This window comes from Photobacterium pectinilyticum (genome assembly GCF_024357955.1).
GTDB classification, from domain to species: domain Bacteria; phylum Pseudomonadota; class Gammaproteobacteria; order Enterobacterales; family Vibrionaceae; genus Photobacterium; species Photobacterium pectinilyticum.
In genome coordinates this window covers 1-57,671 of record NZ_JANEYT010000002.1, presented here as the reverse complement: position 1 = coordinate 57,671, position 57,671 = coordinate 1, and the positions used below count along the sequence as shown (strand labels likewise).

The window sequence follows — 57,671 nt, the reverse complement described above, 5'->3', positions numbered from 1 at the left end:
GAACATGTGCCCGGTCCATTTCGGCAACCAATAGTAAGCGGCCGCCATGATGGAGAAGATAGCCCCCGATACCAGCACATAGTGGAAGTGGGCCACCACAAAGTACGTATCATGGTACTGGAAGTCAGCCGGGGTAATGGCCAGCATCAACCCGGAGAAGCCACCGATGGTAAACAATACGATGAAAGCAATCGCAAACAGCATCGGGACTTCAAAGGTCAACGAGCCACGCCACATGGTCGCCACCCAGTTGAACACCTTGACCCCGGTTGGCACCGAGATCAGCATGGTGCAATACATAAAGAACAGCTCGGCAGCCACCGGCATCCCGGTGGTGAACATATGGTGGGCCCAAACCAAGAAACTCAGTCCGGCAATCGACGCCGTGGCATACACCATCGAACTGTAACCGAAGAGTTTCTTGCGAGAAAAGGCCGGAACTATCGCCGAAATAATACCGAAGCTCGGCAAAATCATAATGTACACTTCCGGATGACCAAAGAACCAGAAGATATGCTGGAACATCACCGGATCGCCCCCGCCTGCCGCATCAAAAAAGCTGGTGCCGAAGTATTTGTCGGTCAGTACCATAGTCACCGCCCCAGCCAACACCGGCATCACCGCAATCAACAGGAATGCGGTGATCAACCATGTCCAGACAAACAGCGGCATCTTCATGTAGGTCATGCCCGGCGCACGCATATTGACGATGGTGACGATGACGTTAATCGCCCCCATAATCGAGCTGATCCCCATGATATGGATGGCAAAGACAAACAGGCCGGTACTCTCCGGGCTATAGGTTGTCGACAGCGGCGCATAAAAGGTCCAACCGAAATTAGGGCCGCCCCCTTCCATGAACAGCGAAGCCAGCAGCATGGAGAACGCAAAAGGCAAGATCCAGAAACTCCAGTTATTCATCCGCGGCAAGGCCATATCTGGCGCACCGATCATCAGTGGTACCATCCAGTTCGCCAACCCGGTAAACGCCGGCATCACCGCACCAAATACCATGATAAGGCCGTGGACTGTGGTCATCTGGTTGAAGAAATTAGGCTCTACCAGTTGCAGCCCAGGCTGAAACAACTCGGCCCGGATCACCATCGCCATTGCCCCACCAATCAGGAACATGGCAAAACTGAACATCAAATACAGCGAGCCAATATCCTTGTGGTTGGTGGTAAACAGCCAGCGCTTGAGACCGGTCTGGTGGTGTTCATGATGCTCATGCTGCTCATGCTCGGTCTGGGTACCCTCGACCTCGTTTTGCTCACGCAACATATCCGTCATCGTCACTCTCTCCCTTTATAGGTCCTGACCGTCCATCACAGCCTGCACTTCGGCAGCCTGAATGGTGTCTCCGGTATTGTTATCCCAGGCATTGCGCTCATAAGTGATCACCGCTGCCAATTCTTTAAGGCTCAACTGTGGGCCAAATGCCTGCATCGCTGTTCCCTGCTTGCCGTGGACCACAATACTGATGTGCTCAAGCTTGGCGTTGGGGTCAACCGATAGCCCCTGTCCTGCCAAGCCAGGAAATGCCCCCGGTAAACCCTGGCCATTGGCCTGATGACACATCGCACAACGGGTGTTGTAGACCTGCTCGCCCAGCGTCATCAGTTCATCCATATCCATCTGCATCGCCAACAGGCGCTGCTCTTCTTCCCGCGCCTGCTGCTGGGCGACCTTAGTTGTTTGCAGCCATTCTTCATAATCTGCCTGAGACTTGGCAATCACCACCACCGGCATAAAGCCGTGATCCTTGCCGCACAGCTCGGCACACTGACCACGGTAGATCCCAGGCTCATCGATACGGGTCCAGGCTTCGTTGATAAAACCGGGATTAGCATCTTTCTTCACCGCGAAATCGGGAACCCACCAAGAATGAATGACGTCTTGCGAGGTGATCAAAAAGCGCACTTTTTTGCCAACCGGCAGTACCAGTGGCCGATCAACTTCCAGTAAGTAATTGCTGCGTTTTTCACGTTCATTGGTGATCTGGGCTTGGCTGGTTGCCAACAAGGAGTAAAATTCGACATCCTCATCGAAATAGCGGTAATGCCACTTCCACTGCGAGCCGGTGACCTGAACCGTCATGTCCGCCTGGGTAGTATCTTCCATTGCCAACAGTGTCTGGGTGGCTGGGACTGCCATGATGATGAGAATAACGAACGGGATCACCGTCCAGAGGATTTCAACCTTGGTACTTTCGTGGAAGGAAGCGGCGACCGCCCCTTTTGACTTACGGTGATGGATGATAGACCAGAACATCACCCCGAAAACCACCAAGCCGATCACTACACAGATGTAGAAAATCGTCATATGGAGATCAAACACCCGCTGACTGACCTCGGTCACTCCCTGGGTCATATTCAGCGGCATGGGTTGAACGTCTGCCTGTGCTGGCATAACCAACAAAGCAAACAGACAGCACATCAGATGGCGAATCATCACCCGGCTCCCTCCTATCCTTTTCCTATCAAATACCCCCAATGAACACGAAATAGCTCATGGGGACAGCGCAAAATGAGTCAGAGTCTTCCCTGCATACATTGCAGATGAGGTGTCATCCGCAGTCACATGGTTAACAGTTTGTTTACATTTAACTTAGGACAGGATCGTGAAATTACGCAAAAAAATAGGCAGGAAAAGTGGGGAAAAAAACCAAACTGGCATATTGCATGCTAGACACAAAGAGGAAACCGACTAGCAGCAACAGCGTGCCTTTGTAAAGAATTACAGATGAATATGCAGCAATACCGGCAAGATGCGGAATTTCAATCCAGGGATCCGCGCTAACCAACGCTGCCAGCCTCGCCAACGGGAACAAGTACTATCCATCGGGCTATAGCGACCAACCGCCGACGCCCAAGGTAACCATTGCAGCAGCTTACGACGCGGATCACGCATGGCATGACCGAAAGGTTTATCGACGCCCATTTCACCAGACAAAGGCGAATGACACAGATCCCCGGCAACAACCAAACACAGCTCAAAACGGCCAAAGTGACAGGCTAATGACTGGACAACATGGGCCAGCTCGACCTCGCTTGATGCCAGCAAAGCGTGATCGCACAGCACTATGATCGGCGCCCCGGACATTGGCGGTAAAGCCTGCAGCCAGGACAAGTCTGTGGTTGAGCCAGGTAGCATCTGATATCGCTCGCTACGATGAAACAGGCGTTGTCGCCACAGCAAATTTTCACCGACATCAATATCGAACCAACGACAGCGACCGTTATCGACCCGATAAAAACGGGTATCCAGGCCACTACCTAGATTGATGATCCGCCCATCGGGGTGACGACGAAGAAATTGTTGAATTTGGCGATCACAAATCAGCGTAAGGCTAGCATGCAGCCGTTGCTGCTGGGAAATATTGCCCTGGAGGCATTCAGGCTTGAGGCTACATTGGGTGCAGGCTGCGGCAGCGACGGGATCATAAATCAAGCGATCATCGGCCAGGCTTTCACGGCTACGGAGCCAAAGCGGTTGGAGCAGATCAGCAAGAATATCATGGCGGACAGTCTCAGTCATTATCATCTCCTTTTGAATATAAAGATGATAATGACTATCATTAACACTTGTAAAGCGTTAATGGATCTTTTTAAGCGGGGCGCGTTACATCCAGTCGGTGTTGCGGATCACACCGACGGCAATGCCTTCAATCGACAAGTGCTGAGTATTGAGGTCAACCACAATTGGGGCAAACTCTTCGTTCTCGGCATGCAGCAGGACCTGTGCACCGTTACGCTCAAGGCGTTTGACGGTCACATCATCTTCAACCCGGGCCACAACCACCTGACCATTGCGGACATCCTGGGTCTTATGCACAGCCAGCAAATCGCCGTCCATGATCCCGATATCCTTCATACTCATACCGTTCACCCGCAGCAGAAAGTCTGCACGCGGCTTGAACAGAGATGGGTCTACCTCGTAATGGGTTTCAACATGTTCCTGAGCCAAAATAGGCTCACCAGCAGCAACCTGGCCGATCAACGGCAGGCCGCTCTCTTCTTCCTCGCGGTTACCCAGCAAGCGGATCCCACGCGAAGCGCCAGGAATAATTTCAATCACTTCTTTACGGGCCAATGCCTTGAGATGTTCTTCAGCAGCATTAGCAGAACGGAAGCCGAGTTCACGGGCTATTTCAGCACGTGTTGGCGGCATTCCAGAATCTTCAATTTTTGCTTTGATCAAATCAAAGACTTCTTGTTGGCGCGGCGTTAACGGCTTCATAGCTCACCCTGTCTTTTTATACAGTTCACTGTGAGTATATCCAGTGTTATCACGCTTGAAAAGGTTATTGTTTAGGAAAACAACAATTTTGCCGCAAATTCACCAGCAAGTAACCGATCGTGGTCTTAGCATTTTCATACTCTGTTGTTCAGTCAAAGTACGTTGGGAAATCAATAAAAATGTCATATAAAGACTCGTCTGTGCTATTTCGCTGCTTATAACTGGTTTTTTTCTGCTATCCTTCCACGCATTAAGAATTCGAGGCTAGTAAAAGATATGTCAAGTTGGCAGAAAATCTATCAAAAAATACTGGATTTGCCGCTTTCTCTGCTGGTTAAAACCCACTCAATCCCTTCCGATCCTGCAGCGGATCTGGAACTGGACCTAGAACGCCCGATTGTTTACATCCTGCCGTTCCGCTCCAACACCGATTTGATGACACTGCGCAGCAGCACTAAGGCGCTAGGTTTGCCTGATCCCTTGTCCCCACTGGAGGTTAACGGGCAGCAATTTGTCCGCTATGTTTATATTTCCGATGGACCGAGTGTCTTTGGTGATAAGAACGCGTTACCACAGGAATCTATCAACCTGTTTACCGCCCTGCTCGAGCACCACACACAAGATAGTGAACTGGATATCCAGGTGGTTCCGGCTTCTATTCTCTGGGGCCGCAAACCCGGCAAGGAAGAAAACCACAAACCGGTACTGCGCCCGCTCAATGGCCCGGAGAAGTTTTTCACTATCCTCGGTCATGGCCGCGACTGTATGGTACGCCTGAGCCCGGCGGTTTCTCTACGCTACATGGCCGATCACCACGGTACCGACGATTCAATTGCCAATAAACTGGCGAGGGTGGCCCGTATCCACTTCTCACGCCAGCAGTTGGCTGCGTCAGGGCCGAAATTACCTGACCGCCAAGTGCTATTTAACCGCCTGCTCAACTCCAAAGCGATTGAAAAAGTCGTCGCAGAAGAAGCCGCAAGCCGTGATGTACCTGTTGAAAAGGTACGCAAAGAAGCCGTCGACATGATGGAAGAAATTGCCGCCAACTTCTCCTACTCACTGATCAAACGCGGGGAACGCTTCCTTGGCTGGCTGTGGAACAAGCTCTACCAAGGGCTGAACATCCACAATGCCAAGCAGGTTCGTAAGTTGGCCCAAGACGGCCATGAGATTGTTTATGTACCCTGCCACCGCAGCCACATGGACTACCTGCTGCTGTCTTACGTACTATACCGAGAAGGCTTAGTGCCGCCGCATGTTGCCGCAGGCATCAACCTCAATTTCTTCCCGGCCGGACAGATTTTCCGCCGCGGCGGTGGCTTCTTTATCCGTCGTAGCTTCAAGGGCAACCGCCTTTACTCGACAGTATTCCGCGAATACTTGGCTGAATTGTTTGCCAAGGGCTATTCGGTCGAGTACTTCAGCGAAGGTGGCCGTTCACGAACGGGCCGTTTGCTACCAGCCAAAACCGGTATGCTGTCAATGACTATTCAGGCGATGCTGCGCGGCCTGAACCGCCCGGTTACCCTAGTACCAGTCTACATCGGCTACGAACACGTGATGGAAGTAGCGACCTATGCCAACGAGCTGCGCGGCAAGGGCAAAGAAAAAGAAAACATCGGTCAGGTGATTCGTACCCTGCGTAAACTGCGTAACCTCGGCCAAGGCTATGTCAATTTCGGTGAGCCGATCCCACTCAATCACTACCTCAACGAGCATGTACCTGAATGGCACAAGGATATCGACCCTATCGAACCTCAACGCCCACAATGGTTGACCCCGGTAGTGAACGACTTAGCCGTGAAAATGATGACCCACATCAACGATGCAGCCGCTACTAATGCCCTAACGTTATGTGGTGTCGCACTGCTTGCAGCACGCCAGCGCGCCCTTAGCCGTAAAGATCTCGAGCAGCAAATAGACTGCTACCTACAGTTGTTACGTAACGTGCCATACTCGGAAAAATTCACCGTTCCGGATGAAAATGCCCAGGCGATGGTTAAGCACGCTATCGACATGGACAAGTTCGTTGTCGAGCGTGATAGCCTGGGTGAAATGGTCTCATTGAACCGCCAGCAGGCGATACTGATGACCTACTACCGCAACAACATCATCCACCTGTTTGCGATGCCATCACTGATCGCCAATATCATGATCCACCACCAAAAGCTAAGCGTGGATAAAATTGTCGAGCAGGTCACTCGCTTATATCCGTTCCTTCAAGCCGAGCTGTTCCTGCGCTTTAGCAAAGAAGAGCTGGAAACAGTGATTGAGGCACAAGTCGACGAGCTGGTTCGCCAGCGACTGGTATTACGCAATGGTGATCAAATAAGCCTTAACAGCGCCCGTATCGGCCCGCTGCATTTGCTGGCACGCACGATATCTGAAACCTTGCAGCGTTATGCGATTTCCCTGACCCTGCTTAACTCCGAGCCGCAGCTGATGAGAAGCGACCTTGAGCAGCAAAGCCAGATGATGGCCCAGCGCCTGAGCCGCTTACATGGCATTAATGCACCAGAATTTTTCGACAAGGGCGTATTTGCGATCTTGGTGAAAACCCTGCGCAGCGAAGGCTACCTCAATGAGGAGTGCCACGCAGTATCACAACCGGTCGAGCAACTTGCCGAACAGTTAGCTGCCTTGGTGTCACCGGAAGTGAAGCTGACTATCCAAGCCGTCATGAACCGCGAAGACCGGGGCGAAGAGACCAACAGCGGCGAGTAATCACACTCACCACCACACCAAAAGGGCTGCAATTTGCGGCCCTTTTCTATATCGATCTACTGCCCAGCGACCAAACCGTACCACTTTTCATACCAATCTGGATAAGTCGTTGATCAAGTATTTTTCCAGTGCAAGGCTGATCAAATATTGATGTAGGTTGGTATCATATGCACACAAAAACAAAAAAGCGCCGTTAACGGCGCTTTCTCAGGTTGGTTTGTACTGTCTGCTTTTATGTCAAATAGGTACTGACCGAGATACCGACACAAATCAACATGCCGACATAGTTGTTATTCAAGAAAGCCTTGAAACATGGCTCACGTTCACGGCCTCGCAGCAGCTTTTGCTGATAGACGAACAATGACGAGGCCAGCAAAAGACACCAGTAATACACCTGTGACAGATTTTCAATCGCCCCGACAGCAATCAGCAATACCAAGGTTCCCAGCTGCAGCAGGCCAATGATCATCTTATCGAACCGACCAAATAGGATGGCAGTAGACTTGATCCCGACCTTGAGATCATCATCACGGTCCACCATAGCGTACTGGGTGTCATAGGCGATAGTCCATAGGATATTAGCAACAAACAGCAACCATGCCACCGCTGGCAGCTCCCCGGCCTGCGCCGCGTAGGCCATCGGAATCGACCAGCCGAATGCCATCCCCAACACCAGCTGAGGCAGGTGGGTATAACGCTTCATGAACGGATAAGCTGCGGCCAATACCACGCCCACGACCGACAACATGATAGTCAGGGTATTCATTGTCAGAACCAACAAGAATGACACCAACACCAACAGGCCAAACAAGGCCAGCGCCTCACGCTCTGATACCTTGCCCGACGGCATCGGCCGCTTGGCTGTGCGTTTGACGTGGCCATCGAAATTACGGTCTGCAAAGTCGTTGATCACACATCCTGCCGCCCGCATGAAAATCACCCCAAGTACAAAAACCAACATCACATGAGGATTGGGCATGCCTTCGGCGGCCAAAAACAACGCCCACAGTGTCGGCCACAATAGCAACAGGCTACCAATAGGACGATCGAAGCGCGCCAGCTGCCAGAACGCTTTCATCTTGGTCATTTCCAACTTAGGGTCTCCTTATATATAGGTGCTTCCTGCAAAAATAATTCCGCCACCAGCAGTGGCTTATTATTCAGCCACAATCGCGAACGGCGGGCCCAAACCGGTTTATTTTCAGTCCCGACATTGGCAACCTCCAGCGCATCACGACGCGCACTGCGATCAGTAAACACGCGGAACCCGAGTGGCATTTCCCCCAGCTGGGCCAGATCCTGCTCTTGCCCTGTTAGGGTAGTCAGCGGGATCAAGGTTCTGGCAAATACCCACGGCACACCATCCCCCTTGAGTACAACCTTGCGTAGCAGGCAGTCAACATCACCGATCAGGGCACGTTCGTCGTCGGTCAAACGCTCACGGTGGATCTGTCCCTGCTCTTCCAGAGAGACAGTAAATGCCCGGCAGTGACGCTCAAACCGGCGGGACAAGGAGTCCAACTCCAACAACCAATGCCCAAATTCAGTTCCTTCAATGACGGTATCTTCCGGTGCCAGCCATTGGGCGCTATCTAACAAGGGCTTGTACAACTGTTTGAATTTCGACATCTTTCCAACAAAATCTCTACCCAATTACCGACAAGGGCTTGGTAGATCAAGGTTAATTTATTACCATGAATAAACACCATTGTAGCAAGCTGTAACCAGTACGAATATCGTTACGATCGAAAGAAACTCATTTGCAGCCATAAAAACCAATAACTCTATGAGCATGATAATGAAATTAACTTTACCTAGACTACTTTTCCTCTTGGCGAGTTTACTGGTGCCAATGTCAGCCAACGCCAACGATGCGGCCACGGCCAATCCACAATATACCTATTACACCTTGGCCCCAGACATTACGACCAATTATGTAAGCCAAGGCAAGCGGATCGGTTACCTCCGCTTGCAGGTTGACCTCATGGTCGCTGACCCTTCGCTGATCCCCGAAGTTGAGCACCATGCTCCGCTGATCCGTGATGCTATCATCAGCATCATTGGTCAGCAGCCAGAAGCTAGGATCAAATCACTGGCTGGACGAGAAGAAATCCGCCAGGCCTGCTTGAACAAAGTTAACGAGCTACTACTTATCGAGACCAACAAACGGTTACTGACCGAATTGCTGTTTACCAAGTATCTCTACCAGTAAGCCCGGTATCTTTAAATGCAAACACTCTTCTAAAACCCAAAAGGCGCCTAAGGCGCCTTTTGGGTTGGGTAACGGTTTACTGATCAAGCCGCATTTTGAACCGATAGCCAATTTGCAATGTAGTCGGCGATCTGCTGCTGCTGCTCCTGATCCAAATACAGCCCGAGCTTACTGCGGCGCCACAAAACATCATCAGCCTGTTGGACAAACTCATCTCGCAGTAGGTAATCCAGCTCCTTGGCATAGAAACCAGCCCCAAAATGCAGCCCCATATCTGCCTCGTTGGCGACGCCCTCAAACAGCTGCGTGCTGAGATTACCGTAATTGGTCGCCATTCGCTCGGCGGCTACGGCCAGTAACCACGGGAAGCGCTGCTGCAAATCAGCGGCCTGCGCTTTGGCATCAAAGCCCGCAGCCCCACCCGGTAAATAGGCATCCGCCGTCCACGGCGGCTGCATCTGCGGGAAGAAAGGTGCCAATTTGACCATCGCCGTCTCGGCCAATTTACGGTAGGTCGTCAACTTACCACCGAAAATCGACAATAGCGGAGCCTGCTGGCCTTCCTGCTCTAGCTCCAATGTGTAATCCCGGGTAATAGCCTGCGGCGAGTCAGATTCATCATCACACAGCGGACGTACCCCGCTGTAGGTCCACACCACATCATCACGGCCAAGCTTGTTGACAAAGTGATTGTTGTAGACCTCAAGTAGGTAGCCGATTTCATTCTCATCAATCGCCACTTCGCGCGGATCACCGTTGTATTCCACATCCGTGGTACCGATGATCGAGAACCGGTCAAGATACGGGATCACGAACACAATACGGTTATCTTCATTCTGCAGAATATACGCTTGCTCCTCGCCGTGAACCCGCGGCACCACAATATGCGAGCCTTTGATCAAACGAATATTACGTGGTGATGGCAGCGACAAGCTCTGATCATAAAACGCTTTCACCCATGGGCCAGCTGCATTGACCAGTGCATAGCAACGACGCTCGAATACTTCGCCCGTCAAGGTATTGCGCACCGTGACGCGCCATATCTCGCCGTCCCGCTCAGCCGCTTCGACCATACAGCGATTACGGACTTCACCTCCGCGCTGGGCGACTTCCATCGCATTCAAGATCACCAAACGCGCATCATCCACCCAGCAATCTGAATACTCAAACCCTTTGGTAATTTCCAGTACCAGTACCGAATCGGCACCGAATTTCAGACCGCAGCTCGCTGGCAACGTAGTGCGCTTGCCAAGGTGGTCATACAGAAACAGGCCCGCACGGATCATCCAAGCCGGACGCAGATGTGGGCGGTGCGGCAAACGAAAGCGCATCGGACGGGCAATGTGAGGGATTTTTTTCAGCAGTACCTCTCGCTCGGCCAGCGCTTCACCAACCAAACGAAACTCGTAGTGCTCAAGGTAGCGCAGGCCACCATGGATCAGCTTCGAACTGGCCGACGATGTCGCCGAAGCAAAATCTTGCGCCTCATAAAGGCCGACACGCAAGCCACGTCCAGCGGCATCAGCGGCAATCCCCGCTCCATTGATACCGCCACCGACGACAATCAGATCCAACACTTCGTTATTTGCTGCCATTTCCCCACCTCGACTACGACTTTCGCCAAATGTTCTTTTTCGCGCACAAGCGCTCGATATCGAGCACTATAGACAAATGATTGATTGAGATCATCATTATTATGCTCGAATGTTTAACTAATTATGATCGACATGGAATTTTAGTGAAAAAAAACGGGCTGCTTATTCAGCAGCCCGTTCGTACAGAAGGGGTGAGTTGGCCTCTAAGCCAATGACATTGATGGATTAACAAATAATTTCAATGTGCGTTTCATGCTCGGCCAGGCGCTTGGCCAATTCTTCTGGCGGAGTATGGTCGGTAAACAACATATCGATCTGGCTGATATCACCCAGGTTAACCATCGCATTTCGACCGAACTTGGTATGGTCGACCCCAAGCATCACACAGCGGCTATTTTCGATGATCGCTTGTTTCACCCGTACCTCGTGGTAATCAAAGTCAAGCAACGAGCCGTCAAGATCAATGCCACTTATACCCAAAATGCCAAAGTCGAGGCGGAACTGGGAAATAAAGTCCAACGTTGCTTCACCCACCATGCCGCCATCACGGTTACGCACTTCGCCACCAGCAAGGATCACCCGGAAGTCATCCTTGCCCGTCAAAATGCTCGCGACATTGAGGTTATTGGTCACAATGCGTAGATCATTATGGTCGAGCAATGCACGGGCGACGGCTTCCGGCGTTGTGCCGATATCAATGAACAAGGTCGCACCATCTGGAATATGGGCAACCATGGCCTGGGCAATGTTGTCTTTTTCAGCCAGCTGCATCACTTTACGGGTGCTGTATGAGGTATTAACTGAGCTCGATGGGATAGTCGCTCCACCATGGTGACGGCGGATCTTATTGTCTTCCGCCAACTCGTTGAGATCCCGTCGGATAGTCTGCGGACTCACATTAAACCGCTCAACCAAGTCATCGGTGCTGACGTAGCCTTGGGTTTTGACAAGATCAATTATTTCCTGGTGACGTTTACTCTGCTTCACGACTGACGCGGCTCCCTTTCGCTATGGCCTGGTACCTAACAAACTGTCTTATGCAATCGATATCAATAAGCCAAGTTCAGCTTGTAAAACAACAAGGCTCCGCACAATGCGAAGCCTTGTCATCTTACCTAGGGTCTAATCAAGATGCCAATGATGGCGCTCCCAATCATGCATTTTGTTCCAGCTGACCCGCTTCTTTCTCACGGTGCAAGCGGCTTTCACCAATCAATGCCAAAGTCAGGAAGAAGATAGACATGCCACAAGATGCCGTCAGTACCATAAAGCCGCCATCCCAACCGAAGTGGTCAACGGTATAACCCAAAATAGCGTTAGCGGCTACCGCACCACCGAGATAACCGAACAAGCCAGTCAGACCTGCCGCAGTACCCGCTGCTTTTTTCGGTGCCAGTTCAAGTGCATACAAACCAATCAGCATCACAGGGCCATAAATCAGGAAGCCGATAGCAACCAATGCTGCCATATCCACGGTTGGGTTGCCTGCTGGGTTGAACCAGTAAACCAGTACCGCAACGGTCACCAATGCCATGAACAGAATACCAGCAGGTGCACGACGGCCCTTAAAGAATTTATCCGACATCCAACCACACAATAATGTACCCGGGATCCCTGCCCACTCGTACAGGAAGTAAGCCCAAGATGATTTGTCGACAGTGAAGTGTTTCACTTCGCTCAGGTACACCGGCGCCCAGTCCAATACTCCGTAGCGGATCAGATAAACGAAGGCATTGGCAATCGCAATAAACCACAATAGTTTGTTGTTAAATAAATACTTGAAGAAGATTTCCTTGGCGGTCATCTCTTTTTCGTGGGAAGCGTCATAGCTATCCGGGTAGTCGTCTTTATGCTCTTCGATTGAAGGCAGGCCACAAGACTGCGGCGTATCGCGCATTACCAACAGGGTAAATACGGCCACCAGCAAGGCAAAGAAAGCCGGTACATAGAACGCCGATCTCCAATCATCATTGAATGCCCAAAGACCAAGCAGGAACATCGGACCAATCAAACCACCGCCCACGTTATGAGCAACGTTCCAGACCGAAACGACTTCCCCCCTTTCCTTACGCGACCACCAATGCACCATGGTACGGCCACAAGCAGGCCAGCCCATCCCCTGGAACCAACCGTTCAAAAACAGCAGAATAAACATGGCCGCAATACTGCTCGTTGCCCAAGGCATAAAGCCGAAGCACAACATCACAATCGCCGACATACTCAAGCCAGCTGCAAGGAAGTAGCGTGGGTTAGAGCGGTCAGACACACTACCCATCAAGAATTTCGACAAGCCATAAGCAATTGAAACGGCAGCCAGTGCTACACCCAGGTCACCGCGGCTGTAACCGTATTCTTCGATAAGGTAAGGCATGGCCAGGCTGAAATTTTTACGAACAAGGTAGTAGCCGGCATAGCCAAAGAAGATACCCGCGAAAAGCTGCCAACGCAGACGCTGGTAGGTGGAGTCGACCTGGCCATCAGGAAGACGCGCCCGATGCATTGCCGGTTTGAAAAGACCAAACATAGAATATTCCTTTTTATAATTTGTTGCGATGGTATGGGTACAAACGAATACCAGGCGAGCGAAAGTAATCAATTTCACTCAACGTATGCAAATTATTGCTCTAATGAAGGTAAGAAAATGTGAATGTTGTCAAATATGCAGATTAAATCGCTGCCTTGGGAGTAATATGCGGGGGGATTTCACTGAAAGTATGGACTAGCTTGATATATCAACAAAAAAGGTGAACACCCTATTACAGATATTCACCTTCTTTTAGCGCCAACATAGACCTATCGGCGTAACTTCGCATCCACCCACCCCAGGGCACAGCCACTGAGCAAGCCAAAGAGGTGGGCCATATTGGCTATGGACATGCCCAGTACATCGGCAAACCCCAACACCAACCAGGCGATCATAAAGACGACATAAGGCTTGGGAATGGATAAGCCGCGTTGCGGCGCCAGCCACCCCATCCACCAAATATAACCCAATAAGGCATAGACCACGCCAGACAAGCCGCCGAAGTTCGGGCCATGGAACCAAAATTGGGCAAACCCTGAGATCAACGCCGAGATCAGAAAAACCTGAAGAAGCTTAGCACTGCCACTGTGCCGTTCGAGCTGGCCACCTAGGATCCACCACCACAGACAATTGAAGATCACGTGCAGGGTCGAGAAGTGGATCAGCGCATGGGAGAAAAAGCGCCACAGCTGCCACTCATCTCCCTCCATCAACGGAAAGTGCATCAGGGCAAAAACGGGCTGTTGCAATCCCAGTAGCCAAAGCAGGTAAATCACGACCGAAACAGCCATCACCAAGAGCGTGAACGGCCCGGCTTGGGCGCGTACCAAACCGAGTAAACTAGGGCTGCGATAATGGAATTTGGCGGTCCGACTTTCAGCCACCTCCCATGATGCTGCCTGGTACTTACGATCAGAGGGATTGGAAAGAAACTGGTTGAGCTCAGCCTCTACTTCCACCCAATGCTGTCCGTCTTCCAGCCACAAGGCAAACAGCCCCTCGGGTTCGGGTGCCATTACCAGCGAAATACCACGCGAGGCCATATAATCAATAAACGCCTGCGCCTGGCGGGGGTTGTTCAATCCGGCTAAGCGGTGCATATCAATCTCCACAGTGAAAGACTTTCGGCTACATCAAGTGATGAAGCCAAGCGATACCTGTCCCGCCGCCGTCTTTGGGATCAGGCCATCTGGATACACGGAAATGCGCTGCGTTTCCAGGCCTCAAACCCACCATCGAGGCTGTAGACACAATCGAAGCCCTGATGAAGCAAGTACTGGGCTGCCCCTTGGCTGCTGACACCGTGGTAACACATCACAATCACAGGTTGCTCGAAATCAACCTCATCCATAAACGCGACCATTGTATCATTAGTTAGATGGAACGCGCCTTCAGGATGGCTAAGGGCATAGGACTGAGGATCGCGGATATCCACCAGCACCGCTTCGCTGCCATCCTTCGTAAGCAAGACATGGGCCTGCTCGGCAGAAATATGTTCAAATTGATCCATAATTACGCTGACTCTTATTGGTATTGATCAACAGGCGGGAACACCCGCCCAGGAAAAATGTGACGATCGTCCGTTTTGGCTGAAACCCTCTCACACCATCTTATTTTTCCATTGTAACCGATCAAGTTACTCACAACCCCATCGAATAAATAGGGATATCAGCCAAACGAAAAACGAAGCTGAAGCCGCGTATGGCAAGGGCTGACAATAAGAGCAGCCAATCCCCCGACCTCAAGATGATTAAAACACCACCAGCTGTGGACAACGCTGTGGATTGCGTTGATAATGTGTTTTGTAAAAATTGGATCCACTACATGTAGATCGGATCATGTAAAAAGCTGTGGATAAAACCCTTTTAACGTCACATTTCGCCTTGTTTTTGTGAGGTATCTCCCGGATTTTAGGCACAAAAAAACCAGCCTATGGCTGGTTTTATCTCTTCGCGATTTGTGGATAGTTTGCCGAAGATCCTCAGGCAAAATCCCCCACTGCTTCCTTAAGCTTTTTCATCGCATTTTTCTCTAGCTGGCGGATCCGCTCGGCTGAAACCTGGTAGTGTTCTGCCAGCTCTTGCAAGGTCGACTTGCTATCTTCCAACCAACGCGAGCGCACAATGTGCTGGCTTCGCTCATCAAGGCCAGATAGGGCGTTAGATAAACGGTTATTCGCGTGGGCTTCCCAGTTGTTTTCCTCAACGCTCAAGGCTACATCCGATGACTTATCTTCAAGATAATACGCTGGCGCACTGTAGCTAATGCCGCGATCATCATCTTCGGCTGGCATTTCAAAAGCCGGATCTTGGGCTGCAAGGCGGGACTCCATTTCACGAACTTCGTTCGCCTCAACACCGAGCTGCTCGGCGACCATCGCGACTTCATCATTGTTGAACCAACCAAGACGCTTTTTGGCCTTACGAAGGTTAAAGAACAATTTGCGCTGGGCTTTGGTTGTCGCAACCTTAACAATACGCCAGTTACGTAGAACATACTCATGGATCTCAGCTTTGATCCAGTGAACAGCAAATGACACCAAGCGAACCCCGACTTCCGGATTGAATCGCTTGACGGCTTTCATCAAGCCAATATTGCCTTCCTGAACCAAATCAGCCATTGGCAAGCCGTAGCCAGAATAGCCACGAGCGATGTGAACAACAAAGCGCAGATGAGACATAACCAATGCTTTCGCAGCATTAAGATCACCATCAAAATGAAGACGCTCAGCTAACTCGCGCTCCTGCTCCGCCGACAGCATAGGATAGCCGTTAACGCTCTGGACATAACTATCCAGACTATCTGCAGTAACCAGAGCCATTGAAGTCATCTCTTTTGTCATTCAACAAACCTCGTTTATTTTTTGTACCAATGCGAAATTGCATGAACCGCCAATGATGCCTGTAAAATAGGCCCCATTGCAAGTAAGCCGCGTAATTTACACTATTTGTAGAGTTAAAAATGTCAGATAGGTTCAATTTCTTTCAAATGACGCCCGGCAGACAAACGCGCAGCCAATAAGCCAAGAAAAACCGATATCATCAACAAAATCAATGATTCATCCCAGCTAAAACCGACCATTCTAAACGGGCTGTCATACAAATTAGCCAAGTGGGCTACTGCGCCATCCAGCAGCATCGCAACCAATGCAGTCAGGACCCATGCCGCCACACCGCCGATCAAACCATACCAAACACCGGTATAGAGATAAGGGCGCAGGATAAAACTGTCGGTAGCCCCGACCAGCTTCATAACCTGAATTTCATCACGCTGGTTAAGTACCTGCAAACGCAGGGTATTTCCAACAATCAAGAACACCGCAAACAGCATCAGCCCGGAGATAATCATAGCCAGAATAACCACAAGTTGCTTAATCGCAGCCAAACGCTGGAGCCAATCGCTGTCGAGACGTACTTCATCCACCCCGTTCTCGAGGCGCAGACGCGAGGCGAGTTCGGTCGCCTTAGCATCCAGTTGCCAAGCCTCGGTCGGCTTGACTATCAACACTGCAGGCAACGGATTGTCATCAAGCAGACTCAGGGCTTGTTCAAACCCCGCCTGCTGGCGAAATTCAACCAGTCCCTGTTCAGGAGAAATAGATTCCAGCGATTCGATCTCTGGCCATTGGACCAGTTCATCATGCAATTGCTTAACCCGTCCTGCCGACGTACCCGGCTCTACATATACCGTCATCTGAGTCGGGTTCTGCCACACCTGCGCCACTAGAGTGACATTCTTGGCAAACAGATAGAAGCTGGTCGGCAGGGTCAAGGCAAAAGCCAATACTGCCAAGGTCAGGATGTTGCCCAGCGGACGGCGTATCATGTCAGCGAGTGACTGCTTACATTGCTGTTTGTGCAAGGCAAAAAAGCCGGTTTTATTTTGCGCCACTGGCTAACTCCCTCAATTGTCCCTGATGCAGATCCAACCGGCGGTAGTGATGGGTGGTCAGCAATGAAGTGTCGTGGGTCGCCATCAGCACCGTGACTCCGACCCGGTTGAATTCTTCGAACAATGACATGATCTGGCGTGATAACGCCGCGTCAAGATTACCGGTCGGCTCATCGGCCAGTAATAACATCGGCTTGTTGACTATCGCCCGGGCAATACCCACCCGCTGTTGCTCGCCCCCGGAGAGCTGGACCGGTAGACAACGGGCCTTGTCCAGCAGGCCGACCTTGTCGAGTGCCGCCGATACTCGGCGCTTGATCTCATTCTCAGTGGCCAGTTCGACCCGCAGCGGCAGCGCTACGTTGTCGTAGATAGTCCTATCCATCAACAACTTATGGTCCTGAAATATAATACCGATATTGCGACGTAGGAACGGGATCTGCTTATTCTCAAGACGAGTTATATCATGCCCATTGAATATGATCTTGCCGTCACTTGGACGCTCGATGGCACAGATCAGTTTCAGCAGGGTACTCTTACCCGCACCCGAATGCCCGGTCAGAAACGCCATATCTGCTGGTTGCAGATGGAAATCGACCTTTTGCAGGGCTTGGCGTCCGCCCCGATAAGCCTTACTTACCTGCTGAAACCGAATCACACTTTAATCCTCGTCACTAAACAGCGCTTCGATAAATTCATCCGCCGCAAACGGGCGTAAATCCTCGATCCCTTCACCAATACCGATGTAGCGGATTGGAATATTGAACTGATCGGCAATCGCAAAGATCACACCACCTTTAGCGGTGCCGTCCAGTTTGGTCAGGGTAATACCGGTCACCGGTGCCACCTCGCTGAACAACTTGGCCTGGCTGATCGCATTCTGTCCAGTACCGGCGTCGACGGTTAGCATAATTTCATGCGGCGCATGCACGTCAACCTTCTTCATCACGCGGACAATCTTGCGTAATTCTTCCATCAGGTTGCCTTTGTTTTGCAGGCGTCCGGCAGTATCGGCGATCACCACGTCAACGTTTTTCGCCTTGGCCGACTCGATTGCATCGTAAATCACCGAGGCACTGTCAGCCCCAGTGTGCTGGGCAACAACGGGGACATTGTTACGCTCACCCCAAACTTGCAGCTGTTCAACCGCCGCGGCACGGAAGGTATCACCGGCGGCCAGCATCACTGATTTACCCTGACTCTGGAACTGCTTGGCCAGTTTACCTATGGTAGTGGTCTTACCGACACCGTTCACCCCAACCATCAAGATCACATAGGGCTTCTTAGCATCATCAATTAGCAACGGCTGCTCGACCTTGGCCAGCATGTCGGCCAACTCTTCTTTCAGCAGGCCATACAGGGCATCACCATCTTTCAATGATTTGCGATCAGCTTTTTCGGTCAGGTTTTCGATGATCTTAAGCGTCGTGTCCATACCGACATCAGCCATCAGCAGCTGCTCTTCCAGCTCCTCGAACAAATCATCGTCAATTTTCTTGCCACGGAACAAGCTGGCAAAGCCCGAGCCGAAATTACTCTTAGTTTTCTTCAGGCCACGCATCAAGCGGGCGAAGAAGCCTTCGCTCTTCGGTTTTTCTTGCAGGGCCTCAGCATCTTGTAACTGATTTTCTTGCAACCGGGTTTCTTGTGCCTTGGCTTCTTCCTCAGCAGTCACTTGAGCTTCAGCTTCGGCTTCTGCCGCTGCTTTCGCTGCCGCCTCGGCTTCGGCGTCCGCCGCTGCTTTCGCTGCCGCCTCGGCTTCGGCGTCCGCCGCTGCTTTCGCTGCCGCTTCGACTTCGGCGTCCGCCGCTGCTTTCACTGCCGCCTCGGCTTCGGCGTCCGCCGCTGCTTTCGCTGCAGCCTCAACATCTAGCTGTTCATTCGATTGTTCTTTTACCGCGTCAGCTTCAGCTGAAACAGTTGATTGTTCTTGATTTTGTTCGGTTTGCTCCTCAGAGCCAAAACCCAACCACGAAAATAATCCGCGTTTCTTTTTTTCTGCCATTGGCAAATCCTAGAGCTTGATTGGTACAATTTGCGGCCTAAACACAGGTGTATTCCCTCAGCGGCATAATTTCGGCATGCTTGTTTTCGCATACTGCCGAGGGGTTTAGGTATACTATCATTTTCTAAACGGTCGAAGAAATCTATGACAAGACGCAGACAACAATCAGGGCAAAATACGCCAAACAGTGGCCGTGACGGGTTCGTAAGGATCATCAGCGGGCGCTGGCGCGGGCGTAAACTGCCCGTTCACGACGTTGAAGGCCTTCGCCCGACCACAGATCGAGTCAAAGAGACCGTTTTCAACTGGTTGGCGCAAGACATTATTGAGTCCCGCTGCCTTGACCTGTTCACCGGCAGCGGCAGTTTAAGCTTTGAGGCCCTTTCCCGAGGAGCTAGCCATGTCACCATGCTAGAGCTCGACAAAAAAGCCGCTGAACAGCTAGAAAAAAACCGAGCAACGCTCGATGCCGACAACGCCAAGGTACTCAATACCGACAGCCTGGCGTTCTTAAAGCAGTCTGGCACCCCGCATGATGTGGTGTTTATCGACCCTCCTTTTCGCAAAGGCCTGCTTGATGAAGCGATAGCTCTGCTTGAACTAAATAACTGGCTATCGCCCCATGCCGTTATTTACATTGAAGCAGAAAAAGAATTCGGAGAACCAGTGACGCCAGCCCACTGGCAACTTCACAGGGAAAAAACAGCGGGACAGGTCTGTTACCGCTTATTCGAAAGAGAGGGAGCATGAAAGCACTGATTTTACTTGCTAAAGCGGCGATCGGCTTTGTCTGGCTGATTTTGCTAATCAACATTTTTCACCCGTTTCCTGGGGTCGCAGCAATGGCACTCTATATCATGACCGGGTTCTTGTTCATGATGCATGGCCTGCAAATGCTGATTTTCATCGGTGCTTTCGGTGACAAAATTACCATGACCCGCTGGGAAAAGTGGTCAATATTGATCTTCGGCATTTTTGCCCTGCTTGATATCCGACGCAAGCATATGATGTAAAACCAGCAAAAATTGAAAAAAAAGAGCGAGATTAATAACCTCGCTCTTTTTCCATTAAGACATCATGAAAAATTTTCGGATCCCATCCAGGAACATCTGGGTCGATATCATGATCAATAACAACCCCATCAAGCGCTCAACGGCCTTGAGTCCCTTCTCGCCAAGTAAGCGGTTGAACACTTCATAGAACATCAAAATCACAAATGATGCTCCCCACGCCAACAACACGGCAATCACCCAATCCGTAGTACGGCCTGGATCCTGATTCGATAACAACAGCAGCGATGCCAGCACTGACGGTCCGGCAATCATCGGGATCGCCATCGGCACAATAAATGGCTCTTCACCCGCGGCAAGTCCAGTTACCCCACCGGGCTGCGGGAAAATCATCCTAATCGCTATCAAGAATAAAATGATACCGCCGGAGATGCTGACGGTCTCTGTCGAGACATGCAGGAAGTTCAGCATTTTCTGGCCACCGAACAGGAACAACAGCAAGATCACCAAAGCAATCAACAGCTCCCTAACCATAATAAAGCGACGACGCTTAGGCTCAATATGCCGCAAGATAGACAACATAACCGGCAAATTGCCGAGCGGATCCATGATCAGAAATAGCATGACCGCCGCAGAAATAATTTCCACAGAGCAGACCTCAGATAGAGAAAAAGTAAAAGAAGTATTAAGAATTAAGAACGATCAGCCAGAAAGCCAATCAGAGGCGGAGGAGTATAACAAAGCATCAGCAGGGTGGCGATATTTTTACCACCCATGTATCAAAGCGGCTAGCGGGCGCTAGCCAACTAAAAACAGAACTAGTGGTTGCACATCCGTTCACGGTTTGCCGCGACATACTCGCCGTCCTGTAGCACCTTACGACGATCTAATAGGAAAGTCATCAAAGCATCAAATGTCAGGTCTTGCTGGCTGCACGTATAGAAACGCACATCTTCGCCATATTCAGCAACAATCGCCTGCTTCAGGCTAGCAAAGGTATATGGGGTTTCAGCGGCCAATAACATATTCAACAGGTTATGGGCATGAACTTGATTATCACTCATCGTAAGTATTCTCTTCACCGCACAATTTCACCATTGTAACGGCCACCTGCAGCGGAATATTTGACCAAAAACAAATTAATGCATTTTATATGTATGTTTATAGCTCCGCCAACCTGTCCTGCCCGCACTGCCAACACAATTCGAACTGGCTGCCATTGGCCTCCCCACAAACCGGGCAGAACCACCCCGACGGATCGGCATGTTCATACTGCTCTAACAGTAACTGGGCACTGGATTGCTGAGACGCTTTTACCCATAAGCCGACTTCTACCACATTGGCTGGCAGCTCACCGGCGGCGGCACCTAGCCCCTCGCCGCTGAGCTGAACCTCAATTTGCCTGGCTTCCAGCATCCCCTTAAGGCTATGCGCTTCAAGGGCGTTACCGGCATCGTAGATTTTACACCACACTTCTGACATAGCCTTCCCCATACCTGTTGCCTGCTACCAGTATGATCTACAGACAGGCTAATGGCTGGAATAGTTTCATTTATCAGTCACTACACGGCCAGCAAGGTGGCAACAAATAACGACTGGGCAAGAAAATAGCTGGTCATGATCATTGAGGTTGCCGCTTTAAACGGCCCACGAAAGCGATCAATCGCCAAACAGAGATCGGAAAACATAAAGATTGCCGCCCCAACAAAAGCCAACAGTGCCGGCGTTGTTGCTGTGGTTAGCCAAAATTCACCGGCCGCCCAGGCCATTTGGGAGATAACGGCAATATAGACAGCAACCGGTATCAGCATCTTTCCCAGCGAGGGCAGTAACAACAGGAAAACAATCACACCGGCGGCAGCCAGCATAGCAGGCAGCCACCAAACAATCTGGCTACCAAGCTGGGACCAGAACGCCACAGAATAACTGATATGCGCCAGGGCGAAGGCCACCAAGCCGGGGATAAACCGATCTTTGGGCCACATAAGAAAAACATCGCCCACAACGGACAATACCAGCCCCAACAAGATAGCCAAGTGATAGATCCCGCCATCACCAGCCGGCCACGCGACGACAAGCAACATTAGCAAAGTAACAGGCTTGAATAGATAAAATTGCCAGCGGGGACCATGGTACGCGGCTGTGATGTGTAGAAGAGCAGAAAGAGAAATGGCTAACCAAACCCACATAGTTTCACCGTTATTATTATGGAATTGCACAGGGCAAAATGCTGAGCACTCAGTGGCTAGCACAGTTTAGGATCTAACAGGCGATTGTCTAGCAAGGAAGGTCAATAACTAGCGGCGAATCATATTTATCATCAACTCAGCGGATCTTCTATGAACATCTTGATATCACCGATTAGAAAAACGAAATAGCAAACGTTTGGCATGGCTTAAACCTTCTTTTTTGTCTATAGCACTAGTCAGCACACTCAAAAGCAAAGCCAAAACACCGAGTACCCCCTCCAGAACAACAGTTAAAAGCCCTAAAATACAAAAAGATAAAAGACAAAAAAATATCTTTACCGTAATTTAACCACGCCCCATTCAAAAACAGTACTTAGCGCTAATCACTTAAGGCAAATACATAAAACCAACGCAAATATGCACTTCAAAAGCTTATAAATCGTTAAAAGTGACTAATCGACAAGTTGAAAGACAGCAATTAATACCACTTTCGATCAGCAAGGACGCTTGACGCCAATTTTAAAGCAAAAATACAAAAACCAAAAAATCACAATGAAAAACCAACCACGACACAATAAAAAAAACCTAAAAACCAATAGATTAAAAACAACAAGCCATCAACCACCTCAATCAGAACAATTTTCAACCACGCCAAAAAACACAGTTCACTTAACCATACAAGGCTCAAACCAGCCTCCATAAATTATTTTTATGACAACAATATGACAATTCAGCTTGATAAAAGCATAAAATAAGTGCTATTCTTATTTACAACATCAACTCAGCAGCTACAAGGAGCCTCTGCATGTTCACACCTTCACAAAAACAAGGCCTTATGATGATCGCAGTGGTTGTCGGATTAATGACGCTGCCAGTGATTTATTAAGCAAAAAAAATTCAAAAAAAAGGTGCCTTTCGGCACCTTTTTTGTTTTATCCAATAAATTCCATTCGCCAGAGAAGTCTATACCACAGACTGTTGACCTTACCACCCGTTAAGGGGTCAAATCGATCCGGTGCCAATGAAGGGAATAGAACCATATTGCCAGCGCAGTCACCCCAACAACCAATAATACAGCTGCCGTCCAGACAAAACGGCCACTTCGCGGGGTAAGTTCCTTTTCGCATGCATTACAAGCAGCAATAAACCCTTTCTTGTCGTCGAGCTTATACCCTTCTTCATGCACGGTTTTGTTACGGACAGAAGCAATAAAACGTAACTTTGGAATAATTTCGTGTGGCAGGCGTTCTTCACAACTAGTGATCAGCTGGTGCAAGCCCTTGCCCTCAGCATGGTAATGCTCACGCAATAGGCTTTCAATCCGCCTTGAACGTGTTACCACTAACTCAATGTTTGCCATCTAATCTCTTCCTTGCTCACTCTTTCTACTAACTTACCTCGACTTTGCACTAAAGCAAAGTACTGCGTCTCCCAGAGAGCGCAGATACCACCAAGGAATACTTGCAGGACTGGGTCGTATATCCATTAAAACCATACTTGCAGCGATCACGCTTTTTACGACTGATCATATCCAGTAATCAAGACTTGCCCAATAATGAGTTCTCGTTGCGTACAACAAGGAAGTCCTATGCCAACCAGCGTTCCCATTATCATCCTAGCTCTGCTAGCCATTGCTATATTTTGCTTCATCCGAGTCTACCGCCAACACACCGTGGGTGAGAATGCCCCGGAAAAGCAAGCCGAAGTCCAGATCCTCGACAAGCAAAGCTCACCGGTTATTGGTGCTCGCCAGGGGGAGGACGACGAGGAATACTGGATTTATGTGCAGCCGACAAAAGGCGGGCCAAAACGTGAGTTTATGGTGGGTATCCATTATTTCCATGCCCTTAACCCAGGAGATAAGGGAATCATGACCTACCAAGGCGTCACATTCCGCCACTTTGCTCGACACCGGGATGAGTGAGCTTTTTGGCCTCAAACTCAAGGCACTAACCAAGCGGTTTTAGGGCTTTTTCCCAATAGCCAGCTGGCAGCAAGGGCCAATGCCGTGATGATCACCGTCCAGAACGGGATCATCAGCACCGGTGGCAGGAAGTACCAGTCATACGCCCTTACTGGCCATAAAAAGATAGGGTGAAGTAAATAGATCCCAAGGCTATAGCGGCTCATAAAGGCCAGCTTATCAAGCCAGCCTTCGCTGATCTTATCTGCCACATACCTGCCCAGCGCAAAAATCATGGCGGCGATAAGCGCGGTATTGAGTGTTTTGTAAGACATCCAGCGGCCAACCTGGTATTCCCCGGCAGCAAAACTATTGCTCAACACCATGGCATCGGTTAGCAACAGCGCTACGATACCCAGAGGCAGTAGCCACTTCAAGCTCGGCCAACGCAGCTGATACACGCAGTAGCCAAACAGTAAGTAACCACTATACAAAACCAGCTCATGGTTCCAAGGGCCATCAATTTTGAACAGGAACGAGGTTGTCAGAGCCAGCCATACCCAGGTCAGGGCCAGTGTCGTCTGCCTGTCGTAATGCTGGACAAAGTGGCGCAGGAAAGGCACAACGAAATAGAGCGGGATAAAGTAATAGAAAAACCCAAGGTGGTAGTAGGTTTCATGTACCGGCAGTGCCTTTAACGTTTCGAGCGCCACATCACCATTAAACCCCGCAGGCGACACGCCTGATAACCAAGCATAAAACACCGACCATACCAGAAAAGGCAGCAATACCTTACCGAGTCGACGGCGGACATAATAGCCAAGTTCAAACGGCCGGGTGTCAGTCAACATCAAGGCGCCAGTGATCATAATAAAGATGGGTACTGCCCAGCGGCTGAAACTATTAAAAGTGGTCGCGGTTACCCAACCGCTATCGGGCATCACTCCAAACTGATCTCGATAAGGGCCCAGTACGTGTATGACTACCACCGCGACAGCGGCGACACAGCGCAACACATCAAAAAAACGAACCTTCTCCCTCACCCCAGCCCCCTCACTGCACAAACTAAAAAGGGTATCCCGTTGGGATACCCTTTTGAATATAGCAGGCGATTAATATTAAGTAACTGAATAGGCGTGGATTTGCAGACAAAATCACCCAACACTGACATTCAGAATAAACACATCTCTGCTAACCCTTATGGCTGTTGACGAGTCGCAGCCAACACGATTTCACGAATACACAGATGCTGCGGCTGCTGATAAGCATAATTAATGGCATTGGCAATATCCTGCGGCGCAATGACTCCCCCCATCCCGTCTTTCCACTCTTCATAGCCCGCTTTAATCGCATCACTGGTAGTGTGGCTTAGCAGTTCGGTGTCCACCGCGCCAGGAGCAATCGTAATAAAGCGCACGTTGTCGTCAGCCACTTCTTCACGAATATTTTCAGTAATTGCATGAACCGCGAACTTGGTACCACAATAAGCGGCATGGTTAGGGAACGTCTTGCGACCAGCCACCGAGCTGATATTGATCACGGTCCCGCCCTGGCGCGCTTTCATCTTGGCCAGCACCGCATGAATACCGTTTAGCAGGCCCAGCACGTTAACATCAAACATCGTTTTCCATTCAGCGGGATCTTGCTCATGGGCAAGGCCAAGCAACATCATTCCAGCATTATTGATCAGACAATCCACCGGGCCGAACTGAGCTTCCGCTTCCTCTATTGCCGCAGAAAATGCCGGGGCATCGGTTACATCCACTTGGCGGCAAAGGGTATTTGGCAGCCCCAACGCCGTCATTCGATCAATACGACGAGCCAGCAATAATAGAGGGTGACCTTGTGCTGATAATGTTCTGGCTGTCGCCTCACCAATACCAGAACTTGCGCCAGTGATCACAACGAGAGACTTAGACATAGTTTCACCTTATATAGAAAGAGACAATCACCCCGGGCGTTTTCCCGCCAGGATATTACCAGTGGCCACCAGCAGTTGGGCGCCACTATAACGGTCCAATCCCTTAGTGAAAAATATCGATTACCTCTGCTTATCATAAGTTTTAGCTATGGGTACTCTTACTTCCAATCTGTGCCCCACTAAAAATGATAACCGGCCGTTAATAAAATGCTACCAAGCGAATTTAATTGGAGGAAAATTACCCTTTTTGTGAATGTAAGCACGGCTTTTTCGAGCTGCTATTTCTAATCAATTGATATCCGGTTATTGAGCAAAGGTTAACAAACCAAAAATGGACAACCTATTTCATAAAGATCAACACTAACAAACGGAATAACCATCACACAAACAGCACAAAAAAACCAAAAATTAACAATAACCAGACAAAAAACAAGCAATCGACACATTTTGACACAATTATATCTTGTTTGTGACGTTAACAATGGCGTAACCTTCCACGCGACAAAAGATGTACCCATTGATGGGATTAAAACGATAAATGGAGGTCGTGATGCATTCATCTGCTTCACCGCAAACACAACAACAACCGAAGAAAACGTTATTTACCCGTTTTCTAGATACCGTCGAGTGGCTAGGCAACCTGCTACCACACCCAATTACCCTTTTTGCCCTTTTCTGTGTGGCTATTCTGGTGCTATCCGGTATTGCCGGCTACTTCGGCGTCTCTGTCGTCGACCCACGCCCAGAAGGCGCAGCGGGCCGGGCTGCTGACGGGATGATTCATGTTGTAAGCCTATTCAATGCAGAAGGCCTACAACGAATCGTTGCTAACTTGGTAACCAACTTCACCGGTTTTGCCCCACTAGGTACCGTACTGGTCGCTATGTTGGGCGTGGCGATTGCCGAGCACTCAGGCATGCTGTCATCAGCTATGCGTGGTTTGGTTATGGGCGCATCAAAGCGCATGGTAACCTTCGTGGTTATTTTCGCCGGTATCATTTCAAACACAGCGTCTGAGCTAGGCTACGTGGTACTGGTACCGCTAGCAGCTATGCTATTCCACTCTCTGGGCCGCCACCCGCTAGCAGGTCTAGCTGCGGCGTTTGCCGGTGTATCTGGTGGCTACAGTGCTAACCTTCTGCTTGGTACGGTTGACCCGTTGCTATCGGGCATTACCCAGACAGCAGCACAAATGATCGATCCGAACTACTCTGTTGGCCCTGAGGCTAACTGGTACTTCATGTTTGCATCAACCTTTGCTATCACCATCATGGGTGCGTTTGTTACCGAAAAGATTGTTGAGCCGAAACTGGGTAAATACAACCCGGAAGAAGCCAGTGAAGATCTCGGTAGCGACAAGCTTGGCAAAATCACCGCTCTTGAGAAGAAAGGCCTGAAAATGGCAGGTCTTGCCGCTCTTGTTGTGGCAGGCATGCTGGCACTGACCATCGTGCCGGAAAATGGTATCTTGCGTCACCCTGAAACGGGCATGGTTGCAGGTTCACCGTTCTTGAAAGGTATCGTCGCCTTCATCTTCGTTTTCTTCGCTGTTCCTGGCTTTGTCTACGGTAAAGTTGTCGGCACCATGAAGAATGACCGCGATGTGATTGATGCGATGTCAAAATCCATGTCTTCAATGGGCATGTACATCGTACTGGTGTTCTTCGCCGCTCAGTTCGTGGCTTTCTTTAGCTGGACTAACTTCGGACAGGTGTTCGCCGTTGGCGGTGCTGACTTCCTGCAGTCAATCGGTCTGACTGGCCCGGCACTGTTCTTTGCCTTCATCCTGATGTGTGGCTTCATCAACCTAATGCTAGGTTCGGCATCGGCACAGTGGGCGGTAACGGCACCGATCTTTGTCCCTATGCTAATGCTGGTTGGCTATGCACCGGAAACCATTCAGGCGGCTTACCGTATCGGTGACTCGGTGACCAACATTATCACGCCGATGATGAGCTACTTTGGTATGATCCTAGCGGTAGCAACTCGCTACAAGAAGAACCTAGGCCTAGGTACGCTGATCTCCACCATGCTGCCTTACTCACTCGTCTTCATCGTTGGCTGGAGCCTGATGTTCTACGTATGGGTATTCGTATTCGGTGTGCCTGTTGGTCCAGGCGCTGCGACCTACTACAGCGTAGGCTAACACGACACTCTGTTACCAAAGCCGGGCTTATGCCCGGCTTTGTATTTTCAGCCCCACACTCACATCCGCAATAGCGTTATTTTCCAAGGCGCTTTGCTATCATAAGCTCCATCACTTGCCAGCTTGAGCACTCCCATGGATCTCCGCCTCCTGCGCTTTTTTGTCACCGTCTACGAAGAGAAGAACATCACCCTCGCTGCCGAGCGCTGCTTTGTCTCCCAGCCATCGATATCCAACGCCATCAAACAGCTAGAAGCTGAGCTCAATACCACCTTGTTCGAGCGTCACAAGAAAGGGGTCAACCTGACCGACGAGGCCCATTACCTTTATCCACTGGCCGTCAGGTTGCTCGGGGACGTCAATCGCCTACCGGTGTTGTTCCAGCAGCGCACTGAGTGCCTGCCACTCAAGTTAGCCAATTTCCCCGACCTGAGCCAAGCCGCCCTTGCCAGGGTTTTCCGCTGCCTCAATGAACATATTCCGAATGTACTATTAGAATTGGTGGATCATGATGTGCCCGCGGATGCGCGCCTGACGCTCGATATGTTCAAACAAAACGGTGAGATTTTTCTGCCGCTGTGGGAGGAGGATTATGTACTGTGCATGCTGCCATCCCATCCGCTGGCCAAACTGGACAAGGTCAAACCGGAACAGCTCCACCAGCATGATTTTATCGAATGCCCGCCGTGCGAAGCCCACCAGCAAACTATCGGCCTACTAGCCTGCGACGGGCTGGCGGTCAATCTGGTTGCCAAGGCCGAGCATAAAACTCAAGTGATGCATCTGGTACAGGCCGGCCTTGGCATTTCCTTCCTACCAACCGGGGTGCTGGAGACCGCCAAGGAACTGGTCACCGTCCCGCTTGATGGGCCACGGATGTTTCGCCGGCTCGGGTTATGTTACCCGGCCAACAAGACACTAAATCCAGCCCTAACCGAAACGGTGAAGGCTCTGAGCCAATTTGTACGGCAGTAAGCGTACGGGCGGAAGTGGGGGATCTACGGCAACCGTCGTCATCCCCCCAAAGCTGTAGCGCCTTATGACAACATCTTGTATGGCATTGGGTTATACTTGGCCCAGATGCTGTTAACCGAGATGATAAATGACTGTCCAGCCCCCCTCTTTTTTTGAACTATCCCAAGAAAGCTGCTTTGAAGAGACCATGGCCGGGCCCGTCGCCAACCTGTGGCAACAGCGTCAAGAGGGCATGTTCCAGGGAAGCAACCACACCAATATTGGCTGGGTCGCCTTGACCGGCAACAATCCAGATAAAGCCATTATTGTGGTTAACGGCCGGGTTGAAAGCTACTGGAAATACCAAGAGCTTTTTTATGACCTCGTTCGCCAGGGCTACGATATTTTTGCCCTTGACCATAGGGGCCAAGGCGTCTCCGACCGAATAGCCGAAGATACCGAGTTGGGCCATGTCGGCCACTTCGATGACTATGTTAACGATTTAGACACCTTCATCGAGTCAGTGGTCAAGCCCAAAGGCTACCAACAGCTATTTATGCTCGGCCACTCGATGGGGGGAACAATTACCAGCCTGTATCTGGCCCGCCATCCCGGTTCTATTGAGCGGGCAGTACTCAGCGCTCCGATGCACGGCATCAACATCAACAAGTGGATGCGCCCTATTGCCTCGCCCCTTGCCCGGGCGATGGAACAGCTGCAGGGCCAGCCAAGCTATGCGCCGGGACAGGTTCCCTATTACCCCAAACCCTTTAGCAACAACCCGTTGACCCAGAGCAAGGTTCGCTACCAGTGGTTTCGAGATCTCTACGAGCACAAGCCGGAACTGAAAGTCGGTGGCCCGAGCGCCCGTTGGGTGTGGCAAGGTTTGGCGGCGGCCAAGCGCTGCATCAGCGAGGCGGGCAGCATTTCCACCCCGATCCTGCTGCTACAGGCCAGCGAAGATACCATCATCGATAATGCCGCCCAGCAACAGTTTCATCAGGCCATGGTGCAAGCCAACCGTGACTGCCAGTTCAAGGTTATTGAAGGCGCTCGCCACGAGCTGCTGTTCGAGACCGATACCTACCGCAGTCCGGCGCTGATCTCTGCCCTGGAGCATTTCCGGAAAGCGGAAATACCCAACGGATAAAATAGCCTCCTTTCTCTTGGGGGAACTGGTTTAATATTGCACTGTTCCCCCAGTGCTTCGGCGTTGGGCCTCTGTTTCTACCGCGAGAGGTTTCATGTACCAAATTATTGCATCGGATCTGGATGGCACCCTGCTAACACCAGACCATAAGATTGCCCCATTTACTAAAGATACCCTCAACCAGCTTCACCACCAGGGTAAAGACTTCATCTTCGCCACCGGCCGTCACCACATTGATGTAGCGGGGCTGCGCGAGCAATTGGGGATCCCGGCTTACATGATCACCTCCAACGGCGCCCGGGTACACAACTGCAAGAACGAAGTGATCTTCAAGCAGGATGTCCAACCCGAGGTCATTACCGGCATCATTGCGATGACCAAACAGGATCCGGAGCTGAGAATCCATATCTACCGCAACGATGATTGGCTGCTGAACCAGGAAGATCCAACCCTGCGCGAGTTCCATGATAGCTTCAGCTACCAGCTGTTTGATGTCGAGAACCCACCGCTAGAAGGCGTGGCCAAGCTTTTCTTCACCCGCGACGACCGCGATCATGACAAGTTGGTGGAGTGGGAAAATAAAATCAACGCCGAGTTTGGCAACCAGGCCAATGTCGCCTTTTCGACCCCGTGGTGTCTTGAAGTCATGGATACAGGTGTATCCAAAGGCCATGCTCTGGAAGCCGTTGCCAAAGAAAAGGGCTATGCGTTGGCTGATTGTATTGCCTTCGGTGACGGGATGAACGATGTCGAGATGCTAACCATGGCTGGCAAGGGCTTAGTAATGGGTACTTCCCATGCCAAGGTCAAGGCAGCCCTGCCCGACAACGAGATGATCGGCGACTGCAGCGATGAGGCAGTGGCCCACTACCTCAGTGAACGTTTTCTTAAGTAAGGCCCACAGCGGAAAAACGATCAGGAAGCAGTTGAGCTGCTTCCTTTTGTGTCGCGGTGTTAAAACTGCCCGGTCATCTGCAGGATTTCATGCCATTGGTCTTCGCTAACGGGCATGATACTGAGGCGATTGCCCCGCTTGACCAGCGGCATCTCAGACAAAGCGGGATTGGCTTTCATCCGCTTCAATGACACAAGACGCAAGTGACGGCGATATTCGATATCCACCATGATCCAGCGCGGATTGTCCGGGGCGGATTTCGGGTCGAAATACGGCCCCTCGGGATCAAACTGGAAATGGTCTGGATAGGCTTCGCGCACCACCTCGGCAATCCCCACCACACCGACATCCTTGCAGGAAGAATGGTAAATCAACACCTGATCCCCTAGCTTTATAGCATCACGCATCATATTTCGCGCCTGATAGTTCCTGACACCTTCCCAGCAGGAAACTTTTTGCTGCTTGAGCGTGTCTATCGAAAAGGTGTCCGGCTCTGTCTTGAATAACCAATACGCCATTCTGATACTCTTTTATTTATCTGGTATAACTGACTTTATACCCAGCCTATCACAACGAGGGATCCCGATGATATGCCGACAACTGCCCCTGGTACCAATAGCCGCCGCCCTGCTGCTAGCAGGCTGTGCCAGTGATCCTGCCACCGGTCCAACGCCAGAAGAAGAAGCGCTAACCACCCCTGACGTGTCCACCAGTAGCGGCAAGGTACAGGCTTTTATGCTGCGCGGTCAGGTCGTCTTCGGCCACGAAAGCCGCAGCATCCAGCCATGTGGTAGCAATCAACAGTATTGGCTGCATCTGCCAGCCGGTGATCTGCCTGCCGCTAATGCGGTCGCACCACGCGGATACGAGCCGATGTACGGCGAGTTTATCGGTTATCTCGAACCGGCACCGGAAGAGGGATTTGCCGCCAGCTACAATGCCCGTTTCAACGTCAAACAAATCAATTTACTGGCCAGCGAGATGAATCAGGCCTGCCAGCAACCGCCACGTAAGACACGGGCATTTGGCAATGAGCCAGGGTGGACTGTCGAAATCGCCGAGGACACCGTTTCTCTCAGCCGGATCAGCTACCCGACCCAGCAGCAGGCGATTTCCAGCCGCGATATCCGCTCAGGGCAGCAAACTTACAAGGGGAGAGACTTCACCCTGACCATGACTCAGGCCCAGTGCAACGACACCATGAGCGATGCCCTTTATGGCTGGCAGTCGACGCTGATATGGCAAGGCACGGAATATACCGGTTGCGCCACACTCGGAGCCACCGATGTTACCCAGCATTGGGTCGGCCAATATCAGGGCCACAGCGATTTGGGTGTCACAGTCCTGACAACCACACTAAACCTGCTGCCGGATCACTCGGCGGTCACCGCGTACAGCTACAGTGATGGACAGCCGGGGCTGAGCGAGAAGGGCTTCTGGCAACAAGCCGGCCATGGCAAGATAAAAGTCACCATGGCCCAGTATCAAGGCCGCCGATTGATCAGTGAAAGGCTATTTACCCGTGAAGATGGCCAATTGTCGACCCGCCAAGAGGTCATTAACGGTGAAACCTATGATCTGGGCGAAAGTGGCCTGACCCTCGACAAACTCAGTCCAATCCAAGAGTAGACCGCTCTTAAAGCAAGAAGCCTTCCACTTTTCCTTTAGGTTATGCCACACTCCGTGGCATAACCCTTAGGCCAGACTGACCATCATGACCACACCCTGCCCACGCTGCGGCTTTCACCACAATTGCATCTGCGATGCCGAGCCGACTCTGGCCTGTTCGCATGCTTTTGTCTTGCTCACCCACCCAAAGGAAATGGGCAAAGACACCAACACTGGCCAGTTGATGGAGCGCAGCCTGCCCCACTGCCTACGCCAAATATGGGATCGAGTCACCCCTCCGCAAGCGCTGCTGGATATGCTAGCCGATCCCCAGTACCAACCGTGGTTGCTGTTCCCTGGTGATGACAACATGCCTGCGGTGCCATACCAATCCAGTGACGACAAAACAGCACTATTTATCCTGATCGATGCCACCTGGCAGGAAGCGCGCAAGATGATCCGCCGCAGCCCGTGGCTGGCTAGCTTGCCGCGTATAGCGTTCACCCCAAAGGGCGATTCGGCTTACGCCTTGCGCCGTAATCAACAAGCAGGCAACCTGTGTACCTGCGAAGCCGGGATCGCCTTGCTCGAAACCACAGGCTTCAACCAAGATGCCGAGCAGTTACAACAATACTTTAATGCCTTTATTGAAGTGTTCCACGCCGATAAAAGTGGCCACAAAAAATAATAAAGGGAATTTCCAGCGCCGCGTCAGGGAAAGTCTTCTATACTAAAACCGACTGACTAGTCAGTTTTATTGATAGGGAGACCCACCGATGACTGTGGCCGAGAATACCCAGATCCAGCCAGCATACTGCACCGACATGGACCGCACGCTTACCGCCCAGCAAGCGGCCTTCAGAGAAGCAACCATGCCTTCTCTTGACGAACGTAAAAGCCAGCTAACCGCCCTCAAGCGCGCCATCAAACAGCACCGGGAGACGCTCTGCCAAGCTCTGGCCAAGGATTATGGCCAGCGTCACTGCCAAGACTCCCTTGTCGCCGATATTGTCCCCTGCATCAATAACATCAACTACACCCTGAAAAAACTCAAAGGCTGGATGAAACCATCCAAACGCCATGCCGGATTGATGCTCTTCCCCGCCAAGGTCGCCGTCCACTACCAACCGGTCGGTGTAGTGGGTATCGTCGTGCCGTGGAACTTCCCGGTGATGCTCAGCCTCGGGCCGTTGATTTCAGCTTTGGCCGCAGGCAACCGGGCGATGATCAAACTGAGCGAATTTACCCCTGCCACCAATCAGGTGCTCCGTACTCTCATTGAGGAAACCTTCCAGTCCGATCACGTGGCGGTGTTCGAGGGCGAGGCTGATGCCGCAGCCCACTTCACCCAGCTGCCGTTTGACCACCTGCTGTTTACCGGCTCTACCGCTATCGGCCACCATGTAATGCGAGCTGCTGCCGATAACCTGACACCTGTGACCCTCGAGTTGGGAGGAAAATCGCCAGTCATTGTCGCGCAAGACATGCCTATCGCCTTGGCAGTAGAACGAACATTATTCGGTAAATGCATGAATGCCGGGCAGATCTGTGTTGCCCCCGACTATATTCTGGTGCCCAAAGGGCAAGCCCAAGCCTTTATCGACAGCTTTATCGAACAATTCAACCGCCATTATCCTGGTGGGGTGAACAATCCGGATTTTGCCTCAGTGATCAACGACCGCCAATACCAACGTCTGTGCCAGTGGCTTGACGAGGCCAAGCAGCTCGGGGCCAATGTCTTTCCGTGCCACGAGAAAGCGCGCAGCGATGCTCACCACCGGTTGGTCCCCCACCTGCTCAGCCATGTTCCACCGCAGGCAACAGTCATGCAGGAAGAAATTTTCGGCCCGCTGCTACCAGTTGTTGAATACAATAAGCTGGCCGATGCCATGGATTTTATTAAGCAACGTTCGCGCCCACTGGCACTGTATTTAATGAGCCAGGATCCAGCCGCCCAACAGCAGGTCCGTGACGGAACGATATCAGGCGGGATGGCAATCAACGAAACCCTGTTGCAAGTAGCGGCCGATGATGCCCCGTTTGGAGGTATTGGCCCGTCCGGAATGGGGCATTACCACGGCAAAGAAGGCTTCCTTACCTTCTCTAAGGCCAAAACAGTGCTGAAACAGCATAAGTTCTCCACCACAGGGCTGATCAAACCCCCTTATAATCGCTGGTGGCAAAAGCTGATGTTGGCTTTCTTTATGCGCTAAAAATACAGTGCAAGCAGGAGCACAATGAAAAGACAGCAATTACTTGATAACGCACTGGCCCTGTTTGTTGCCAACGGGGTACAGGCAACATCGACCGCCAGCATTGCTCGTAAGGCGGGGGTCGCCACTGGCACCCTGTTCCACCACTTTGCCAACAAACAAGACTTGGTAGATACCCTGTACCTTGAGGCCAAGCAAGATTTGGCCCAGGTATTATCCGCCCCGCCCGATACCACAGCATTAGAAGATCAACTTCAGCAGCTATGGAGCCGAGCGTTGGAGTGGGCGGTAACCCATCCCAACCAACTCAAACTGATGCTCCAGCTCAACCACGACCCAGCCTACCCTATAAGCCGCCACCAAGATCTAATGCTAACGACCATGGGATTCATTGGTGAAAGGGTCGAACAAGCGCAACGCCAAGGACAGCTAGCTCCCTTACCGGTGCCGCTGGTCCTCAGCTTTTTTCGCCAACACTTCCTGAGCACAGCCCAGCTGTTTATCGAGCAACCTGAACTGGGTCAGCAGACACAATACCAACAAGGGGCATTCCAGATCCTCTGGCAAGGGCTACAACCGGTCACCCAACCCTAAAATACAACGATAAGAAAACCCAGAAACAAAACCGGGAGCCCATGGCTCCCGATTTTCTACCATCCAACCAGCCAGATGATTACGCTTGGTTGTTCGCGTACTGGCTCAGCTCAGCCACGCTGACAGCTGTAATAAATTCACCATCAAGGTAGAAGTTCACATCATCGCCGGCACGCTCACCGCGAAGCACTGCCTGCTCACCACTTTGGTAAACCACATTCATTTCCAGCGTGCGCGCATCCACCTGGCGGAAGCTTGCTGCTTCAATATCGCTGTTCTGAACACTTGCCAATGGCACTGTAGTCAGAGATGGGTCTAGCTGGTCATTAACCTTGAAAATCGCATCAACAGGTGTATCTGCTACAGCTGGTGACTTACCTGTGACTGGATTCTTGCCTGTCCAGAATTCAACGGTGTTGAAGATGAAGAGATCCGCCGTCGCCGCAATACCGTAAATAGGGCTAAGCAGTACAAACAGGCCAGCACGACCATAACGGTTATCCACCGCACTCAGGTTAGCTTTGGTGACCAGCTGAGAGGTGCCCATTTGACCAATACAACCAGAAAGAGACGTCGCAAGAAGGGTCATTACGATCGCTTTTGATGCGATTTTATTCATTTAAGCTCTACTCCGCTAAGAGATGGGGAAATCATAAAAAGTGCGCGGATTATAGGCATTTCAGAGACGGTTGCTAGTAAATTTAGTAAAAACTTACCACCAACTTACAGTCGTAAAATTATGGTATGACTTGGGTAAATCAATGGTTAACAACCAACAATCGATGGAATCATTAAAACAAAAATTATCGACGCTAGCATCAAGCCAAAAAACACAGCGGTGCAAATGCACCGCTGTGGTCAAATCATAAATAGCGCTTAAGATATTTGTCGCGCAGTATCACCTAAGCATGCTGACCGGCAACAAAACCTGAGCTCCACGCCCATTGGAAGTTATATCCCCCCAGCCAACCACTGACATCCATCACCTCACCGGCAAAATACAGACCCGGCACTTTTTTCGCTTCCATGGTTTTCGATGACAGTTCATCAGTATCCACGCCGCCCAAGGTCACCTCAGCAGTTCGGTAGCCTTCAGTACCATTCGGGGCAATCGTCCACTGATGGAAGTAGTTGGCCATCGCCGTAATCTCTTTCGGGTTGAATTGCTTGAGCGGCTTATCAACCAGATCACCACGCTCGATCAACACTTCAATCAAGCGCTTTGGCAGCAAACGGGACAGCGAGTTTTTCAGACTCTGGTTTGGGTGCTTGTCACGCATGGTATTCAAGGTCTCTTCCAAGCCCAGATCCGGCAACAAATCAACCGTGACTTTTTGCCCCGGCGTCCAGTAGGAGGAGATCTGCAAAATGACTGGCCCAGACAGGCCACGGTGGGTAAACAATAGGTTTTCACGGAAAGTCGTACCGTCTTCGGCTTCGACTAACGCTGGGATAGCAATACCCGATAGTTCGGCAAACGCTTCTTTGTCTTCCTTATGCAGGGTAAACGGCACTAAGCCTGCAGTGGTCGGCACCATCTTCAAACCAAACTGATCGGCAACCTGATAGCCAAACGGGGTAGCCCCCAGTTTTGGCATCGACAGGCCGCCGGTGGCGACCACCAGCGACTCACACTCCACCAAATCGGTATTGAGCTTGAGGCTAAAGCCACCCTCGGTTTTGGAAATACCGTGAACATCGACCTGATAGCGCTGTTGTACCGTCGGCAAGTCACACTCGGCCAGTAGCATGGCCACAATCTCCTTTGCTGATTCTTCACAGAATAGCTGGCCGTGGTCGCGCTCTTCGAAAGCGATCTCATGCTTGGCGATCATCGAGATAAAGTCCCAGTTGGTGTATTGGGACAAAGCCGATTTCACAAAGTGCGGATTACGGCAAACGAAGTTGCCAGCTGCCACGTCGTAGTTAGTAAAGTTACAGCGGCCACCGCCAGAGATCAGGATCTTACGGCCCGGTTTTTTGCCGTGATCAACAACTAGCACAGAGCGTCCACGCTTGCCCGCCTCGGCCGCACACATTAAGCCTGCAGCCCCTGCGCCAATAATTACTACATCGAACTTTTCTGCCATATCTCTACCGTTAACGACCCAAGCAAAACGAATAAAAAAGGGATGCGGTAACCTTAATTGGCCAGCATCCCTTATCAACGGCGCTATTCTACCCACCTACACAACGAATAGAAATAGCAATAAAGTCCAAATATTCAGCAACAGTCCACAGGTGTCGGGTCACCAACAGCCAAGCCCCGGCAAGCAAGCACAGAGCATCAACACCAAGCCACGTTGGGTATCCAATCTTGGTTTCCCCCACTTTGCAATGCACCAATGATAAATACGCTTCATAACAACCACCTAGAAAAACAGGCTAGCTGACTTAGTTTCATATTTAATCGTTGGCCATAGTAGCCAGTCCTTTATAGCGCTGGTTTTATCGATAATGAATTAAATACCGAGGTATGCCACCACAAAAATAGAGACTAAAAATATCATCAGATAAGTACTGGCGAGGATAAATAGCCGCCTCACCTTCGAGCATTTATCCATAAACACCGGATCATGGTGATTATGGTATTGGTGGCTCCGAATATAGTGGAATAACCGGATTTGCTTGGTGACATTGCCTTGGGATGAGAAAAACCCACGGCCGTCGACCTGCTGGTAAAGAAGAGGGTCGCATTCGCGCATGACCGCTAGCAAAGTACGCAAGGTACTGACATAGCGAGACACATTCACCACAGCGACCAAAAAAAGTGCGAGTACAATTGCGTCACCACTCATAATATAGCCCCCGAACAACGTGACGGATCAGCTGGCCATAGTTTGGTGAGGGGGCATCACTGCCCCTCGAATTTATTAGCCAGCTGGTGAATCCATAATTGATGTCGATCCAGTTTTCGCCATTGCGGCTAGGTCTTTGTCAATGAAGAACAAGGCTTTGCCGTCTTCGCCAACCAACTCGATCTTATCGATAATGCCTTTGAACAGTTTTTCTTCTTCGTGTTGCTCTGCCACATACCACTGCAAGAAGTTAAACGTCGAGTAGTCTTGGGTAGTAAACGCAACATGCGCCAGCTTGTTGATCTTATCGGTGATCAGCTGCTCGTGTTCGTAAGTTTCTCGGAACACGTCACCCAACGATGAAAACTCATGCTTTGGCGCTTCAATGGAGCCAAGGATCGGCATTGCACCTGTTTCACTAACGTAAGTGAACAATCGCTGCATATGTTCCATTTCCTCAACGGCATGCTTGCGCAAAAACTCTGCCGCACCATCAAAGCCCTTGTCTTCACACCATGCACTCATCTGCAGGTATAGGTTGGAAGAAAAGAACTCTAAGTTGATTTGCTCGTTGAGTTTATCAACCATTGCTTGAGCTAACATCGCACTACTCCTATCTATTTTAGTGTATACCAATCTCAATGGGTGGTATGAATACGCTGTTTTCACCATTGTCACAATGCCAACGCAAGAATGCAACTCATCGTGCAATGCGGCAAAGAATCTATGACAACTTTTTATCAATCCAGAGAATTAGATTGAAAAACTTCAAAAATTCAAGTAATTCCACTGCTAGAATTATTTCGTAAAATGGCCGAACAAGTTGCGATCACGGTAATATTTTTTCCCTAAATTAGGTGCTAGCATGAAGCAAAGCCCTTAAGTCAAGGAGTGAAAACTATGGCTTACAAACATATTCTGGTTGCTATCGATCTGTCTGACGACAGCCACGTCATCGTCAGCAAAGCCGCTGAGCTCGCCAAGGCACTGGACGCCAAATTGTCGCTCATCCATATCGACGTCAACTACGCCGAGCTCTATACCGGCCTGATTGATATCAACCTGTCCGATGCCCAGCACCGCATGGCAGACGAAGCCCAGAAACAACTTCAAGCACTGGCCGACAAGGCCAACTACCCGGTGTCCCACACCTTAGTCGGCAGCGGTGACCTTAGCGAAGAAATCTGCCACGCCATCGACGATATGCACATAGAGCTGGTCGTTTGCGGCCATCACCAAGACTTCTGGAGCAAAATCCTCAGCTCGGCCAAACAGCTGATTAACCGCTCCCCGGTCGACATGCTGATGATCCCTCTCAAATAGTTGCGTGAACCTTCCTAGTTACGCCTTACAGGCTTGGTCAGATCACCAAGCCTGTAGCCGTTGCAACACCCTCCCGTGGCGTTAACCGTACAATTTGGTTGTATTTCCGTCCTCTTTTTTTCGCTACACTTGCTCCATCATTCAACCAATCACCCCCCTGAAAAACACTATGGGATATTTATCTGCTGTTACCCTGCTCTGGGCCTTTTCCTTTAGCCTGATCGGGGTCTACCTGGCTGGTCAGGTCGACGCCTGGTTCTCGGTGCTCACCCGTGTCAGCCTGGCTGCCTTGATCTTCTTGCCCTTCCTGCGAAGCAAACACCTCCATCTCTCGCTGGCGCTCAAAATCATGGCTGTCGGTGCCTTCCAGCTCGGGATCATGTACTGCTTTTACTACCAGTCCTTCCTCTACCTGAGTGTACCGGAAGTATTGCTGTTCACCATTTTCACCCCGATTTATGTCACCCTGATCTATGACATGCTGCACCGCCGGTTTTCGATCTGGTATTTGGCCACTGCCGCGATAGCGGTACTGGGAGCGGCGGTGATCAAGTTCGAAGGGATCAACGAGAACTTCATCACTGGCTTTCTCATTGTCCAAGGGGCCAACCTGAGCTTTGCCATCGGCCAAGTGGGCTACAAACGCCTCATGGAGCAAGAACAGCAAGACATCCCGCAGCATACGGTGTTTGGCCTGTTCTACCTCGGGGCTGTTTGTGTCGCTCTGCCAATGTTCCTGCTGTTTGGTAATACCGAGCAGCTGCCAACCAGCAATACCCAGTGGGGTATATTGATCTATTTGGGCACGGTGGCTTCGGGCCTTGGCTATTACTTATGGAACAAGGGGGCGACGTTGGTCAATGCCGGTGCATTGGCGATCATGAACAATGCCTTGGTTCCTGCGGGCCTTATCGTCAATCTCGTCATCTGGAACCGCGATGTCGACTACCTTCGCCTCGCTATCGGCGGGATCATCATTGTTGCTTCGCTTTGGTTCAACGAAACCTGGGTCAAACGCAAGGTGGAAATGGCAAGGGCTTAAGACACGGTATAGAGATAGCAACGTCACATACAACAAAGGCGAACCTTATGGGTTCGCCTTTGGTTTTATCTATTGGCTATTGGCTATTGGCATTTTGTTTCATACAGCCTAACCGCCAAGCTCTTGCTCTTCCGATCGCCTTTAGCCACTCACCCAAGAGCCGAGCTTCTCGTCAAATAAACGAATACGCGTCGGCAAACATGCGCTCGCGCTCGGCGCCTTTCTCGGCCGAAAACTGCTCGCGTGCCGCACCCGCCATTTCGAAGCGGCCACAGATGTAGATATCATAGGCTGACAAGCTGACAAAATCATCGCTGACCGCCTCCAATACGTTACCTACCTTACCCTGCCAGTCGGCGGGTGCCGTCTCTACCACAGGGACATACGTCAGGTTACCGTGCTGATCTGCCAGTGCATTCAGTTCATCATTCGCATACAGTTGGCATTCATCACGACCGCCCCAGTAAACAAAGATCGGCTGGCTGACGCCGCGGCTCAGGCAGTTGTCCAAGATGCTGCGAACATAGGAGAAACCGGTGCCACCCGCAATCAGCAGCAACGGCTTGTCGCTGTCTTCTCGCACCCACGCATCGCCGTGCGGCGCTTCGACCTCAATCGATGTGCCTGCCGCAAGTGCGGCTTTCATGCTCTCCACCACCTCGATAGCATAAGCGTTGTGCTCAGCAGCACCAATATGCAGCTCCAGCTCGCCTTCACGGCACGGGCTGCTAGCGATAGAAAACGGACGTTTGTCCTTCTCACCCATCACAGCCAATAGGTACTGACCCGCTTTGAAATCAATTTTTGTCTCTGGGCGCAGCAGGATACGAAACGTATTACAGGCTAACGGCTCAATGGATGTTACTTCGCATTTGATAGACATTCTCTTCCTCTAATCTAGCTGGAGCACCAAATCACTGCTTGCCATTGCCTGACACGCAAATATCCAGCCTTCAGCCTGCTCCTTCTCGGTGAGCATGGGCTCGAGCTGATAGCGGATCGTCCCCTGCTGTTTGCGGCACATACACATGGCACAGGCGCCGACCTGACAACGGTTGGGAAAAGCAATGCCTGCGTTGAGCGCGGCCTCAAGAACAGTTTGTTCACCGTCAATGGTAAACATTACATCATGAGGCAGCAGGCGGACTTGGTACATATTATTTTCTCGCGCCCGGTTTCAGCCGGACCTTGCTAATCAAACTTTATTTACGTACTTGGGTTACAGGCTGAACTTACTAACAAGACTAACTCAGGATCCCCAGTTCATCCCAGATGGCATCGATGCGGGCAACCACTTCAGCCGACTTGGTAATCGGTGTTCCCCATTCACGAGCAGCCTCACCCGCCAGTTTATTGGTAGCATCAAAGCCAACCTTCGCTCCCAGCCCATTAACTGAGTTTACCATCAGGGTATCACGGCTCGGATCCATCCGGGTGGTAATCGCCCAAATCACATCATTCCAGTCGCGGGCATCGACATCCCCGTCGCAGACAATGATGAACTTGATATCGGCTTGCTCAAACAAACGCGCCCAGATCCCCTCCATCACTTGCAATGCCTGACCGGCTTTTTCCTTCTTGATGGTAACAATGGCCATACCGCCACATTCGGCCGTCTGCGGCAGATAGCAATCAATCACGTCAGCAAACTGCTGCTTGATATCCTGTTCCAGAGTGAGGTGATCCAACTCGGTTTGCGGACGGGAATAAGCAATCGCACTGGCGGTTTCAGCTTCCCACTTCCGGGTCGCATCCAGTCCCATCTTGGAGCCAAGACCGACCACCGGAGAGGCAAAATCCAACGAATCTATCGGCGTGTTATCGATCAGGAGGGTATCGCGTACCGGATCCATATCTCGGGTCATCGCACCGACCACGCTCCCCCAATCACGGGTATCAACGTCTTCATCGACCACAATCACGAACTTGGTGTACATAAACTGGCGCAGGAAGGACCAAACCCCCATCATCACCCGCTTGGCATGGCCTGGGTACTGCTTCTTCATCGACACCACGGCCATGCGGTAGGAACACCCTTCAGGCGGCAGGTAAAAATCGACAATCTCTGGGAACTGCTTTTGCAAGATAGGTACGAACACTTCGTTCAATGCTACCCCGAGTACCGCTGGCTCGTCAGGCGGACGGCCGGTATAGGTGCTGTGATAGATAGGATCTTTGCGCATGGTCACATGGGTAATCGTAAACACATGGTGGCGTTCAACTTCGTTGTAGTAACCAGTATGGTCACCGTATGGTCCTTCATCGGCAAACTCGTTCGGGTCGATATAGCCTTCAAGCACGATTTCAGCGCTGGCCGGTACTTCCAGCTCATTGCTCAGGCTCTTGACCACTTCGCTTTTACGCCCGCGCAGTAGGCCAGCAAAAGCGTACTCCGACAAGGTATCAGGGATCGGCGTCACCGCCCCAAGAATCGTCGCCGGATCGGCGCCGAAGGCCACCGTCACCGGGAACCGTTCACCCGGGTGGGTGTCCATCCAGTCACGCAAATCCAGAGCACCACCTCGGTGGGCCAGCCAACGCATGATGATCTTGTTCTTACCGATCTTCTGCTGACGGTAAATTCCGAGGTTCTGGCGCTTTTTATTGGGTCCTTTGGTGATGGTCAGCCCCCAGGTAAGCAGCGGTGCCACATCATCAGGCCAGCAACTCATCACCGGAATTTTATCCAAATCGACGTCGTCGCCCTGCCAGACAATGTCCTGACACGGGGCACTGCGCAGCCGCTTAACCGGCATATTCAATACCTGCCGGAACACCGGGAGCTTATCCAGCGCTTCGCGGAACCCCTTCGGCGGCTCAGGTTCTTTCAGATAAGCCAGTAACTTGCCGACCTCACGTAACTCGCGGACTTCGGTTCGGCCCATCCCCATGGCAACACGGCCCGGAGTACCAAACAAATTGGCCAGTACCGGCATGTCAAAACCAACTGGATTTTCGAACAACAATGCCGGCCCGCCGGCACGCAGGGTACGATCACAAATTTCGGTGATCTCCTGATCCGGGTCGACAGGCTGCGAGATACGCTTGAGCTCGCCCTGCTGTTCCAGATAGTCAATAAACTCTCGCAGATCCTTGAACTTCATCGGTTTGCGGTTACCTATCCTAAATACACCAGCGCCCGGTGCTGGTTACAGACACCGGGTACAAATAATCATTATCAAACATTATAACGACTTGTTAACCCTAGGACAGCGGAAAATCCGGCCTAGGGGAGCTGGGCAACTGCCGAGCGGAAATTATTCTGAAGTACCTGGTTGCGGCTGACTGACGCCAGGTGCTCGAGCCAGTCAAGATAGCCACTACGGACAAGCTCGGCCGCCACCAGTTCGCCATCATCGACTTCGCTCAGTTTGTCACTAAGAAAATCCCTGGTCGCTACAGGCAAAGGCTTAAGCGTGATCAGGGCACGATAAGCCTGAAGCTTCAATGTCGGGTTAATCGTCGCCGCCATCAGCTGCTTGGTGGCTGTAGGCTGCGGTGCCAATTCGGCCAACCGGTTAAGCTCGGCCAGACTGTATTGATCACTGCGACGCCGCCACAACAAATGGTAGACCCCCTCATCGCCAGAGGCAGCCGCAACGGCCGCAATCACAGCATTGTCAGGCAACCAAACTAGTTTGCTGTCCGACGTAAATTGCTCGGCCAGCACGTCCACAGCCATTTCGGATAATTCAGGCAACTGGGCGAGAAAAATATCGCGCCGGGTAGTTTGGGTATGGATATCACCGGTCAGCCATTGCGATAGTTGCAGCTCGCCGCCCTCAGCCTGCTCGATCATCTGCTGAACTAACAGCTGCTGTTGCCAGCGGATCACTAGGCTGCGTGCTTTCGCGCCGTAATGGAACGCCGACTTGGTCACCAGATAACCATCACCCTGCTCAACCACGTTAAATGCTGGCATACGGGCCGTCTGCGCTTCGAGCCAGTCGGCTTTAGCCTGATCCAGCTCGCCAAAGGCAGTTGCGTGGTCAATCAGCTGGCTGCGCACGGCTTCCTGCTGCAAGGGAGGGATTTGGGTCAGATGAGATTCCAGCGAATCAAAGTCACTGCGGTTGTAGTAGGCGCGCAAAGACGACACCTGATTGTGAACCTGTTGGGAAGACAGGACCTGCTCGACCTCCAGCTCCGTGACTTCAACGCTCTGGGCCGTGGTCTTAGCCGCAACCAATGAGGTTGCCAGCAAGCCTATCAGCATGCACCTTCCTAGTCGCATGTCACCTCCTTGGTGATTAAAGGGTTGTCGGTTATCTGGATCATCCCGATCCGCTGTCACAATTTGATAACAAACACAGTATATCGACCGATGAGGGGCAATGACTAGCAAAGCTAGCAATTGAACATCGATCAATTACGATTACCAGTGTATCAAAAATAAAAAACGCCACAAGATGTGGCGTTTTTCAAAACTGTGAGACGTTCGACAGAACGGCGCTTCAGTATTAGGACTACTGGCGACGCATCGCGTTGAAGAACTCATCGTTGGTCTTGGTCATCGATAACTTATCGATCAAAAATTCCATGCTGTCCGTTTCACCCATTGGGTGGACAATCTTACGCAAGATCCACATTTTCTGCAGCTCGTCAGTCTTCGCCAGTAGCTCTTCACGACGGGTACCAGAACGATTGAAGTCAATCGCCGGGAAGACACGCTTTTCAGCGATCTTACGAGACAGGTGCAGTTCCATGTTACCTGTACCCTTGAATTCTTCGTAAATAACTTCATCCATCTTAGAACCGGTATCAACCAGTGCTGTTGCGATGATGGTCAGACTACCGCCTTCTTCTACGTTACGTGCAGCACCGAAGAAACGCTTAGGACGGTGAAGGGCGTTGGCATCAACACCACCGGTAAGTACTTTACCTGATGATGGGATAACGGTGTTGTAAGCACGCGCCAGACGGGTAATCGAATCAAGCAGGATGACAACATCTTTCTTGTGCTCAACCAGACGCTTGGCTTTCTCAATCACCATTTCAGCCACTTGAACGTGGCGTGATGCCGGCTCATCAAAGGTCGACGCAACCACTTCACCCTTAACCAGACGCTGCATCTCGGTTACTTCTTCCGGACGCTCATCGATTAGCAATACCATCAACTCACACTCAGGGTGGTTGTGGGCGATGCTCTGGGCGATATTCTGCAGCAACATGGTCTTACCCGCTTTTGGCGGAGCAACAATCAAGCCACGTTGGCCTTTACCGATTGGCGAAGCCAAATCAAGAACACGTGCCGTGATGTCTTCGGTTGAACCGTTACCGCGCTCCATGCGCATACGCTCATTGGCGTGCAGTGGCGTCAGGTTTTCAAACAGGATCTTGTTACGCGCGTTATCAGGCTTATCGTAGTTAACCTCGTTTACCTTCAATAGCGCAAAATAACGCTCACCATCTTTTGGCGGGCGGATTTTGCCGGCAATGGTATCACCAGTGCGAAGGTTGAAGCGGCGGATTTGGCTAGGAGAAACGTAGATATCATCTGGACCGGCGAGGTAAGAACTGTCTGCTGAGCGGAGGAAGCCGAAGCCATCTTGAAGGATTTCTAGAACACCATCGCCAAAAATGTCCTCACCACTTTTCGCATGCTGCTTGAGAATCGCAAAGATGATGTCTTGTTTTCTCAAACGCGCCAGGTTTTCCAGTCCTAAGCTTTCGCCAAGCGCAACCAACTTTGAAATCGGTTGGTTCTTCAGTTCAGTAAGATTCATAGTGGTGGGTTTCTTGTCAGTCAAAATTGGGGTTCTATGTTAATTGAGATAAAGCTGACCAAAGGGGCTGGTCAAGGAATGAACGAATTTACAATTTACGTGCAATAAGTTAGCACTAAAGATCTCATCCGTCTAGCATAGACGCAAGTCAAACCATGCACAACGAGAAATTGTGCACGGTTCGAAGCAGAGTTGCTTATAGGTTCGCGTCTAGGAACTCTTTAAGCTGGCTCTTTGACAGGGCACCTACTTTGGTTGCCGCTACGCTACCGTCCTTGAACAGTAACAGAGTTGGGATACCACGGATACCGAATTTTGGTGGTGTCGCTGCGTTTTGGTCGATATTCAATTTACCGATAGTCAGCTTACCTTCGTACTCATCCGCGATTTCATCAAGAATTGGGGCAATCATTTTACAAGGACCACACCATTCAGCCCAAAAATCGACTAGTACCGGGCCTGCAGCAGCAATTACATCGCTATCGAAACTTGCGTCTGTCAGCTGCACAATCTTGTCGCTCATCTTCCACTCCAATGGTTGATTTTGTTAGCTGATTTGATTTTAACCAGCAAATCGTTGTCCTATTTGAATGGAATCCGTTTCGTATTGCAACCCTAAGCTGATATTCTATACGAATGAAGACGACTCACATCACAGAGCAAAAATTTGCCGACCTGGGTTTAGACCCTCGGGTTTTACAAGGATTGGAAGCGAATAACTTCCATAATTGTACGCCTATCCAGGCGCTGGCATTGCCGGTAGTGCTCTCCGGCCGTGACATTGCTGGTCAGGCTCAAACAGGCACAGGGAAAACCCTGGCTTTCCTGACCGCGACTTTCAACTACCTGCTGCTAAACCCAGCAAAAGAGGATCGCAAACAAAACCATCCTCGTGCCATTATTATGGCACCAACCCGTGAACTGGCGATCCAGATTTACAACGATGCCAAGCCAATGCTTGAAAGCACCGGCCTAAAAGCAGGTCTTGCCTACGGCGGTGAAGCATACGAGAAACAACAGAAAACCCTCGAAGCAGGTGTCGATATCTTGATTGGCACCTGTGGCCGTATCATTGATTTCTACAAGCAGCGCGTGATCGATCTGCGCTCTATCCAGGCTGTGGTTTTGGATGAAGCTGACCGTATGTTTGACCTTGGCTTTATCAAGGACATCCGCTTCTTGTTCCGTCGCATGCCTGCTCCGCAGGAGCGTTTGAACATGCTGTTTTCAGCGACCCTATCGTACCGCGTCAAAGAACTAGCCTTCGAACACATGAACTCGCCTGAGAGTGTGGTTGTCGAGCCAGAGCAGAAGACCGGTCACCGTATCCAGGAAGAACTATTCTACCCATCGAACCAAGAGAAGATGCGCCTGCTTCAGAGCTTGATCGAAGAAGAATGGCCAGACCGCGCTATCATCTTTGCCAACACCAAGCACCGCTGTGAAGACATCTGGGCTCACCTAGCGGCTGATAAACACCGCGTTGGTTTGCTAACTGGTGACGTCCCGCAGAAGAAGCGCGTTCGTATTCTGGAGCAGTTCACTCAAGGTGAAGTGGATATCCTTGTGGCAACCGATGTCGCGGCCCGTGGCCTGCACATTCCACAGGTAACCCACGTATTCAACTACGATCTACCTGACGATGCCGAAGATTACGTGCACCGTATCGGCCGTACTGGTCGTGCTGGCGCCAGTGGCCATTCAATCAGCTTTGCCTGTGAACAATATGCCATTAACCTGCCAGCGATCGAAACCTACATCGAGCACCCTATCCCGCTGTCGAAATATGACTCGGAAGCCTTGCTAGATGACCTACCACCGGCAGTTAGCGTACCTCGCTCACCACGCCAAGGTGGCAACCGTCGCAGTGGTGGTGGTTCACAGCGTCAAGGCCAGTCGCGCCAGCGCAGCCGTCGCCGTCCGCCGCAGAACAAGCAGCAGTAAAAGATAGATATGCCTATGGAAAGAACAGTATCGCCCTTGTATGCCGCCATTGACCTTGGCTCTAACAGCTTCCACATGTGGATTGTCAGGGAGGTCGCAGGCACCGTCCAGACCCTGGCCAAGATCAAGCGCAAAGTCCGCCTGGCAGCCGGCCTCAACAGCGAAAGCGAGCTGAGTATTGAGGCAATGCAACGGGGGTGGGGCTGCCTCAGCATATTTGCCGAACGCCTGCAGGATATTCCGGCAAGCAACATCCGTATTGTCGGGACTGCCGCACTGCGCACTGCCGTCAATGCCGAGGCCTTTCTTTCCAAAGCCGAGACTATCCTCGGCTACCCGGTTGATATCATTCCAGGCGAAGAAGAAGCCCGGATCATCTACCAGGGAGTTGCCCATACCTCAGGCGGTTGTGGCAAACGTCTGGTAGTCGATATTGGCGGAGCCAGCACCGAAGTGATCATTGGCGAGGGGTTTGATGCCAGCGCCCTGACCAGCCTGAAAATAGGCTGCGTGACCTGGCTTGAGCGCTATTTCAAAGACCGCTACCTCACCGAGGCCAACTTTGATGCCGCCATCACGGCGGCCAAAGCAGCTATTGCCCCGATTGTCGAGCAATACCAGACCTTAGGCTGGCAAACCTGCGTCGGTGCCAGCGGTACCGTACAGGCCCTGCAAGAAATCATGCTGGCACAGGGGATGGATGAAATCATCACCCTACAGAAACTCAAGCGGATGCAACGCCAGGCCATGCAGTATGAGCGCCTGGAAGATCTGGATATCGAGGGGCTGACCCTCGAGCGTGCCTTGGTATTCCCTAGCGGACTGTCTATCCTTATCGCGATTTTCGAGTCACTGGGAATCGAGTCGATGACCCTTGCCGGTGGCGCACTGCGCGAAGGCATGGTGTATGAAATGATGAGCCAGATGCGCCACAACAATGTCCGTGAGCGTACCTTGCAAAGTCTGCAGACCCGCTTCCAGCTCGACAGTGTCCATGCCAGCAATGTCAGCAACACAGCACGGGCCCTACTTGGCAGCTGCCAGACAGAATGGAACCTGGAGTCACAAGCCCATTACCTGCTGGATGCCTGTACCGCCCTGCATGAAATTGGCACCATGATTGAGTTCAAGAAAAGCGGTGAACATGCCGCCTACCTGATCCATCATAGTGACCTACCCGGTTTCACCCGGGCCCAGAAACACCTGATCGGTGAACTGCTACGCCGCTACCGCGAAAACCTGACCAGCCTACCAGAGCAACACGCCCTGTCGGCCCAAAGTGCTACTCGCCTGCTGCGTCTGCTGCGCCTGGCCGTGATGTTGTGTCACCGCCGTGACAGCAGCCACCAGCCGCCGTTCACCCTGACGACACAGGGCAATACCCTGAGCCTAACACTGCCAGCCAGTTGGCTGGCTACCAACCCGCTGACCGATGCCGAACTGCAGCAAGAAGCCACCCGCCAAAGCGACATGGGCTGGCCGCTGACCATCATCGCCAGCGAGTAACCCGCACCACTGACAAAAAAAAGCACCCTGAGGGGTGCTTTTTTATTATCTGACCGTTTTTCTTTGGCGCAGAGTTAACAACCACTAAACCCTACATTTAGTTTGTGATTCAAACGCCGGAATTTTACTCGGGTTCAAAGAGAAATCATCATCAAACTCTCACCTCTCTTAATTGCCCGTCTTTGGCGCAGGGATTTCGCTTCATAGCTAAGAGGGCGCGCGGAGTTGATAACCATCAATGAGCACGACCGATAACGCTATGGAGCGAAATAACCAGTCAAAGGCCGCAATTAGCCAGTGATGCCGCTGTGACGGAGCAAAGCATCAATGCTCGGCTCACGACCACGGAAACGCTTGAACAAATCCATCGGCTCCTCGCTGCCGCCGCGCTCTAGGATGCAATCGAGGAAGTCTGCACCGGTCTGGGTATTGAAGATCCCCTCCTCCTCGAAGCGCGAGTAAGCGTCCGACGACAGTAGCTCGGCCCACAGGTAGCTGTAGTAACCAGCGCTATAGCCACCGGCGAAGATATGACTGAAACTGTTCGGGAAGCGACCAAACTCTGGGCTTGGGACCACCGACACGCGGGTCTTTATATCCGCCAGGGTATCCAGTACTTTGGCACCGACTTCTGGGTCATACTCGGTGTACAGGGTGAAGTCGAAAAGACCGAACTCAAGCTGGCGTAGGATCCCCATTGCTGACTGGAAGTTCTTCGCCGCTAACATCTTGTCCAGCATGGCTTTCGGCAATGGCTCACCGGTCTCGTAATGGCCGGAGATAAAAGCCAGTGCCTCTTCTTCCCAGCACCAGTTCTCCAGGAACTGGCTTGGCAGCTCTACCGCATCCCATGGCACACCGTTGATACCCGATACAGCGGGTACATCGATCTGGGTCAGCATATGGTGGATACCGTGGCCAGTTTCGTGGAACAAGGTGACCACTTCGTCATGGGTAAACAGCGCAGGTTTATCGCCAACCGGCTTGTTGAAGTTACAGGTCAAGTAGGCCACTGGCGTTTGCAGGCTGCTATCCTGACGGGTACGGCGAACCATACACTCATCCATCCAGGCACCACCACGCTTATGCTCTCGGGCATAGAGATCAAGGTAAAAACTGCCGCGCAATTGACCTTGACTATCGAAGATATCGTAGAACTTCACCGACTCATGCCAGGTATCGACGCCGGTACGTTCTGTGACAGCCATACCGAACACGCGCTTCAGCACTTCGAACAAGCCGGCAACGACTTTCTGCTCAGGGAAATAAGGTCGTAGCTGCTCATCAGAAATGCTGTAGCGGTGCTGTTTAAGCTTCTCGGCGTAGAAGGAAAAATCCCATGGCTCCAGTTGCTCGGCACCAAACTCGGTACTGGCATATTCACGCAGCTCTGCCACTTCACGCTCGCCCTGCGGCTTGGCGCGGCTCGCCAAGTCATTCAAGAAGCCAAGCACCTGCTCCGGCGTTTCCGCCATTTTGGTCGCCAGTGATTTCTCGCTGTAGGTATTGAAACCTAACAGGCGGGCAATTTCATGGGTCAACTTGAGCTTCTCGGCAATGATCTCGCTGTTGTCCCATTTGCCGGCATTCGGCCCACGGTCGGAAGCGCGGGTCACGAAGGCTTCATACATTTCCTGACGCAATTCGCGGTTTTCGCAGTAAGTCATCACCGGCAGGTACGACGGGATATCTAAGGTAAACAGGTAGCCTTCCTGCTCCTTAGCTTCGGCTGTGGCCTTGGCTGCCTGCAACGCCGACTCCGGTAAGCCACCCAGCTCGGCCTCATCGCTCACCAGCTTGCTCCAGCCCATGGTCGCATCCAACACATTATTGCTGAACGTCGATGACAACTCAGACAAGCGCTTGCTGATCTCACCGTAACGGTGCTGCTCTTTGGCTGGCAGGCCAATGCCCGATAATTCAAACTCTTTTAGCGCATCTGTAATAGATTTTTTCTGGGCTTGGCTTAGCTCGGCAAAGCTATCATCGGCTTTAATCGCCTTGAATGCTTCATACAGGCCCTTGTGCTGACCAACCCAGGTACCATAATCCGACAGCATCGGCAGGCAGCTCTCGTAAGCTTCGCGCAGTTCATTGCTGTTTTTCACTCCGTTGAGGTGGCCGATAGGTGACCAGATCCGGCTCAGGCGATCATCCGTTTCGGATAGCGGCACGCAGATTGTCTCCCAGCTTGGCGCCGTATCAGCGGCCAGAACTTGCTCCACTGCAGCCCGGCAATCAGCAATCGCCTGCTCGACAGCAGGTTTGACATGTTCGGGTTGGATAAGCGAAAACGGAGGTAGATCCGTCATCGACAGTAATGGGTTAGTCATGCGCAATTCCTTAAATTAGTTGTCCTTTATTAAATGCGTCTTGAACAGCGTAAATTCAATCCTTTCATCGCACTAAATCGTAACGCCGCACTCTTATTTTAACCTAGGATTAACATCTCAAGCATGAAAGTCATCACGGTTGCTGGCTATTCCTCGCCAATTGGCGATAATACTGACCCAATTTATCCCTATTCTGTCGAGATCCCAGCCATGCTGAGCTACCGCCATAGTTTCCATGCCGGCAACCATGCCGATGTGGTCAAGCACATTGTCCAGAGCCTGATCCTGGATGCCCTGAAACAAAAGGACAAGCCGTTCGTCTACCATGACACCCACTCCGGTGTTGGCCGTTACGATCTTCAGGATGAGCGCAGTGAAAAAACCGGTGAGTTCAAACAAGGTATTGCCCGGATTTGGCAGCGTGACGATATCCCGGCAGAAATTGCCAGCTATATCGACGCGATCAAGGTACTGAACCAAGGTGATGAGCTGCGCTACTACCCAGGCTCACCAAAAGTTGCCCGCGCCCAACTCCGCGAGCAAGACCGTATGGTCTTGACCGAGCTGCACCCGAGTGACTTCCCACTGCTTCTGCAAGAATTCCGAGGCGACCGCCAAGTACGCATCTACAAAGAAGATGCGTTTGCCCGCCTAAAAGGCAGCTTGCCACCGAAAGAGCGCCGGGGTGTGGTACTGATTGACCCACCGTACGAGCTCAAGCACGAGTACATGGATGTGGTTAAAGCAATCAAAGAAAGCCATAAGCGCTGGGCGACCGGCACCTATGCGATCTGGTACCCGGTGGTTTACCGCGAGAATATCGACAAGATGCTCAAGGGTCTGGAAGATCTGGGTATCCGCAAGATTTTACAGATCGAGCTGGGTGTCGAGCCCGATACCGAGGAGCGCGGCATGACCGCATCGGGCATGATCGTGATCAACCCACCTTGGAAACTGGAAGGCCAGATGCAAGCCATTTTACCATGGCTGAAAGAGGCCATCGCACCAAACCACGGCCACTGCAAAGTGGAATGGATTGTACCGGAATAAATGCAAATTATCCGGTAACAGCTTGTAAGGCGGAGGTTTATCCGCCTTCTTTATACCTGCTAGTTTTTGTTCCAACTTTCTCGATCCCCCCCTCTCGTAACTCTTCCCATTCTTGATTACACTAGGACAAGCACAGCAGGAGCTGTTACTAAATCAAAAAAATAGTGGAGTAAAGTCATGGCAAAGCATTTTGATTACATCTGTATCGGCGGCGGCAGTGGCGGTATTGCCTCGGCAAACCGTGCGGCTATGTACGGTGCCAAGGTGGCACTGGTCGAAGCCAAGGCACTGGGTGGAACCTGTGTCAATGTCGGTTGCGTGCCGAAGAAAGTAATGTGGCACGGCGCCCAAATTGCTGAGGCTATGCACCTTTACGCCAAAGACTACGGTTTTGACGTTGATGTCAAAAGCTTTGACTGGGGCAAACTGGTTGAGAGCCGTGAAGCTTACATCAGCCGTATCCACACCGCTTACGACAACGTGCTGGGCAAAAACAAAATTGATGTGATCAATGGTTTTGCTACGTTTGTCGATGCAAAAACCATTGAAGTAAACGGCGAGCACTACACTGCAGATCACATCCTGATCGCCGTCGGTGGGGAGCCAACGATCCCGAACGTACCGGGCGCCGAGCACGGTATCGACTCAAACGGCTTCTTCGAGCTCAACGAGCAACCTAAACGTACTGCTGTTATTGGTGCTGGTTACATTGCTGTTGAAATTGCCGGCGTACTGAGCGCACTGGGTACCGATACTCACCTGTTCGTCCGTAAAGAGTCGCCGCTACGCAGCTTCGACCCGATGATCATCGACACCCTGGTTGAAGTCATGGACAAAGAAGGCCCAACCCTTCATACCCACAGCGTACCAAAAGAAGTGGTCAAGGAAGCCGATGGTTCGGTTACCCTGCATTTCGAAAACGGTGAGTCGCACAATACCGATTTACTGATTTGGGCAATCGGCCGCAACCCGACAACCAGCAAGATCAACCTGGCGGCAACGGGCGTTGAAACCAATGACCGTGGCTACATCAAGGTTGACGAGTACCAGCAAACCAACGTTGAAGGCATCTACTGTGTTGGTGACATTATGGAAGGCGGTATCGAACTAACACCTGTTGCTGTTAAGGCCGGTCGCCAACTATCTGAGCGCCTGTTCAATAACAAGTCAGACGCCAAAATGGACTACAAGCTGGTTCCAACCGTGGTCTTCAGCCACCCGCCAATCGGCACAATCGGCCAGACAGAGGCTGAAGCCATTGCCGAGTTTGGTGAAGCAAACGTCAAGGTATACCAATCGGGCTTTACTGCCATGTATACCGCAGTTACCGCACATCGCCAGCCATGCAAAATGAAACTGGTTTGCGCCGGCCCGGACGAGAAAGTGGTTGGCCTGCACGGTATCGGCTATACCGTTGATGAAATGATCCAAGGCTTCGGTGTCGCGATGAAGATGGGCGCAACCAAGGCGGACTTCGACTCAGTTGTGGCTATCCACCCTACTGGCAGCGAAGAATTCGTTACCATGAGTTAATTGACGGCATTTAACGGGTGCGCTGATATGCAAAGTCTATCAGTCCATTTGAACGATAAAAAAAGGAGCTCTTTGAGCTCTTTTTTTGTTGACGGAAGCACAGCAAATAGCAGCATATCATTCAAATTGCTCAGGAATAACCAGCAGGATCCTTCACCATAACTATCATTCAATAGCGAATAATAATGAATAAAACCGCATATATTGGCTAAAATAATTCCATTTCACGCTGAAAAACGGTAATCTTGCCCGTCCTGATTATGGAAGATCAGTGAATATTTATTCCAAAGAGAATAAAGCATTTATTTACTCTTAACTTATCAATCAGTTAAAGGCCAAGTATGCAGGATCAGGTTATTTCCCAAAGCGGTAAGAAGAATCCATGGCTCATGTTCGCTCTACCGTCACTTCTCGGTGTCTTCCTTTTCATGGCACCTGTCAGTTACCAGGATTCACTGACAATCCCTATTGCTATCCTGGCTAAATCTGTCCAGGCCGTATTCGGTGATATGCTTCCAGCCATGGTGACCTTTGTGATCGCCCTTACCGCTGTCGCATCGATTGCCACCAAGCTATTAAAGCCAAAAGCGGTGCTAGAGAGCAGCTTTTTGAGCGGCCTGCTTAACCCGTCTTTGCCTTGGTTCGTGGTCCAGCAGTTGGGCGCAATTTTTGTCGTAATGACCTATTTCGGCATCGGCCCTGAAATGATCCACCACGGTGATACCGGTGGTCTGGTACTCAATGATCTCTTACCGGTTCTCTTCTCTGTTTTCCTTTTTGCCGGTTTACTATTACCCCTGTTGCTTAACTTTGGTTTGCTTGAGTTTGTTGGTGCCCTGTTCACCCGGGTTATGCGCCCGCTGTTCAACCTTCCGGGCCGTTCGGCAGTGAACTGTATTGCTTCATGGTTGGGTGATGGCAGTGTCGGCGTACTGATGACCAGCAAGCAGTACGAAAGCAAAATCTACACCGAGCGTGAAGCGGCAGTTATCGGTACCACGTTCACCGCGGTATCGATTACTTTCAGCCTCGTGGTCATTGCTCAGGTGAACCTGGAGCACATGTTTGCCCCCTTCTATATGACAGTCTGCTTGGCTGGCCTAGCTGCCGCAGTGATTGTCCCTCGCCTGCCACCGCTATCGTGGAAGAAAGACCGCTATATCGATGGTGAGCCAGTAAAGGGGGACATTGAAGCCCTACCAGAAGGAAAAACAGTGGTTGGCTTTGGCCTTGAGCAAGCACTAGAAAAAGCGTCGCAAGTAAAGAGCCTGCGTAGCATGGTAGTTGAAGGGGTTAAAAATGCGATTGATATGATCTTTGGCGTGCTGCCTGTGGTCATGGCGATCGGTACCATTGCTTTAGTCATCGCCGAAAACACGCCGGTATTTAGCCTGCTGGGCCAACCGTTCATTCCGTTTTTGGAGCTACTGCGTATTCCTGAAGCAGCTGCAGCTTCTGAAACCATCGTTGTAGGCTTTGCCGACATGTTCCTGCCATCGATTCTGGCCTCGGGCATTGAGAGCGATCTGACCCGCTTTGTGATTGCTGCCATGTCGGTGACCCAACTGATCTACATGTCTGAAATCGGTGCGCTACTGATCGGCAGTAAAATCCCGGTCAAGCCGTGGGAGCTATTCATGATCTTCATCCTGCGTACCTTGGTGACCCTACCGGTTATCGCGATGATGGCACACATTTTCTTCTAACAGAAAGCCATTTTTTAATTCACAAAGCCAGCGCTTTTCCCGCTGGCTTTTTTATTACCAGTTTCGCCAGCCCCTTCCCTCAGCCACCTTATCGGACCGCCCCGAGATATACCCTAAAGGGATATAACCACACAAGCAGCAGCATTATTGAGCTGTTAATCACGTTAACCCTCATAAGTTGTTGAATGAAAGAGGTAAAAGCTCTATATATCTGCACCGCTCAGAGCACTTTAGCGCTGACACAGAAAAATAAAATAACAACAACACTTTGCATTAAGGAAAAACGATGCAGTTTAAATACTCAGCTATTGCAGCTTCTATGATTGCCGCCCTATCGCTAACGGGCTGTGGCAGTGATTCATCCGATCCCTCTACCCCCCCCTGTGTCAGCATGGTTGTCGCCTTAGAATTTAATTCATTACGGAGACAAATATGCCTAAACCCTCAATTGACCTAGAGATTAAAGAACAAGGTCGAACCTGGTTACTCCCACCATACAGCTACTCCTTGCGAAGAGTGGCTAACGAACTTAATGTTGGCCATGCGACAGTTCATAAATGGAGAGACCAATTGAAGAAAGAAGGCTTGCTAGACGAAGAAAGTTCAAATCAAAACGCTATGTTCCCTTAAGTTGTTGCTACACTTAAAGTAGGCAGCAACTGGAGGGAATTTTTATGCTCCAAGCTCACTTTCGTAAATTTGTCACCCAACTGGCGGAACTCACCGATAGCCAATCTACTCATATTACAATGTTGCTCAAGGGGACAAATCCAAGTTCCCATATCATCAAGGACTTAGAGCAGCGACTTGTCGATAACCCTGAATGCCCTCACTGTCATAGCTCTTTGATAAATCGTCACGGAAAAGTGAACAGCATGCAACGGTATCGCTGTAAGAATTGCTTGAAAACCTTTATGGCTACGACAGGGACACC

At 51.1% G+C, this 57,671-nt stretch carries 57 protein-coding genes (1 of these 57 running past the window's edge); 22 read left to right on the top strand and 35 right to left on the bottom strand.

The window, feature by feature from the left end; translation table 11 throughout:
• The 4 genes from ctaD to lexA all read right to left on the bottom strand — a co-directional run.
• Positions 1–1,290: the 5' portion of a cytochrome c oxidase subunit I gene (gene ctaD / locus NHN17_RS01295; RefSeq protein ID WP_255040296.1), read on the bottom strand. Its footprint begins 327 nt before the window's first position; only the first 1,290 of its 1,617 coding nucleotides appear in the window; its start codon is at positions 1,288–1,290; the stop codon falls past the left edge of the window.
• A gap of 15 nt (positions 1,291–1,305) precedes the next feature.
• Entirely contained in the window at positions 1,306–2,451 is a 1,146-nt protein-coding gene (gene coxB / locus NHN17_RS01290; protein WP_255040295.1) for a cytochrome c oxidase subunit II, read from the bottom strand.
• A gap of 285 nt (positions 2,452–2,736) precedes the next feature.
• On the bottom strand, positions 2,737–3,537 hold the full coding sequence (locus tag NHN17_RS01285) for a class I SAM-dependent methyltransferase (RefSeq protein WP_255040294.1): 801 nt from the start codon (positions 3,535–3,537) through the stop codon (positions 2,737–2,739).
• An 84-nt stretch (positions 3,538–3,621) separates the two neighbouring features.
• Positions 3,622–4,239: a transcriptional repressor LexA gene (gene lexA, locus NHN17_RS01280; RefSeq protein WP_255040293.1), complete on the bottom strand. Its 618-nt coding sequence runs from the start codon at positions 4,237–4,239 to the stop codon at positions 3,622–3,624.
• 276 nt (positions 4,240–4,515) lie between these two features.
• Here lexA and plsB point away from each other — a divergent pair, with 276 nt between their 5' ends.
• Positions 4,516–6,966 carry a glycerol-3-phosphate 1-O-acyltransferase PlsB gene (plsB, locus tag NHN17_RS01275; RefSeq protein ID WP_255040292.1) on the top strand — a complete coding sequence of 817 codons (2,451 nt, stop codon included), beginning with the start codon at positions 4,516–4,518 and terminating at the stop codon, positions 6,964–6,966.
• A 232-nt stretch (positions 6,967–7,198) separates the two neighbouring features.
• Here the strand turns inward: plsB and ubiA are convergent, their stop codons facing one another.
• Together ubiA and NHN17_RS01265 are read right to left on the bottom strand one after the other, a co-directional pair.
• Complete coding sequence (gene ubiA, locus NHN17_RS01270) at positions 7,199–8,053, bottom strand: 4-hydroxybenzoate octaprenyltransferase (RefSeq protein ID WP_373689526.1); 855 nt, start codon at positions 8,051–8,053, stop codon at positions 7,199–7,201.
• Positions 8,050–8,595 (bottom strand): chorismate lyase, encoded by a 546-nt coding sequence (locus NHN17_RS01265; RefSeq protein ID WP_255040290.1) that lies wholly within the window; start codon positions 8,593–8,595, stop codon positions 8,050–8,052. The genes ubiA and NHN17_RS01265 overlap by 4 nt, the downstream gene beginning before the upstream one ends.
• A gap of 169 nt (positions 8,596–8,764) precedes the next feature.
• Here NHN17_RS01265 and NHN17_RS01260 point away from each other — a divergent pair, with 169 nt between their 5' ends.
• A complete protein-coding gene (locus NHN17_RS01260; protein WP_255040289.1) occupies positions 8,765–9,178 on the top strand; it encodes a flagellar basal body-associated protein FliL in 414 nt (137 codons plus the stop codon).
• Positions 9,179–9,261: 83 nt separating this feature from the next.
• On the opposite strand, the gene glpD is transcribed toward NHN17_RS01260, so the two are convergent.
• The 9 genes from glpD to ftsY all read right to left on the bottom strand — a co-directional run bounded on the left by glpD (position 9,262) and on the right by ftsY (position 19,193).
• Positions 9,262–10,773, bottom strand: a complete 1,512-nt coding sequence (gene glpD, locus NHN17_RS01255; protein WP_255040288.1) for a glycerol-3-phosphate dehydrogenase — start codon at positions 10,771–10,773, stop codon at positions 9,262–9,264.
• A 225-nt stretch (positions 10,774–10,998) separates the two neighbouring features.
• On the bottom strand, positions 10,999–11,760 hold the full coding sequence (locus NHN17_RS01250) for a DeoR/GlpR family transcriptional regulator (RefSeq protein ID WP_255040286.1): 762 nt from the start codon (positions 11,758–11,760) through the stop codon (positions 10,999–11,001).
• Between the two features lie 166 nt (positions 11,761–11,926).
• Positions 11,927–13,297, bottom strand: coding sequence for a glycerol-3-phosphate transporter (gene glpT, locus NHN17_RS01245; RefSeq protein WP_255040285.1), 1,371 nt, complete (start codon positions 13,295–13,297; stop codon positions 11,927–11,929).
• 269 nt (positions 13,298–13,566) lie between these two features.
• Complete coding sequence (glpG, locus tag NHN17_RS01240; RefSeq protein WP_255040284.1) at positions 13,567–14,397, bottom strand: rhomboid family intramembrane serine protease GlpG; 831 nt, start codon at positions 14,395–14,397, stop codon at positions 13,567–13,569.
• 80 nt (positions 14,398–14,477) lie between these two features.
• Positions 14,478–14,807, bottom strand: a complete 330-nt coding sequence (glpE, locus tag NHN17_RS01235; protein ID WP_255040283.1) for a thiosulfate sulfurtransferase GlpE — start codon at positions 14,805–14,807, stop codon at positions 14,478–14,480.
• A 471-nt stretch (positions 14,808–15,278) separates the two neighbouring features.
• Complete coding sequence (gene rpoH / locus NHN17_RS01230; protein WP_255040282.1) at positions 15,279–16,139, bottom strand: RNA polymerase sigma factor RpoH; 861 nt, start codon at positions 16,137–16,139, stop codon at positions 15,279–15,281.
• Positions 16,140–16,261: 122 nt separating this feature from the next.
• Positions 16,262–17,188 (bottom strand): permease-like cell division protein FtsX, encoded by a 927-nt coding sequence (ftsX, locus tag NHN17_RS01225; RefSeq protein WP_255040281.1) that lies wholly within the window; start codon positions 17,186–17,188, stop codon positions 16,262–16,264.
• On the bottom strand, positions 17,175–17,846 hold the full coding sequence (ftsE, locus tag NHN17_RS01220) for a cell division ATP-binding protein FtsE (RefSeq protein WP_255040280.1): 672 nt from the start codon (positions 17,844–17,846) through the stop codon (positions 17,175–17,177). The genes ftsX and ftsE overlap by 14 nt, the downstream gene beginning before the upstream one ends.
• Before the next feature lie 3 nt (positions 17,847–17,849).
• The gene (gene ftsY, locus NHN17_RS01215) at positions 17,850–19,193 is read right to left on the bottom strand and encodes a signal recognition particle-docking protein FtsY (protein ID WP_255040278.1); all 1,344 of its coding nucleotides are present in this window, start codon (positions 19,191–19,193) and stop codon (positions 17,850–17,852) included.
• 144 nt (positions 19,194–19,337) lie between these two features.
• Here ftsY and rsmD point away from each other — a divergent pair, with 144 nt between their 5' ends.
• Together rsmD and NHN17_RS01205 are read left to right on the top strand one after the other, a co-directional pair.
• Positions 19,338–19,943 (top strand): 16S rRNA (guanine(966)-N(2))-methyltransferase RsmD, encoded by a 606-nt coding sequence (rsmD, locus tag NHN17_RS01210; RefSeq protein ID WP_255040277.1) that lies wholly within the window; start codon positions 19,338–19,340, stop codon positions 19,941–19,943.
• Positions 19,940–20,206: a DUF1145 domain-containing protein gene (locus tag NHN17_RS01205; RefSeq protein WP_255040276.1), complete on the top strand. Its 267-nt coding sequence runs from the start codon at positions 19,940–19,942 to the stop codon at positions 20,204–20,206. Before rsmD ends, NHN17_RS01205 begins: the two co-directional genes overlap by 4 nt.
• A gap of 54 nt (positions 20,207–20,260) precedes the next feature.
• Here the strand turns inward: NHN17_RS01205 and NHN17_RS01200 are convergent, their stop codons facing one another.
• From NHN17_RS01200 to NHN17_RS01180, 5 genes are all read right to left on the bottom strand, one after another.
• Positions 20,261–20,851, bottom strand: a complete 591-nt coding sequence (locus tag NHN17_RS01200) for a YhgN family NAAT transporter (RefSeq protein WP_255040275.1) — start codon at positions 20,849–20,851, stop codon at positions 20,261–20,263.
• 170 nt (positions 20,852–21,021) lie between these two features.
• The gene (locus NHN17_RS01195) at positions 21,022–21,267 is read right to left on the bottom strand and encodes a YecH family metal-binding protein (protein ID WP_255040274.1); all 246 of its coding nucleotides are present in this window, start codon (positions 21,265–21,267) and stop codon (positions 21,022–21,024) included.
• Between the two features lie 97 nt (positions 21,268–21,364).
• The gene (locus NHN17_RS01190) at positions 21,365–21,685 is read right to left on the bottom strand and encodes a putative signal transducing protein (protein WP_255040273.1); all 321 of its coding nucleotides are present in this window, start codon (positions 21,683–21,685) and stop codon (positions 21,365–21,367) included.
• An 80-nt stretch (positions 21,686–21,765) separates the two neighbouring features.
• Positions 21,766–22,392, bottom strand: coding sequence for a lysoplasmalogenase (locus NHN17_RS01185; protein WP_255040272.1), 627 nt, complete (start codon positions 22,390–22,392; stop codon positions 21,766–21,768).
• Positions 22,393–23,386: 994 nt separating this feature from the next.
• A complete protein-coding gene (locus tag NHN17_RS01180) occupies positions 23,387–23,752 on the bottom strand; it encodes a DUF4145 domain-containing protein (protein WP_255040271.1) in 366 nt (121 codons plus the stop codon).
• Positions 23,753–23,980: 228 nt separating this feature from the next.
• Between NHN17_RS01180 and NHN17_RS01175 the strand changes: the two genes are divergently transcribed.
• A complete protein-coding gene (locus tag NHN17_RS01175; RefSeq protein ID WP_255040270.1) occupies positions 23,981–24,316 on the top strand; it encodes a DUF2500 domain-containing protein in 336 nt (111 codons plus the stop codon).
• Between the two features lie 17 nt (positions 24,317–24,333).
• Here NHN17_RS01175 and NHN17_RS01170 read toward each other — a convergent pair whose 3' ends face one another.
• Both NHN17_RS01170 and NHN17_RS01165 read right to left on the bottom strand, forming a co-directional pair.
• Positions 24,334–25,338 (bottom strand): acyltransferase, encoded by a 1,005-nt coding sequence (locus tag NHN17_RS01170; protein ID WP_255040269.1) that lies wholly within the window; start codon positions 25,336–25,338, stop codon positions 24,334–24,336.
• A 155-nt stretch (positions 25,339–25,493) separates the two neighbouring features.
• Positions 25,494–26,216 carry an SDR family oxidoreductase gene (locus NHN17_RS01165; RefSeq protein WP_255040268.1) on the bottom strand — a complete coding sequence of 241 codons (723 nt, stop codon included), beginning with the start codon at positions 26,214–26,216 and terminating at the stop codon, positions 25,494–25,496.
• A gap of 550 nt (positions 26,217–26,766) precedes the next feature.
• On the opposite strand from NHN17_RS01165, the gene NHN17_RS01160 reads away from it, so the two are divergent.
• The 4 genes from NHN17_RS01160 (at position 26,767) to NHN17_RS01145 (ending at position 31,361) form a co-directional block, all read left to right on the top strand.
• The gene (locus tag NHN17_RS01160) at positions 26,767–28,362 is read left to right on the top strand and encodes an AbgT family transporter (RefSeq protein WP_255040267.1); all 1,596 of its coding nucleotides are present in this window, start codon (positions 26,767–26,769) and stop codon (positions 28,360–28,362) included.
• A 135-nt stretch (positions 28,363–28,497) separates the two neighbouring features.
• On the top strand, positions 28,498–29,337 hold the full coding sequence (locus NHN17_RS01155) for a LysR family transcriptional regulator (RefSeq protein WP_255040266.1): 840 nt from the start codon (positions 28,498–28,500) through the stop codon (positions 29,335–29,337).
• A 127-nt stretch (positions 29,338–29,464) separates the two neighbouring features.
• Positions 29,465–30,466 carry an alpha/beta fold hydrolase gene (locus tag NHN17_RS01150; protein WP_255040265.1) on the top strand — a complete coding sequence of 334 codons (1,002 nt, stop codon included), beginning with the start codon at positions 29,465–29,467 and terminating at the stop codon, positions 30,464–30,466.
• 94 nt (positions 30,467–30,560) lie between these two features.
• The gene (locus tag NHN17_RS01145) at positions 30,561–31,361 is read left to right on the top strand and encodes a Cof-type HAD-IIB family hydrolase (protein WP_255040264.1); all 801 of its coding nucleotides are present in this window, start codon (positions 30,561–30,563) and stop codon (positions 31,359–31,361) included.
• A gap of 59 nt (positions 31,362–31,420) precedes the next feature.
• Here the strand turns inward: NHN17_RS01145 and NHN17_RS01140 are convergent, their stop codons facing one another.
• Positions 31,421–31,879: an EVE domain-containing protein gene (locus tag NHN17_RS01140; RefSeq protein ID WP_255040263.1), complete on the bottom strand. Its 459-nt coding sequence runs from the start codon at positions 31,877–31,879 to the stop codon at positions 31,421–31,423.
• 67 nt (positions 31,880–31,946) lie between these two features.
• On the opposite strand from NHN17_RS01140, the gene NHN17_RS01135 reads away from it, so the two are divergent.
• The 4 genes from NHN17_RS01135 (at position 31,947) to NHN17_RS01120 (ending at position 35,776) form a co-directional block, all read left to right on the top strand.
• Positions 31,947–32,990: a COG3650 family protein gene (locus NHN17_RS01135; protein ID WP_255040262.1), complete on the top strand. Its 1,044-nt coding sequence runs from the start codon at positions 31,947–31,949 to the stop codon at positions 32,988–32,990.
• Positions 32,991–33,075: 85 nt separating this feature from the next.
• The gene (locus NHN17_RS01130; protein WP_255040261.1) at positions 33,076–33,657 is read left to right on the top strand and encodes a tRNA-uridine aminocarboxypropyltransferase; all 582 of its coding nucleotides are present in this window, start codon (positions 33,076–33,078) and stop codon (positions 33,655–33,657) included.
• Positions 33,658–33,751: 94 nt separating this feature from the next.
• A complete protein-coding gene (locus NHN17_RS01125; protein WP_373689527.1) occupies positions 33,752–35,182 on the top strand; it encodes a coniferyl aldehyde dehydrogenase in 1,431 nt (476 codons plus the stop codon).
• 24 nt (positions 35,183–35,206) lie between these two features.
• Positions 35,207–35,776 carry a TetR/AcrR family transcriptional regulator gene (locus NHN17_RS01120; RefSeq protein ID WP_255040259.1) on the top strand — a complete coding sequence of 190 codons (570 nt, stop codon included), beginning with the start codon at positions 35,207–35,209 and terminating at the stop codon, positions 35,774–35,776.
• Positions 35,777–35,855: 79 nt separating this feature from the next.
• On the opposite strand, the gene NHN17_RS01115 is transcribed toward NHN17_RS01120, so the two are convergent.
• The 5 genes from NHN17_RS01115 to ftnA all read right to left on the bottom strand — a co-directional run bounded on the left by NHN17_RS01115 (position 35,856) and on the right by ftnA (position 39,177).
• Positions 35,856–36,395: a DUF3332 domain-containing protein gene (locus NHN17_RS01115; protein WP_255040258.1), complete on the bottom strand. Its 540-nt coding sequence runs from the start codon at positions 36,393–36,395 to the stop codon at positions 35,856–35,858.
• Between the two features lie 283 nt (positions 36,396–36,678).
• A complete protein-coding gene (locus tag NHN17_RS01110) occupies positions 36,679–37,866 on the bottom strand; it encodes a BaiN/RdsA family NAD(P)/FAD-dependent oxidoreductase (protein WP_255040257.1) in 1,188 nt (395 codons plus the stop codon).
• 88 nt (positions 37,867–37,954) lie between these two features.
• Positions 37,955–38,107: a hypothetical protein gene (locus tag NHN17_RS01105; RefSeq protein ID WP_255040256.1), complete on the bottom strand. Its 153-nt coding sequence runs from the start codon at positions 38,105–38,107 to the stop codon at positions 37,955–37,957.
• Between the two features lie 131 nt (positions 38,108–38,238).
• Positions 38,239–38,577, bottom strand: a complete 339-nt coding sequence (gene uspB, locus NHN17_RS01100; protein WP_255040418.1) for a universal stress protein UspB — start codon at positions 38,575–38,577, stop codon at positions 38,239–38,241.
• A 72-nt stretch (positions 38,578–38,649) separates the two neighbouring features.
• Positions 38,650–39,177 carry a non-heme ferritin gene (ftnA, locus tag NHN17_RS01095; protein WP_255040255.1) on the bottom strand — a complete coding sequence of 176 codons (528 nt, stop codon included), beginning with the start codon at positions 39,175–39,177 and terminating at the stop codon, positions 38,650–38,652.
• Between the two features lie 297 nt (positions 39,178–39,474).
• On the opposite strand from ftnA, the gene NHN17_RS01090 reads away from it, so the two are divergent.
• Together NHN17_RS01090 and NHN17_RS01085 are read left to right on the top strand one after the other, a co-directional pair.
• Positions 39,475–39,897 (top strand): universal stress protein, encoded by a 423-nt coding sequence (locus NHN17_RS01090; protein WP_255040254.1) that lies wholly within the window; start codon positions 39,475–39,477, stop codon positions 39,895–39,897.
• 169 nt (positions 39,898–40,066) lie between these two features.
• Positions 40,067–40,939: a carboxylate/amino acid/amine transporter gene (locus NHN17_RS01085; RefSeq protein ID WP_255040253.1), complete on the top strand. Its 873-nt coding sequence runs from the start codon at positions 40,067–40,069 to the stop codon at positions 40,937–40,939.
• A gap of 172 nt (positions 40,940–41,111) precedes the next feature.
• Here NHN17_RS01085 and fre read toward each other — a convergent pair whose 3' ends face one another.
• The 6 genes from fre to trxA all read right to left on the bottom strand — a co-directional run bounded on the left by fre (position 41,112) and on the right by trxA (position 47,188).
• Complete coding sequence (gene fre, locus NHN17_RS01080; RefSeq protein ID WP_255040252.1) at positions 41,112–41,822, bottom strand: NAD(P)H-flavin reductase; 711 nt, start codon at positions 41,820–41,822, stop codon at positions 41,112–41,114.
• A gap of 9 nt (positions 41,823–41,831) precedes the next feature.
• Positions 41,832–42,095, bottom strand: a complete 264-nt coding sequence (locus NHN17_RS01075; RefSeq protein WP_255040251.1) for a 2Fe-2S iron-sulfur cluster-binding protein — start codon at positions 42,093–42,095, stop codon at positions 41,832–41,834.
• Between the two features lie 88 nt (positions 42,096–42,183).
• Positions 42,184–44,043 (bottom strand): 4-hydroxy-3-polyprenylbenzoate decarboxylase, encoded by a 1,860-nt coding sequence (gene ubiD / locus NHN17_RS01070; protein WP_255040250.1) that lies wholly within the window; start codon positions 44,041–44,043, stop codon positions 42,184–42,186.
• A gap of 122 nt (positions 44,044–44,165) precedes the next feature.
• The gene (locus NHN17_RS01065) at positions 44,166–45,173 is read right to left on the bottom strand and encodes a hypothetical protein (protein ID WP_255040249.1); all 1,008 of its coding nucleotides are present in this window, start codon (positions 45,171–45,173) and stop codon (positions 44,166–44,168) included.
• Between the two features lie 232 nt (positions 45,174–45,405).
• Positions 45,406–46,665 carry a transcription termination factor Rho gene (gene rho / locus NHN17_RS01060; RefSeq protein WP_255040248.1) on the bottom strand — a complete coding sequence of 420 codons (1,260 nt, stop codon included), beginning with the start codon at positions 46,663–46,665 and terminating at the stop codon, positions 45,406–45,408.
• A 196-nt stretch (positions 46,666–46,861) separates the two neighbouring features.
• Positions 46,862–47,188 carry a thioredoxin TrxA gene (gene trxA / locus NHN17_RS01055; RefSeq protein ID WP_107349672.1) on the bottom strand — a complete coding sequence of 109 codons (327 nt, stop codon included), beginning with the start codon at positions 47,186–47,188 and terminating at the stop codon, positions 46,862–46,864.
• Between the two features lie 113 nt (positions 47,189–47,301).
• On the opposite strand from trxA, the gene rhlB reads away from it, so the two are divergent.
• Both rhlB and gppA read left to right on the top strand, forming a co-directional pair.
• Positions 47,302–48,609, top strand: a complete 1,308-nt coding sequence (gene rhlB / locus NHN17_RS01050) for an ATP-dependent RNA helicase RhlB (protein ID WP_255040247.1) — start codon at positions 47,302–47,304, stop codon at positions 48,607–48,609.
• A 15-nt stretch (positions 48,610–48,624) separates the two neighbouring features.
• Positions 48,625–50,115: a guanosine-5'-triphosphate,3'-diphosphate diphosphatase gene (gene gppA, locus NHN17_RS01045; protein WP_255040246.1), complete on the top strand. Its 1,491-nt coding sequence runs from the start codon at positions 48,625–48,627 to the stop codon at positions 50,113–50,115.
• A gap of 290 nt (positions 50,116–50,405) precedes the next feature.
• Here gppA and prlC read toward each other — a convergent pair whose 3' ends face one another.
• On the bottom strand, positions 50,406–52,448 hold the full coding sequence (gene prlC, locus NHN17_RS01040; protein ID WP_255040245.1) for an oligopeptidase A: 2,043 nt from the start codon (positions 52,446–52,448) through the stop codon (positions 50,406–50,408).
• A 210-nt stretch (positions 52,449–52,658) separates the two neighbouring features.
• Here prlC and NHN17_RS01035 point away from each other — a divergent pair, with 210 nt between their 5' ends.
• The 5 genes from NHN17_RS01035 to NHN17_RS01015 all read left to right on the top strand — a co-directional run.
• Positions 52,659–53,498 carry a 23S rRNA (adenine(2030)-N(6))-methyltransferase RlmJ gene (locus tag NHN17_RS01035; protein ID WP_255040417.1) on the top strand — a complete coding sequence of 280 codons (840 nt, stop codon included), beginning with the start codon at positions 52,659–52,661 and terminating at the stop codon, positions 53,496–53,498.
• Between the two features lie 177 nt (positions 53,499–53,675).
• Positions 53,676–55,031 carry a glutathione-disulfide reductase gene (gorA, locus tag NHN17_RS01030; protein ID WP_255040244.1) on the top strand — a complete coding sequence of 452 codons (1,356 nt, stop codon included), beginning with the start codon at positions 53,676–53,678 and terminating at the stop codon, positions 55,029–55,031.
• A gap of 341 nt (positions 55,032–55,372) precedes the next feature.
• A complete protein-coding gene (locus NHN17_RS01025) occupies positions 55,373–56,737 on the top strand; it encodes a YjiH family protein (protein ID WP_255040243.1) in 1,365 nt (454 codons plus the stop codon).
• Positions 56,738–57,169: 432 nt separating this feature from the next.
• Positions 57,170–57,367, top strand: a complete 198-nt coding sequence (locus NHN17_RS01020) for a hypothetical protein (RefSeq protein WP_255040242.1) — start codon at positions 57,170–57,172, stop codon at positions 57,365–57,367.
• 44 nt (positions 57,368–57,411) lie between these two features.
• The coding region (locus tag NHN17_RS01015) for an IS1/IS1595 family N-terminal zinc-binding domain-containing protein (protein ID WP_444964450.1) at positions 57,412–57,671 on the top strand (260 nt) is incomplete at its 3' end.

What these genes read in the sequence shown, in the direction of transcription:
- rhlB (WP_255040247.1), top strand. Translation starts at nt 47,302, where the DNA reads ATGAAGACGACTCACATCACAGAGCAAAAATTTGCCGACCTGGGTTTA.
- NHN17_RS01085 (WP_255040253.1), top strand. Translation starts at nt 40,067, where the DNA reads ATGGGATATTTATCTGCTGTTACCCTGCTCTGGGCCTTTTCCTTTAGC.
- glpT (WP_255040285.1), bottom strand. Translation starts at nt 13,297, where the DNA reads ATGTTTGGTCTTTTCAAACCGGCAATGCATCGGGCGCGTCTTCCTGAT.
- rho (WP_255040248.1), bottom strand. Translation starts at nt 46,665, where the DNA reads ATGAATCTTACTGAACTGAAGAACCAACCGATTTCAAAGTTGGTTGCG.
- NHN17_RS01190 (WP_255040273.1), bottom strand. Translation starts at nt 21,685, where the DNA reads ATGTCAGAAGTGTGGTGTAAAATCTACGATGCCGGTAACGCCCTTGAA.
- NHN17_RS01035 (WP_255040417.1), top strand. Translation starts at nt 52,659, where the DNA reads ATGCTGAGCTACCGCCATAGTTTCCATGCCGGCAACCATGCCGATGTG.
- NHN17_RS01130 (WP_255040261.1), top strand. Translation starts at nt 33,076, where the DNA reads ATGACCACACCCTGCCCACGCTGCGGCTTTCACCACAATTGCATCTGC.
- coxB (WP_255040295.1), bottom strand. Translation starts at nt 2,451, where the DNA reads ATGATTCGCCATCTGATGTGCTGTCTGTTTGCTTTGTTGGTTATGCCA.
- NHN17_RS01260 (WP_255040289.1), top strand. Translation starts at nt 8,765, where the DNA reads ATGAAATTAACTTTACCTAGACTACTTTTCCTCTTGGCGAGTTTACTG.
- trxA (WP_107349672.1), bottom strand. Translation starts at nt 47,188, where the DNA reads ATGAGCGACAAGATTGTGCAGCTGACAGACGCAAGTTTCGATAGCGAT.
- glpD (WP_255040288.1), bottom strand. Translation starts at nt 10,773, where the DNA reads ATGGCAGCAAATAACGAAGTGTTGGATCTGATTGTCGTCGGTGGCGGT.
- NHN17_RS01180 (WP_255040271.1), bottom strand. Translation starts at nt 23,752, where the DNA reads ATGGCAAACATTGAGTTAGTGGTAACACGTTCAAGGCGGATTGAAAGC.
- NHN17_RS01135 (WP_255040262.1), top strand. Translation starts at nt 31,947, where the DNA reads ATGATATGCCGACAACTGCCCCTGGTACCAATAGCCGCCGCCCTGCTG.
- fre (WP_255040252.1), bottom strand. Translation starts at nt 41,822, where the DNA reads ATGTCTATCAAATGCGAAGTAACATCCATTGAGCCGTTAGCCTGTAAT.
- lexA (WP_255040293.1), bottom strand. Translation starts at nt 4,239, where the DNA reads ATGAAGCCGTTAACGCCGCGCCAACAAGAAGTCTTTGATTTGATCAAA.
- NHN17_RS01115 (WP_255040258.1), bottom strand. Translation starts at nt 36,395, where the DNA reads ATGAATAAAATCGCATCAAAAGCGATCGTAATGACCCTTCTTGCGACG.
- NHN17_RS01165 (WP_255040268.1), bottom strand. Translation starts at nt 26,216, where the DNA reads ATGTCTAAGTCTCTCGTTGTGATCACTGGCGCAAGTTCTGGTATTGGT.
- NHN17_RS01140 (WP_255040263.1), bottom strand. Translation starts at nt 31,879, where the DNA reads ATGGCGTATTGGTTATTCAAGACAGAGCCGGACACCTTTTCGATAGAC.
- NHN17_RS01065 (WP_255040249.1), bottom strand. Translation starts at nt 45,173, where the DNA reads ATGCGACTAGGAAGGTGCATGCTGATAGGCTTGCTGGCAACCTCATTG.
- rsmD (WP_255040277.1), top strand. Translation starts at nt 19,338, where the DNA reads ATGACAAGACGCAGACAACAATCAGGGCAAAATACGCCAAACAGTGGC.
- gppA (WP_255040246.1), top strand. Translation starts at nt 48,625, where the DNA reads ATGGAAAGAACAGTATCGCCCTTGTATGCCGCCATTGACCTTGGCTCT.
- NHN17_RS01160 (WP_255040267.1), top strand. Translation starts at nt 26,767, where the DNA reads ATGCATTCATCTGCTTCACCGCAAACACAACAACAACCGAAGAAAACG.
- glpG (WP_255040284.1), bottom strand. Translation starts at nt 14,397, where the DNA reads ATGCACCGCTTAGCCGGATTGAACAACCCCCGCCAGGCGCAGGCGTTT.
- NHN17_RS01155 (WP_255040266.1), top strand. Translation starts at nt 28,498, where the DNA reads ATGGATCTCCGCCTCCTGCGCTTTTTTGTCACCGTCTACGAAGAGAAG.
- NHN17_RS01175 (WP_255040270.1), top strand. Translation starts at nt 23,981, where the DNA reads ATGCCAACCAGCGTTCCCATTATCATCCTAGCTCTGCTAGCCATTGCT.
- ftsY (WP_255040278.1), bottom strand. Translation starts at nt 19,193, where the DNA reads ATGGCAGAAAAAAAGAAACGCGGATTATTTTCGTGGTTGGGTTTTGGC.
- ftnA (WP_255040255.1), bottom strand. Translation starts at nt 39,177, where the DNA reads ATGTTAGCTCAAGCAATGGTTGATAAACTCAACGAGCAAATCAACTTA.
- NHN17_RS01285 (WP_255040294.1), bottom strand. Translation starts at nt 3,537, where the DNA reads ATGACTGAGACTGTCCGCCATGATATTCTTGCTGATCTGCTCCAACCG.
- glpE (WP_255040283.1), bottom strand. Translation starts at nt 14,807, where the DNA reads ATGGATCAATTTGAACATATTTCTGCCGAGCAGGCCCATGTCTTGCTT.
- ubiD (WP_255040250.1), bottom strand. Translation starts at nt 44,043, where the DNA reads ATGAAGTTCAAGGATCTGCGAGAGTTTATTGACTATCTGGAACAGCAG.
- plsB (WP_255040292.1), top strand. Translation starts at nt 4,516, where the DNA reads ATGTCAAGTTGGCAGAAAATCTATCAAAAAATACTGGATTTGCCGCTT.
- ubiA (WP_373689526.1), bottom strand. Translation starts at nt 8,053, where the DNA reads ATGACCAAGATGAAAGCGTTCTGGCAGCTGGCGCGCTTCGATCGTCCT.
- rpoH (WP_255040282.1), bottom strand. Translation starts at nt 16,139, where the DNA reads ATGACAAAAGAGATGACTTCAATGGCTCTGGTTACTGCAGATAGTCTG.
- NHN17_RS01120 (WP_255040259.1), top strand. Translation starts at nt 35,207, where the DNA reads ATGAAAAGACAGCAATTACTTGATAACGCACTGGCCCTGTTTGTTGCC.
- NHN17_RS01185 (WP_255040272.1), bottom strand. Translation starts at nt 22,392, where the DNA reads ATGTGGGTTTGGTTAGCCATTTCTCTTTCTGCTCTTCTACACATCACA.
- gorA (WP_255040244.1), top strand. Translation starts at nt 53,676, where the DNA reads ATGGCAAAGCATTTTGATTACATCTGTATCGGCGGCGGCAGTGGCGGT.
- NHN17_RS01150 (WP_255040265.1), top strand. Translation starts at nt 29,465, where the DNA reads ATGACTGTCCAGCCCCCCTCTTTTTTTGAACTATCCCAAGAAAGCTGC.
- NHN17_RS01265 (WP_255040290.1), bottom strand. Translation starts at nt 8,595, where the DNA reads ATGTCGAAATTCAAACAGTTGTACAAGCCCTTGTTAGATAGCGCCCAA.
- NHN17_RS01195 (WP_255040274.1), bottom strand. Translation starts at nt 21,267, where the DNA reads ATGAGTGATAATCAAGTTCATGCCCATAACCTGTTGAATATGTTATTG.
- NHN17_RS01090 (WP_255040254.1), top strand. Translation starts at nt 39,475, where the DNA reads ATGGCTTACAAACATATTCTGGTTGCTATCGATCTGTCTGACGACAGC.
- NHN17_RS01110 (WP_255040257.1), bottom strand. Translation starts at nt 37,866, where the DNA reads ATGGCAGAAAAGTTCGATGTAGTAATTATTGGCGCAGGGGCTGCAGGC.
- prlC (WP_255040245.1), bottom strand. Translation starts at nt 52,448, where the DNA reads ATGACTAACCCATTACTGTCGATGACGGATCTACCTCCGTTTTCGCTT.
- NHN17_RS01020 (WP_255040242.1), top strand. Translation starts at nt 57,170, where the DNA reads ATGCCTAAACCCTCAATTGACCTAGAGATTAAAGAACAAGGTCGAACC.
- NHN17_RS01145 (WP_255040264.1), top strand. Translation starts at nt 30,561, where the DNA reads ATGTACCAAATTATTGCATCGGATCTGGATGGCACCCTGCTAACACCA.
- NHN17_RS01025 (WP_255040243.1), top strand. Translation starts at nt 55,373, where the DNA reads ATGCAGGATCAGGTTATTTCCCAAAGCGGTAAGAAGAATCCATGGCTC.
- NHN17_RS01205 (WP_255040276.1), top strand. Translation starts at nt 19,940, where the DNA reads ATGAAAGCACTGATTTTACTTGCTAAAGCGGCGATCGGCTTTGTCTGG.
- NHN17_RS01075 (WP_255040251.1), bottom strand. Translation starts at nt 42,095, where the DNA reads ATGTACCAAGTCCGCCTGCTGCCTCATGATGTAATGTTTACCATTGAC.